Annotated in this window: 42 protein-coding genes (2 of these 42 running past the window's edge); 25 read left to right on the top strand and 17 right to left on the bottom strand. The window is 67.3% G+C overall.

Features of this window, described 5'->3' with window-relative positions:
• On the bottom strand, positions 1 to 2,470 hold the 5' portion of the coding sequence (locus tag AC07PF_RS25430) for a bifunctional diguanylate cyclase/phosphodiesterase (RefSeq protein ID WP_494613704.1). Its footprint begins 335 nt before the window's first position; 2,470 of the gene's 2,805 nt are visible here — the first part of the coding sequence; the start codon lies at positions 2,468 to 2,470; its stop codon lies beyond the left edge, outside the window.
• Positions 2,471 to 2,735: 265 nt separating this feature from the next.
• Here AC07PF_RS25430 and AC07PF_RS25425 point away from each other — a divergent pair, with 265 nt between their 5' ends.
• The 3 genes from AC07PF_RS25425 to AC07PF_RS25415 all read left to right on the top strand — a co-directional run bounded on the left by AC07PF_RS25425 (position 2,736) and on the right by AC07PF_RS25415 (position 6,213).
• Positions 2,736 to 3,800 (top strand): GTP pyrophosphokinase, encoded by a 1,065-nt coding sequence (locus tag AC07PF_RS25425; RefSeq protein ID WP_494613703.1) that lies wholly within the window; start codon positions 2,736 to 2,738, stop codon positions 3,798 to 3,800.
• Between the two features lie 209 nt (positions 3,801 to 4,009).
• Positions 4,010 to 5,518 (top strand): polyhydroxyalkanoate depolymerase, encoded by a 1,509-nt coding sequence (locus AC07PF_RS25420; protein WP_494607141.1) that lies wholly within the window; start codon positions 4,010 to 4,012, stop codon positions 5,516 to 5,518.
• On the top strand, positions 5,515 to 6,213 hold the full coding sequence (locus tag AC07PF_RS25415; RefSeq protein ID WP_494613702.1) for an RnfABCDGE type electron transport complex subunit B: 699 nt from the start codon (positions 5,515 to 5,517) through the stop codon (positions 6,211 to 6,213). Before AC07PF_RS25420 ends, AC07PF_RS25415 begins: the two co-directional genes overlap by 4 nt.
• A gap of 21 nt (positions 6,214 to 6,234) precedes the next feature.
• Here the strand turns inward: AC07PF_RS25415 and AC07PF_RS25410 are convergent, their stop codons facing one another.
• Positions 6,235 to 7,722: a methyl-accepting chemotaxis protein gene (locus tag AC07PF_RS25410; RefSeq protein ID WP_494607145.1), complete on the bottom strand. Its 1,488-nt coding sequence runs from the start codon at positions 7,720 to 7,722 to the stop codon at positions 6,235 to 6,237.
• Between the two features lie 203 nt (positions 7,723 to 7,925).
• Here AC07PF_RS25410 and dapC point away from each other — a divergent pair, with 203 nt between their 5' ends.
• The 13 genes from dapC to AC07PF_RS25345 all read left to right on the top strand — a co-directional run bounded on the left by dapC (position 7,926) and on the right by AC07PF_RS25345 (position 24,216).
• Positions 7,926 to 9,131, top strand: a complete 1,206-nt coding sequence (gene dapC, locus AC07PF_RS25405; protein WP_494607147.1) for a succinyldiaminopimelate transaminase — start codon at positions 7,926 to 7,928, stop codon at positions 9,129 to 9,131.
• A gap of 5 nt (positions 9,132 to 9,136) precedes the next feature.
• A complete protein-coding gene (gene dapD / locus AC07PF_RS25400) occupies positions 9,137 to 9,970 on the top strand; it encodes a 2,3,4,5-tetrahydropyridine-2,6-dicarboxylate N-succinyltransferase (RefSeq protein WP_494607149.1) in 834 nt (277 codons plus the stop codon).
• Positions 9,971 to 10,045: 75 nt separating this feature from the next.
• Positions 10,046 to 11,209 (top strand): PilT/PilU family type 4a pilus ATPase, encoded by a 1,164-nt coding sequence (locus AC07PF_RS25395; protein ID WP_007855201.1) that lies wholly within the window; start codon positions 10,046 to 10,048, stop codon positions 11,207 to 11,209.
• A gap of 64 nt (positions 11,210 to 11,273) precedes the next feature.
• On the top strand, positions 11,274 to 12,455 hold the full coding sequence (gene dapE, locus AC07PF_RS25390) for a succinyl-diaminopimelate desuccinylase (protein ID WP_494613701.1): 1,182 nt from the start codon (positions 11,274 to 11,276) through the stop codon (positions 12,453 to 12,455).
• Positions 12,452 to 13,354, top strand: a complete 903-nt coding sequence (prmB, locus tag AC07PF_RS25385; protein ID WP_494613700.1) for a 50S ribosomal protein L3 N(5)-glutamine methyltransferase — start codon at positions 12,452 to 12,454, stop codon at positions 13,352 to 13,354. The genes dapE and prmB overlap by 4 nt, the downstream gene beginning before the upstream one ends.
• Positions 13,351 to 14,394 (top strand): glycosyltransferase family 2 protein, encoded by a 1,044-nt coding sequence (locus AC07PF_RS25380; protein WP_494613699.1) that lies wholly within the window; start codon positions 13,351 to 13,353, stop codon positions 14,392 to 14,394. The genes prmB and AC07PF_RS25380 overlap by 4 nt, the downstream gene beginning before the upstream one ends.
• Positions 14,395 to 14,399: 5 nt before the next feature.
• Positions 14,400 to 15,854 carry a DUF2142 domain-containing protein gene (locus tag AC07PF_RS25375; protein ID WP_007855196.1) on the top strand — a complete coding sequence of 485 codons (1,455 nt, stop codon included), beginning with the start codon at positions 14,400 to 14,402 and terminating at the stop codon, positions 15,852 to 15,854.
• 46 nt (positions 15,855 to 15,900) lie between these two features.
• Positions 15,901 to 16,248, top strand: coding sequence for a DMT family transporter (locus AC07PF_RS25370; protein ID WP_007855194.1), 348 nt, complete (start codon positions 15,901 to 15,903; stop codon positions 16,246 to 16,248).
• On the top strand, positions 16,245 to 18,800 hold the full coding sequence (locus tag AC07PF_RS25365; protein WP_007855187.1) for a DUF7657 domain-containing protein: 2,556 nt from the start codon (positions 16,245 to 16,247) through the stop codon (positions 18,798 to 18,800). Before AC07PF_RS25370 ends, AC07PF_RS25365 begins: the two co-directional genes overlap by 4 nt.
• Positions 18,801 to 18,900: 100 nt before the next feature.
• Entirely contained in the window at positions 18,901 to 19,389 is a 489-nt protein-coding gene (locus AC07PF_RS25360) for a GNAT family N-acetyltransferase (RefSeq protein ID WP_145696744.1), read from the top strand.
• Positions 19,390 to 19,400: 11 nt separating this feature from the next.
• Positions 19,401 to 21,467 (top strand): ABC-F family ATP-binding cassette domain-containing protein, encoded by a 2,067-nt coding sequence (locus AC07PF_RS25355; protein ID WP_494613698.1) that lies wholly within the window; start codon positions 19,401 to 19,403, stop codon positions 21,465 to 21,467.
• Positions 21,468 to 22,183: 716 nt separating this feature from the next.
• On the top strand, positions 22,184 to 22,843 hold the full coding sequence (locus AC07PF_RS25350) for a hypothetical protein (RefSeq protein ID WP_494613697.1): 660 nt from the start codon (positions 22,184 to 22,186) through the stop codon (positions 22,841 to 22,843).
• 215 nt (positions 22,844 to 23,058) lie between these two features.
• Positions 23,059 to 24,216, top strand: coding sequence for an ABC transporter substrate-binding protein (locus AC07PF_RS25345; protein ID WP_494613696.1), 1,158 nt, complete (start codon positions 23,059 to 23,061; stop codon positions 24,214 to 24,216).
• Positions 24,217 to 24,344: 128 nt separating this feature from the next.
• On the opposite strand, the gene phbB is transcribed toward AC07PF_RS25345, so the two are convergent.
• The 3 genes from phbB to clpS all read right to left on the bottom strand — a co-directional run bounded on the left by phbB (position 24,345) and on the right by clpS (position 28,045).
• A complete protein-coding gene (gene phbB, locus AC07PF_RS25340; RefSeq protein ID WP_007855172.1) occupies positions 24,345 to 25,082 on the bottom strand; it encodes an acetoacetyl-CoA reductase in 738 nt (245 codons plus the stop codon).
• A gap of 272 nt (positions 25,083 to 25,354) precedes the next feature.
• Positions 25,355 to 27,703 carry an ATP-dependent Clp protease ATP-binding subunit ClpA gene (gene clpA, locus AC07PF_RS25335; RefSeq protein WP_007855170.1) on the bottom strand — a complete coding sequence of 783 codons (2,349 nt, stop codon included), beginning with the start codon at positions 27,701 to 27,703 and terminating at the stop codon, positions 25,355 to 25,357.
• A gap of 57 nt (positions 27,704 to 27,760) precedes the next feature.
• The gene (clpS, locus tag AC07PF_RS25330) at positions 27,761 to 28,045 is read right to left on the bottom strand and encodes an ATP-dependent Clp protease adapter ClpS (RefSeq protein ID WP_008904804.1); all 285 of its coding nucleotides are present in this window, start codon (positions 28,043 to 28,045) and stop codon (positions 27,761 to 27,763) included.
• On the opposite strand from clpS, the gene AC07PF_RS25325 reads away from it, so the two are divergent.
• Complete coding sequence (locus AC07PF_RS25325) at positions 27,990 to 28,202, top strand: hypothetical protein (protein WP_494613759.1); 213 nt, start codon at positions 27,990 to 27,992, stop codon at positions 28,200 to 28,202. The genes clpS and AC07PF_RS25325 overlap by 56 nt on opposite strands.
• A gap of 145 nt (positions 28,203 to 28,347) precedes the next feature.
• Here the strand turns inward: AC07PF_RS25325 and dnaE are convergent, their stop codons facing one another.
• A complete protein-coding gene (gene dnaE, locus AC07PF_RS25320) occupies positions 28,348 to 31,902 on the bottom strand; it encodes a DNA polymerase III subunit alpha (protein ID WP_035203683.1) in 3,555 nt (1,184 codons plus the stop codon).
• A gap of 200 nt (positions 31,903 to 32,102) precedes the next feature.
• On the opposite strand from dnaE, the gene AC07PF_RS25315 reads away from it, so the two are divergent.
• Positions 32,103 to 32,900, top strand: a complete 798-nt coding sequence (locus AC07PF_RS25315) for an outer membrane protein assembly factor BamD (RefSeq protein ID WP_145696749.1) — start codon at positions 32,103 to 32,105, stop codon at positions 32,898 to 32,900.
• Positions 32,901 to 32,926: 26 nt separating this feature from the next.
• Here AC07PF_RS25315 and yoaA read toward each other — a convergent pair whose 3' ends face one another.
• A complete protein-coding gene (yoaA, locus tag AC07PF_RS25310) occupies positions 32,927 to 34,966 on the bottom strand; it encodes a DNA repair helicase YoaA (RefSeq protein WP_494613695.1) in 2,040 nt (679 codons plus the stop codon).
• A gap of 191 nt (positions 34,967 to 35,157) precedes the next feature.
• On the opposite strand from yoaA, the gene AC07PF_RS25305 reads away from it, so the two are divergent.
• The gene (locus AC07PF_RS25305) at positions 35,158 to 36,012 is read left to right on the top strand and encodes a PP2C family protein-serine/threonine phosphatase (protein WP_007855161.1); all 855 of its coding nucleotides are present in this window, start codon (positions 35,158 to 35,160) and stop codon (positions 36,010 to 36,012) included.
• A 91-nt stretch (positions 36,013 to 36,103) separates the two neighbouring features.
• Here AC07PF_RS25305 and AC07PF_RS25300 read toward each other — a convergent pair whose 3' ends face one another.
• From AC07PF_RS25300 to AC07PF_RS25280, 5 genes are all read right to left on the bottom strand, one after another.
• The gene (locus tag AC07PF_RS25300) at positions 36,104 to 36,811 is read right to left on the bottom strand and encodes a hypothetical protein (RefSeq protein WP_494613694.1); all 708 of its coding nucleotides are present in this window, start codon (positions 36,809 to 36,811) and stop codon (positions 36,104 to 36,106) included.
• Complete coding sequence (zapE, locus tag AC07PF_RS25295; protein WP_007855150.1) at positions 36,808 to 37,905, bottom strand: cell division protein ZapE; 1,098 nt, start codon at positions 37,903 to 37,905, stop codon at positions 36,808 to 36,810. The genes AC07PF_RS25300 and zapE overlap by 4 nt, the downstream gene beginning before the upstream one ends.
• 91 nt (positions 37,906 to 37,996) lie before the next feature.
• Positions 37,997 to 39,424, bottom strand: coding sequence for a dihydrolipoyl dehydrogenase (gene lpdA, locus AC07PF_RS25290; protein WP_145699017.1), 1,428 nt, complete (start codon positions 39,422 to 39,424; stop codon positions 37,997 to 37,999).
• Positions 39,425 to 39,514: 90 nt separating this feature from the next.
• On the bottom strand, positions 39,515 to 40,789 hold the full coding sequence (gene odhB / locus AC07PF_RS25285; protein ID WP_007855148.1) for a 2-oxoglutarate dehydrogenase complex dihydrolipoyllysine-residue succinyltransferase: 1,275 nt from the start codon (positions 40,787 to 40,789) through the stop codon (positions 39,515 to 39,517).
• A gap of 52 nt (positions 40,790 to 40,841) precedes the next feature.
• On the bottom strand, positions 40,842 to 43,721 hold the full coding sequence (locus AC07PF_RS25280; protein ID WP_494613693.1) for a 2-oxoglutarate dehydrogenase E1 component: 2,880 nt from the start codon (positions 43,719 to 43,721) through the stop codon (positions 40,842 to 40,844).
• 259 nt (positions 43,722 to 43,980) lie between these two features.
• Between AC07PF_RS25280 and AC07PF_RS25275 the strand changes: the two genes are divergently transcribed.
• The gene (locus tag AC07PF_RS25275; protein WP_494613692.1) at positions 43,981 to 45,048 is read left to right on the top strand and encodes an AI-2E family transporter; all 1,068 of its coding nucleotides are present in this window, start codon (positions 43,981 to 43,983) and stop codon (positions 45,046 to 45,048) included.
• 19 nt (positions 45,049 to 45,067) lie between these two features.
• Here AC07PF_RS25275 and AC07PF_RS25270 read toward each other — a convergent pair whose 3' ends face one another.
• The 4 genes from AC07PF_RS25270 to hrpA form a co-directional block, all read right to left on the bottom strand.
• On the bottom strand, positions 45,068 to 45,796 hold the full coding sequence (locus AC07PF_RS25270) for a pentapeptide repeat-containing protein (protein WP_007855140.1): 729 nt from the start codon (positions 45,794 to 45,796) through the stop codon (positions 45,068 to 45,070).
• 40 nt (positions 45,797 to 45,836) lie between these two features.
• Entirely contained in the window at positions 45,837 to 46,178 is a 342-nt protein-coding gene (locus AC07PF_RS25265) for an SMR family transporter (RefSeq protein ID WP_007855138.1), read from the bottom strand.
• Between the two features lie 25 nt (positions 46,179 to 46,203).
• Complete coding sequence (locus tag AC07PF_RS25260; RefSeq protein WP_494613691.1) at positions 46,204 to 46,770, bottom strand: TetR/AcrR family transcriptional regulator; 567 nt, start codon at positions 46,768 to 46,770, stop codon at positions 46,204 to 46,206.
• Positions 46,771 to 46,870: 100 nt separating this feature from the next.
• On the bottom strand, positions 46,871 to 51,019 hold the full coding sequence (gene hrpA, locus AC07PF_RS25255; RefSeq protein ID WP_494613690.1) for an ATP-dependent RNA helicase HrpA: 4,149 nt from the start codon (positions 51,017 to 51,019) through the stop codon (positions 46,871 to 46,873).
• A gap of 147 nt (positions 51,020 to 51,166) precedes the next feature.
• On the opposite strand from hrpA, the gene AC07PF_RS25250 reads away from it, so the two are divergent.
• From AC07PF_RS25250 to argA, 4 genes are all read left to right on the top strand, one after another.
• A complete protein-coding gene (locus tag AC07PF_RS25250) occupies positions 51,167 to 53,050 on the top strand; it encodes a serine hydrolase domain-containing protein (protein WP_494613689.1) in 1,884 nt (627 codons plus the stop codon).
• Positions 53,051 to 53,367: 317 nt separating this feature from the next.
• On the top strand, positions 53,368 to 53,613 hold the full coding sequence (locus tag AC07PF_RS25245; RefSeq protein ID WP_007855131.1) for a hypothetical protein: 246 nt from the start codon (positions 53,368 to 53,370) through the stop codon (positions 53,611 to 53,613).
• Between the two features lie 9 nt (positions 53,614 to 53,622).
• Positions 53,623 to 55,707: an AAA family ATPase gene (locus tag AC07PF_RS25240; protein WP_494613688.1), complete on the top strand. Its 2,085-nt coding sequence runs from the start codon at positions 53,623 to 53,625 to the stop codon at positions 55,705 to 55,707.
• Positions 55,708 to 55,796: 89 nt separating this feature from the next.
• Positions 55,797 to 57,143 (top strand): amino-acid N-acetyltransferase, encoded by a 1,347-nt coding sequence (gene argA, locus AC07PF_RS25235; protein ID WP_007855129.1) that lies wholly within the window; start codon positions 55,797 to 55,799, stop codon positions 57,141 to 57,143.
• A 5-nt stretch (positions 57,144 to 57,148) separates the two neighbouring features.
• Here argA and AC07PF_RS25230 read toward each other — a convergent pair whose 3' ends face one another.
• Positions 57,149 to 57,487: a hypothetical protein gene (locus tag AC07PF_RS25230; protein ID WP_007855128.1), complete on the bottom strand. Its 339-nt coding sequence runs from the start codon at positions 57,485 to 57,487 to the stop codon at positions 57,149 to 57,151.
• Positions 57,488 to 57,636: 149 nt separating this feature from the next.
• On the opposite strand from AC07PF_RS25230, the gene AC07PF_RS25225 reads away from it, so the two are divergent.
• On the top strand, positions 57,637 to 57,671 hold the 5' portion of the coding sequence (locus AC07PF_RS25225; protein ID WP_494613687.1) for an alpha/beta fold hydrolase. It continues 1,108 nt past the right edge of the window; only the first 35 of its 1,143 coding nucleotides appear in the window; its start codon is at positions 57,637 to 57,639; its stop codon lies beyond the right edge, outside the window.

Here is a 57,671-nt window from a genome sequence, read left to right as displayed (position 1 = left end):
TCATGCGGGCGATGGTGTCGTCCAGGTTCTCGATGAGCAGGCTCTCGGTGACCTCCAGGATCAGGCAGGATGGCGTTGCGCCGGTCTGGACCAGCACATTGCGCACGCGCTCGACGAAATCCTCTTGCCGGAACTGGCGCTGGCTCACGTTCACCGAGATCGACAGCGGCTCCCCGCCCTCTTCCCCGGCCGCCCGCGCGGCCTCCAGCCGGGCGATGGCGTCGCAGGCCTTTTCGATCATCCAGGCGCCCATGGGCAGGATCAGGGCCGAGGCCTCGGCGATAGGGATGAAGCGCGAAGGCGGCACGCTGCCGCGCACCGGGTGGCTCCAGCGCATGAGCAGTTCGCCGCCCACCACCGCACCCTGCACATCCACCTGGGGCTGTATGTACGCGGCCAGTTGCCCCTCGCCCATGGCCTTCTTGAGGTCCTGCTCCAGCGCCAGGCGCTCCTGCACATCGGCCTGCATGGCGGCTTCATAGAAGCGGATGCGGTTGCGCCCTAGGTCCTTGGCGCGGTACATGGCCGTGTCGGCCTCGCGCAGCAGGTCTTCCACTTCCTCCGCGCGCTTGGGGAACAGGGTGATCCCCAGGCTGCCGGTGCTGCTGTAGAGGTGGGTGTCGATGGCATAGGGCAGTTCCAGCGCCTCGCGCACGCGCTCGGCGACGGCCAGGGCCTGGCGCCCTGCAGTGGCCATGTCGGTGGCGATACCCTGCAGCAGCAGCACGAATTCGTCGCCGCCCAGGCGCGCCACGGTATCGCCCGGGCGCAGCAGCCGTGTGAGGCGCCGGGCAACCTCGGTCAGCAACTGGTCCCCCAGGGTGTGGCCGCGCGCATCGTTGATCTGCTTGAAGTTGTCCAGGTCCACGAACAGCAGCGCCCCGACCTGGCCACTGCGGCGCGCGGCGGCCAGGGCTAGGCCCAACCGGTCGAGCAGCATGCGGCGGTTGGGCAGGCCGGTGAGGGCATCGAAATAGGCCAGCTGGTGGGTGCGGGCCTCGGCCTGCTGGCGCTCGGTGATGTCGCGGGCCAGCGCCACGAAGCGCGGCCCCTCGCCCGGGTGGGTGCTTTCCTTGCGTGCGATGGACAGTTCGTACCAGCGGGTCTGGCCGTCGACCTCCAGGTGGTACTGCTGGCCCGCGGCGTGCCCACCCGCGAGCGCCGCCTGCACGGCCTGCATGCAGCCGGCAGCCTCCTCGGGGGGCACGATGTCCTGCAGCCGCTGCCCCACGAACTGCGCCGGCGCCAGGGCAGACTGCGGAAGGCGCGCGGAGCGGCAGTGGTGGATGCGGCCCTCGGCATCGAGCTCGAACAGCAGGTCCGGGATGGCGCTGAGCGTGCTCTCCAGGTCATCGCGCGCGCCCCGCAGCTCGGCCGTCATGCGGCGTGCCAGCGCCACGGCACGCTCGCGCCCGGTGGCCAGCACCCAGGCGAACCAGCCCAGCAGCAGGCTCAGGAACAGCCCCATCACCGCCACCATGTGGTGGCCCTCGTCCTCGTGGCGCAGGTCGAACGCCGGCAGCGGCGCCATCAGCAGGGTCCAGGCCCGGCCACCCATTTCCAGGCGATGGCTGACCTGCAGGGCCCCGCGCGCCAGGGCCCGCGCCTGTAGCCCGGGGTCGCCATGCAGCAGGGCACCGGCAAGCGCCTCCTCGCCGTCGTAGATGGCCAGGGCGATGTCGGGATCGAACTCCCGGGACAAGCCCCGCACCACGTCGCCCACCCGGAACGGCGCCGCCACCCAGCCGCGGATGGCGCGGCGGCGGCCGGACAGCGATTCGGCCTCCAGCTGCGTGGAGTACACCGGCAGGAACAGCCCCACCTCGCCCTGCGCCGGGGTCCCGGGCGGCAGCGGACCGAGCAGGCCGGACAGGGCCAGCCGGCCGGAGTCGCGGGCCCGCTCCAGGGCTTCGCGCGCCACCGGCAGTGTGAGCGCGTCCAGGCCCAGCGCCTCGAGGTTGCGGCCCTCCAGGGGTTCGATATGGGTGATGGGGGCGTACTGGTCGCGCTCGCCCGGCGGGTGCACGGTGTAGCCGGAGAAGCCGCGGCCCCGCATGTCGGCCAGGTGGGCCGGCAGGCCGCTGCCCTGCACGAACATGACCAGCGAGATGCCCTGCAGGCCGGGCCGCGTCTGCTGCATCTGCAGCGCATCGACGTACGCCTGGAACTCGCCCCGCTCGATGCGCTCGGACCCATCCACGTAGCCCTGCACGCCCCGCAGCATGACCTCGTAGGTGGACATGCGGTCACGCAGGTTGTAGGCGATCTGTTCGGCCGCCGCATGGAAATTGCGCAGCTGCTTGTCGACCGACTCGCTCTGGGCCCGGTACCAGTACAGGCCCGTCACCCCGAGCATCATCAGGGCCATCAGCGGCGGCACCACCGCCACCAGCCAGCGCTGGCTGGATGGTGCGTCCTGGAGAGTCTCGGACTCCGTGAATGCGGGGACCTGGTGTTGTTCTGGTGTCATCGCATGGGACAGGCAGCAGCGGCTGTGCCCCAGCGGGACACGGGTGACGTGCCTGCCCATTATCAGGTTTCAGGGGGACCTGCCAAGCGAGGTCACCCGATGCGCAGCGCCGGCAGATCCGTGTGAACTTGTTCCGCCTGCGCGGCATCCGCTGACATGCCGGGCAGCCAGAATGGGGGTATCGTTCGCATGGCAAATCTTTCGCACTTCCGGCTGTTCCTGGCCGCGGCCATCCGCCGCGACCCGTCCCTTTGCAGACCCATCCATGGCATCGCTTGATTTCGAACGGGAAGAGTCCCGGTTCCGCGCGTTCTACGCATCCCACCGCCCCGCACTGGAGGATGCCTGCGCCGCCTTCACGGCCGCCATCGCCGCCGTGGTCGGCGACGCCCGCAGCGTCGATGTCTCCAAGGTGGAGGGGCGCGTGAAGGACGCGGACGAGTGCATCCGCAAGTTCGCGCGCAAGTACCGCCCCGGACTGGAAGAGAGCAACACGCCCTACGAGATCCAGCACTGGATCACGGACCTGGTGGGCGTGCGCGTGGTCTGCCTGTACGAGGACGAGCTGGAAAAGGTGGCGCAGATCGTGCGCCAGCACTTTGCGGTGATCGACGTGACCGACAAGGCCTCGGCGGTGGAAAGCACCGAGGCCTCGTTCGGCTACAAGGGCCTGCACCTGGACCTGCGGGCCGGCCCGCGCGCCCTGCCGGCGCTCGCCGCGCACGCCGACCAGCCCTTCGAGCTGCAGGTGCGCACCATCATCCAGGACTCCTGGAGCGTGCTGGACCACAAGATCAAGTACAAGAAGTCGATTCCCGGCCAGCTCAAGCGGCGCATCAACGTGCTGTCGGCCCTGTTCGAGCTGGCCGACCGTGAGTTCCGCCAGATCCGCGACGAGACGGCCGCCGCACTGCTGCAGGCCCCCGACGAGACGGCGGAGGCCGACGTGGAGGAGCAGGATGGCGCCTTGGCAACGCCCAAGCCCTCCGCCCTGGGCAGCGAGCTCAACGCCTTCACCTTCCTCAAGATCGCCACGCACTTCTTCAAGGACTTCGAGTTCGACCCCTCCAAGGTGGACGGCTTCGTGGACGACATCCAGGCCTGGTCGCCCGGCATCACGCGCGCGCGCTTCAACACCCTGATGCGGGAGACGGTGGGCACCGTCAAGCGCTACAAGCAGCACTTCGAGGAGCAGAATCCCCAGGGCAGCTTCAATCCCTACACCGTGATACGGCACTGCCTGTACCTTTCCAATCGCGCCCAGTTCCGCCCCGCGCTGCGCAACGTGGCGCGCGAGGCGTTCGAGGCCTGGCTGGCGGACAACGGCTGACCGGGGCGCCGCCGGGGCGCCGGCTGCCAGCAGGGTTTTGTTGAACAAAACCATAGCAGTGATGCTTTTCACCGCAAGGCATCCGTAGCCGTTTCCACCGGCACGGACAGCGCTGTCACCAAAGCGACTGGGTCTAGGTGGTTTTCCCGCATGCAGAGGTAACCAAGTGCTGCTATATTGCACTGCAACATAACGGAGTTTCGCCCCCCATGCTCTACCAGATCTACGAAACCCAGCGCTCCCTGATGGAGCCGGTCACCGACTTTGCGCAAGCCGCGGCCAAGCTCTTCAGCAACCCCATGTCCCCGCTGAGCCAGACGGCGTTCGCGCAGCGCATGTCGGCGGGCTACGATCTGCTGTACCGCCTGGGCAAGGACTATGAAAAGCCGGTGTTCGACATCCACACCGTGGATGTGGATGGCGTGGGCGTGGCGGTGCACGAAAACGTGGAACTGGACAAGCCGTTTTGCGAGCTGCGCCGCTTCAAGCGCTTTTCGGACGACACCGACACCCTGGTGCGCATCAAGGCCCAGCCCGTGGTACTGGTGGTGGCCCCGCTGTCGGGCCACTACGCCACGCTGCTGCGCGACACGGTGCGCACCCTGCTCAAGGACCACAAGGTCTACATCACCGACTGGAAGAACGCACGTCTGGTGCCCCTGTCCGAGGGTGAGTTCCACCTGGACGACTACGTGAACTACGTGCAGGAGTTCATCCGCCACCTGCAGGCCACCTACGGCAACTGCCACGTCATCAGCGTCTGCCAGCCCACGGTGCCGGTGCTGGCGGCCGTGTCGCTGATGGCCAGCCGCGGCGAGAAGACGCCGTTGACCATGACCATGATGGGCGGCCCCATCGATGCGCGCAAGTCGCCCACGGCGGTGAACAACCTGGCCACGAACCGCAGCTACGAGTGGTTCGAGAACAACGTGATCTACCGCGTGCCCGACAACTTCCCCGGCGCCGGTCGCCGCGTCTACCCGGGCTTCCTGCAGTACACGGGCTTCGTGGCCATGAACCCCGACCGCCATGCGTCCAGCCACTACGACTACTTCAAGGACCTGATCAAGGGCGACGACGCCAGTGCCGAAGCGCACCGCAAGTTCTACGACGAGTACAACGCCGTACTCGACATGGACGCCGACTACTACCTCGAAACCATCGAGACCGTGTTCCAGGAATACAAGCTGGTGAACGGCACCTGGGACGTGCGTTCGCCAGAAGGCAAGGTCGAGCGCGTGCGCCCGCAGGACATCACCACCACCGCCCTGTTCACGGTGGAAGGCGAGCTGGACGACATCTCCGGCTCGGGCCAGACCGAAGCCGCCCACGACCTGTGCACCGGCATCGTGCGCAAGGAGCAGCGCCACCTGGAAGCCAAGGGCGCCGGGCACTACGGCATCTTCAGCGGCCGGCGCTGGCGCGACATCGTGTACCCCGAGGTGCGCAAGTTCATCCTCTCGCACGAAGTCCCGCAGAAAAAGGCGCCCCGCCCCGCTGCCGTAACCGAGATGCCCGACGACAACCCGCCTGCGCCACCGCGCAAGGCCGTGGCGAAGAAGGCACCGGCCAAGGCCGCCGCAAAGCCTGCCGCCAAGGCCAGGCCAGCCACCGGAGCCGCAGCGGCCCCCGAGCCCGAAACCCCCGTGGCCAAGGCAGCGGTCACAGCAGCCCCCGCTTCGCGCACCCGCCGCACCACCGCGGCTCGCAAGGCTTGACTGCGCAGCCGCACGCCCGCACAACCACCCCTTCACCACCTGCAGGGCCGGCCGCGCATGCGCTGGCGGCCCGCATCGACGCGGCCCTGCCGCAGACGCAGTGCACCCGCTGCGGCTACCCGGACTGTGCGGCCTATGCGCAGGCCATCGCCTTCGAGGCGGTTCCCATCAACCAGTGCCCGCCCGGCGGCGTCGAAGGGGTGGCCCGGCTGGCAGCCCTCACCGGCCAGCCGCTGCTGCCGCTGAGCGCCGAGCACGGCCTGGAGGCGCCGCGCACCCTGGCCGTCATCGACGAGAACTGGTGCATTGGCTGCACGCTGTGCATCAAGGCCTGCCCCACCGATGCCATCGTGGGCGCCAACAAGCGCATGCACACCGTCATCGAGCCGCACTGCACGGGCTGCGAACTGTGCATTCCCGTATGCCCCGTGGACTGCATCCGCCTGGAAACCGTGAGTGGCCAGGCCACGGGCTGGGCCGCCTGGAGCCCGGTGCTGGCAGACCATGCGCGCGAGCGCTATGCAGCCCACAAGGCAAGGGCGGCCTCGGGTTCGCCCGAGCTGGACGAGGACGAGCCCGCCGGAACAGCCGACCCAGCGGCACCCCCCTCCTCCAGTGGAGCAGATGCCCGCAAGGCGGCCATTGCGGCAGCCATGGCCCGCGCCCGGGAGCAGCGCGCGGGAACGCAGCGCTGAGCAAAGACCCTCAGGCCGGCTTCACTTCGCGGCCAGGGCCTTGTAGACCCCGCAGCCCAGGTACAGGTCGCCCACCCGCTCGACGAAGGACATCTTGGTCTGCACCGCGCCGGTGGCCGGGTTGGTGATGTCGTACTCCACCCAGCCGGGCCCGATGTCCGCCTGGGCCGAGATTTCCGCCATCAACCGGTTTCCGTCAATGCCGGGAATGTCCTGCACCCGGGTGCCCACCTTGGCCGGGTTGCCGCCAAAGGCCCGGTAGGTGCCTCCGGCATCGAGCACGAAGACGTACATGTCCCGGTCGTTGAAGGGCTGGCTCTTGTCGGTGATGCGCGGCAGGAACTGGTCCCGCGAACTGCCCTTGTGCAAGGCGGCCGCACGCTTGACCAGGGCCACGGCCTCCTCGGCCGTGCCCTGCTGCAGGCGAAACGCCGATACCGCACGCGACAGCGTGGAGGCGCGGCTCTCCAGCGCCTCGGCCTGGCCCACGGCCTGGCTGACCATCTGCGCATTGCGCTGGGTGATCTGGTCGAGCTGCTGCACGGCGCTGCTGATCTCGCGCAGGCCCGTGCTCTGCTCGGCGCTGGAGCTCGAGATCTCGGACATGCTGGCCGCCACGCTGCGCATGCCACCGGCCATCTCGGTGATGCCCTGGCCCGCGGTGCGGATCAGGCCGGCGCTCGATTCCACCTGCGTGACCGAGTCGTTGATCAGCTCGCGGATCTCGCGTGCGGCCGTGGCCGAGCGCTGGGCCAGCGTGCGCACTTCGGAGGCCACCACGGCAAAACCACGGCCCTGCTCACCCGCGCGGGCCGCCTCCACCGCCGCGTTGAGCGCCAGGATGTTGGTCTGGAAGGCGATGGCGTCGATGGTGCCGATGATCTCCGTCATGCGGCGCGCGCCCTGCTGGATGGCCTGCACCGACTGCACGGCGCGGCCCATGGCCTCGGCCCCGGTGTCGGCGGCCTGGCGCATCTGGCCGGCACGCTGGTCCGCGCCCTGCGCCGTCTGGGCGTTGTTCTGTACCGTGGACGAGAGCTGCTCCACGCTGGCCGCCGTCTGCTCGAGGTTGGCGGCCTGCTGCTCGGTGCGGTCGGCCAGTTCGCGGTTGCCATGGGCCAGGCTCTGGCCGGCATGGGCCACCAGCGCGGCGTTGCTGCGGATGTCGGCCACCATGGCGGACAGCCGCAGCACCATGGCGTCGAGTGCCCGGGCCATCTGCGCCATCTCGTCGGTGCCGCCCGTGGCGGCATGCACGCACAGGTCGCCATCGGTGATGCGCGCCATGGCCGCGGACAAGGCTGCCATGTCGTCCACCAGGCTCAGGTACAGCGCCAGCAGCGCGTACAGCACCACCACGCCGCCCGCCAAGTCCACCCACCAGGGGGCGCCCAGCAAGGCGGCGGCGAGCGTGCAGGCGATGAGCACCGCCAGCGTGGCCAGCTTGCCCGGAAGGTGCAGCCGGCGCATCCACCACAGGCCAGGCCGCAATGGAAGGAATCCTGCCATGTTGTCTCCGATATCGTTGTGATCCCGGACCGTGATCGCGCTCCGGGGCTTCGCAACCATACTAGGCATGGGCCTTACGCCGGATTGACAAGCGGCGCCACCCAAGGGTTTGCGATAGGGGATGTGCCCCGGGGCACATCAGCGGTGCGAGCGGTCGGCAGCCCGTGAGGCGGCGGGTACGGCATCACCCATAATGATGGCCCATGAACCCCCTGCTCTCCCACCTGCAGCCCTACCCGTTCGAGCGGCTGCGAAAGCTCTTTGCCGCAGTGGTGCCTCCGGCCCAGTATTCCCCCATCAGCCTGGGCATGGGGGAGCCGCGCCATCCAACGCCGCAGTTCATCAAGGACGCACTCAGTAACAACCTCAATGGCCTGGCGAGCTACCCGGCCACGGCCGGCGAGCCGCGCCTGCGCGAGGCCTTCACCGCCTGGCTGCACAAGCGCTACGCGCTGACGCTGGACGCGGGCAGCCAGGTGCTGCCCATCAACGGCTCGCGCGAGGCGCTGTTCGCCTTTGCCCAGACCGTCGTCGACCCGACCCAGCCCGACCCGGTGGTGGTCTGCCCCAATCCCTTCTACCAGATCTATGAAGGCGCGGCCCTGCTCTCGGGCGCCACACCCTACTACGCGCCAAGCGACCCGGCGCGCAACTTCGCCGTGGACTGGGACAGCGTGCCGACCGAGGTCTGGAAACGCACGCAGCTGCTCTTCGTGTGCTCGCCGGGCAACCCCACGGGCGCCGTGATGCCGCTCAACGAATGGCAAAAGCTCTTCGCCTTGAGCGACCGCCATGGCTTCACCATTGCCTCGGACGAGTGCTACAGCGAGATCTATTTCCGCGACGAGCCGCCGCTGAGCGGCCTGCAGGCCGCCATCCAGGCCGGGCGCAAGGACTTCCAGAACCTGATCTCCTTCACCAGCCTGTCCAAGCGCAGCAACGTGCCCGGGCTGCGCAGCGGCTTCGTGGCCGGCGATGCAGCGCTGATCAAGGCCTTTCTGCTGTACCGCACCTACCATGGCAGCGCCATGAGCCCGGTGGTGCAGGCCGCCAGCATCGCCGCCTGGGGCGACGAGCAGCATGTGACCGAAAACCGCGCCCTCTACCGCAAGAAGTTCGCCCAGGTCACGCCGCTGCTGGCGGGCGTGATGGACGTGGCGCTGCCCGACGCGGGCTTCTACCTGTGGGCCAAGGTGCCCGACGCCTTGCGAATGACCGACGCCGAGTTCGCCCGCGAGCTTCTGGCTCAATACAATGTCACCGTGCTGCCGGGCAGCTACCTGGCCCGCGAGTCCGGTGGCTTCAATCCCGGCGCCCAGCGCGTGCGCATGGCCCTGGTGGCCGAGGCCGAAGAATGCGTGGAGGCCGCAATGCGCATCGTCCAATTCATCCAATCCCGTACTGTCTGACATCCATGACCCAACAACTCCAGAACATCATCGACGCCGCGTGGGAAAACCGCGCCACCATCTCGCCCGCAGCCGCCCCCAAGGAAGTGGCCGATGCCGTCGAGCACGTGATCGCCGAACTCAACAATGGCACGCTGCGCGTGGCCACCCGCCAGGGCGTGGGCCAGTGGACGGTGCACCAGTGGATCAAGAAGGCCGTGCTGCTGTCGTTCCGCCTCAAGGACAACGAAGTCGTCAAAGCCGGCGACCTGGGCTTCTATGACAAGGTGCAGACCAAGTTCGCCCACCTGAACGAAGAAGAGATGAAGGCCACCGGCGTGCGCGTGGTGCCTCCGGCCGTGGCCCGCCGCGGCAGCTTCATCGCCAAGGGCGCGATCCTGATGCCCTCGTACGTGAACATCGGCGCCTACGTGGGCGAAGGCACCATGGTCGACACCTGGGCCACCGTGGGCTCGTGCGCCCAGATCGGCGCCAACGTGCACCTGTCGGGTGGCGTGGGCATCGGCGGCGTGCTGGAGCCGCTGCAGGCCGGTCCCACCATCATCGAGGACAACTGCTTCATCGGCGCGCGCTCCGAAGTGGTCGAAGGCGTGGTCGTCGAAGAGCACTCGGTGCTGGGCATGGGTGTGTACCTGGGCCAGAGCACCCCCATCTTCAACCGTGCCACGGGCGAGATCAGCTATGGCCGCGTGCCCTCTGGCTCGGTGGTGGTCAGCGGCAACCTGCCCAAGACGGCGGCCAATGGCGCGCCCTACAGCATGTATGCTGCCATCATCGTCAAGCAGGTGGACGCGCAGACCCGCTCCAAGACCAGCATCAACGACCTGCTGCGCGACTGATCGAGTCCTGCGGCCACCGATAAGCACGCACACGCGGCCAGCGCCGGCCCACCAACGAACAAGAGGGGAAACACCATGAGCACGATGGAGCGGATTCTTCGCCTGATGAGCGAAAAGAAGGCATCGGACGTCTACCTGTCGGCCAATGCCCCGGCGCTGATCAAGATCAACGGCGAGTGCGTGCCGATCAACAACCAGATCCTGCCACCGGATGCGCCGCGCAACCTGCTGTCCGAGATCGTTCCGCCCGACCGCATCGAGGAGCTGGAGGAAACCGGCGAACTCAACATGGGTGTGCCGCTCTCGGGCGTGGGGCGCTTTCGTATCAGCGCCATGCGCCAGCGCGGCAGCTATGCGGTGGTGATCCGCTTCATCTCGCAGCAGATCCCCGAGATCAACTCGCTGGGCCTGCCCTCCGTGCTGCCCGAGCTGATCATGGAAAAGCGCGGTCTGATCCTCATGGTGGGTGCCACGGGCTCGGGCAAGAGCACCTCGCTGGCGTCCATGATCGACAGCCGCAACGAAGTGCTCACCGGCCACATCCTCACCATCGAGGACCCGGTCGAGTACCAGTTCCGCAACAAGAAATCCATCGTCAACCAGCGTGAGATCGGCAGCGACACCCAGTCGCTGCAGACGGCGCTGAAGAACGCGCTGCGCCAGGCACCCGACGTGATCCTGATCGGCGAAATCCGCGACCGCGAGACCATGTCCGCGGCCATTGCCTATGCGCAGTCGGGCCACTTGTGCCTGGCCACGCTGCACGGCAACAACAGCTACCACGCGCTCAACCGCATCCTGTCCTTCTACCCCGTGGAAGTGCGCCCGACCATGCTCGGCGACCTGGCCTCGGCGCTCAAGGCCGTGATCTCGCAGCGCCTGGTGCGCACCCTGGACGGGGGCCGCGTGCCGGCCGTGGAGGTCATGCTCAACACCAAGCTGGTGTCCGACCTGATCGAAAAGGGCGACTTCGGTGGCGTGAAGGAAGCCATGGAAAAATCCATGGCCGAGGGCTCGCAGACCTTCGAGGAGGATCTGGCGCGCCTGATCATCGACAAGCGCATCGACAAGAAGGAAGGCATGGCCTTCGCCGATTCGCCCACCAACCTGATGTGGCGCCTGCAGAACGACTTCTCCCTGGCCGCCAACACCGCCAAGGCGCAGAAGGAGTCGCGCGACACGCCCGACGACATGCCTTCGTTCACCGAGATCGTGCTCGACGTGAAGCCGGCCGCCTGAGGCACGAGCGCGCGGCGCTCCCCCTTTTCCCCTGTTTTTTTTGTCCTTGTTTTTTCTTCCTGCGATGTCCCGTACCCTGCACCTGGCCGAACAGCTGATCTCCCTGCCCTCCATCACCCCCGACGACGCGGGTTGCCTGGAGGTGCTGGCAGCACGGCTCGACCCCCTGGGTTTCGTGTGCGAGCGCATCGACAGCGGCCCCGACAACTTCCGCGTGAGCAACCTCTGGGCGCGGCGCCCGGGAGCGGGTGGTGCAGCGGCCAAGACCCTGGTGTTTGCCGGCCACACCGACGTGGTGCCCACCGGTCCGCTGGACCAGTGGAGCAGCGACCCCTTCGTGCCCACGCACCGCGATGGCAAGCTCTTTGGCCGTGGCGCCAGCGACATGAAGACCTCGATCGCTGCCTTCGTGGTGGCTGTGGAGGACTTCCTGGCCGCGACCCCCGATCCCGCGGTCACCCTGGCCCTGCTGCTGACCAGCGACGAGGAAGGTCCGTCGGTGGATGGCACCAAGGTCGTGGTCGAGCAGCTCAGCGCGCGCGGCGAGCGCCTGGACTACTGCATCGTGGGCGAGCCCACCTCGGTCGAGCGCACCGGCGACATGATCAAGAACGGCCGGCGCGGCACGCTCTCGGGCAAGCTCTCGGTGCGCGGCATCCAGGGCCACATCGCCTACCCGCAACTGGCGCGCAACCCCATCCACCAGGCCCTGCCGGCGCTGGCCGAACTGGCCGCGACCGAATGGGACCGGGGCAACGATTTCTTCCCGCCCACCAGCTGGCAGGTCAGCAACGTGCACGGCGGCACGGGCGCCACCAACATCATCCCCGGCGAGGTGGTATGGGACTTCAACTTCCGCTTCTCCACCGAATCCACGGCCGAGGGCCTCAAGCAGCGCGTGCATGCGGTGCTCGACGCCCATGGCCTGGACTATGAACTGCGCTGGACCCTGGGCGGCCAGCCCTTCCTGACCACGCCGGGCGAACTGGTCACGGCCGTGCAGCAGGCCATCCTGGCCGAAACCGGCATCACCACCGAGCTGTCCACCACGGGCGGCACCAGCGACGGGCGCTTCATCGCCCAGGTCTGCCCCCAGGTGATCGAACTGGGGCCACCGAACGCCAGCATCCACAAGATCGACGAACACATCGTGGTGGCCGACATCGAGCCGCTCACCCACATCTACCGCCGCACCCTCGACAACCTGCATGCCCAGGCCCTGGCGGCTGCGGCGGTGAGCGCATGAGCGCGGCGCTGACCGGAGGCACCGTGGGTGCCGTGGTGCAGTCCGCAGCCGCCCTGCTCGCCTCGGCGGGCCTTTCATTCGGCCACGGTACCGCCAACGCGCACGACGAAGCCGCCTGGCTGGTGCTGTGGCGCCTGGGCCTGCCGCTGGACAGCGACCTCTCGGACGACGCCGACGCAGTGGGTGCCCAGGATGTCACGGCCGAGCAGTTGGCACAGGTGCAGGCCCTGCTGCAGGAGCGCGTCGACACCCGCAAGCCCGCGGCCTACCTCACGCGCGAGGCCTGGCTGCAGGGTGTGTCCTTCTATGTGGACGAGCGCGCCATCGTGCCGCGCAGCTTCATCGCCGAGCTGCTGGCCGACGGCAGCGTGGACGAATTCCTGGGCGAACACACGCAGCGGGTGCTGGACCTGTGCACCGGCAACGGCAGCCTGGCCGTGCTGGCAGCCATGGCCTGGCCCGAGATCACCGTGACCGGCGCCGACATCTCGCCCGATGCCCTGGAGGTGGCCCGCATCAACGTGGATCGCCATGGCCTTTCGGAGCGCATCACGCTGCAGCTGTCGGACGGCCTCGCGGCCCTGCCCGGCCCCTGGGATCTGATCCTGTGCAATCCCCCCTATGTCAACGCCAGCAGCATGGCGCAGTTGCCAGCCGAGTACCGGGCCGAGCCCGAACTGGCCCTGGCCGGTGGCAGCGATGGCATGGACTTCATCCGCCAGTTGCTCCAGGACGCGCCCGCGCGCATGAGCGAGAACGCCGTGCTGCTGCTGGAGATCGGCAACGAGCGCGCGCACTTCGAAGCCGCCTTCCCGCGCCTGCCGGTGTACTGGATCGATACCAGCGCCGGTGAAGACCAGGTGCTGCTCATCACGCGGGAGGCACTGGTCAAGGCATGAACGGCATCTCCTCCCCCCTGGCGACCACGGTCCCGCTGGCACTCTCGGTTTCCCCGGCACCCGCGCGTGTCGCCGTGGTCATTCCCTGCTACAAGGTCACCGCCCATGTGCTGGGCGTCATCGAGCGTATCGGCCCCGAGGTGCAGGGCATCTTCGCGGTGGACGACAAGTGCCCTGTCAACTCCGGCGCCTTCGTCCAGCAGCACTGCACCGATCCGCGTGTGCAGGTGGTCTTCAACCCCGAGAACCTGGGTGTGGGCGGGGCCGTGATGCACGGCTACCGCCGTGCCATCGAGGCCGGCTACGACGTCATCGTCAAGGTCGACGGCGACGGCCAGATGGACCCGCGCCTTTTGCCCGGCTTCATCGCCCCCATCCTGAGCGGCGAAGCCGACTACACCAAGGGCAACCGCTTCTTCGACCTCGAAGAGATCCACCAGATGCCGCGCATGCGCATCTTCGGCAATGCGGCCCTGTCTTTTTTGACCAAGATCTCGTCGGGCTACTGGCAGGTGTTCGACCCGACCAACGGCTACACCGCCATCCATGCGCGCGTGGCCAGCCATTTGCCGTTCGACAAGATCAGCCGCAGGTACTTCTTCGAGACGGACATGCTGTTTCGCCTGAACACCCTGCGCGCGGTGGTGGTGGACGTGCCCATGAACGCCCACTACGCCGACGAGGAAAGCAACCTCAAGATCAGCAAGATCCTGCCCGAGTTCACGGTCAAGCACCTGCGCAACTTCAGCAAGCGCATCTTCTACAACTACTACCTGCGCGACATGTCGCTGGCCTCCATCGAGCTGCCGCTGGGGCTGCTGATGCTGGGCTTTGGCACCTGCTTTGGCCTGTTGCACTGGATCAGCTCCAGCACCCACCAGGCCTACTCGTCGGCCGGCACCGTGATGCTCGCCGCCCTGCCTGTCATCGCCGGTCTGCAACTGCTGCTGGCCTTCATCGGCCATGACATCGCCTCGGTGCCCCAAAGGCCGCTGCACAAGGTGCTGCACAGGAAGATCGATCTCGGCAAGAACGGCTGAGAGGGATGGGTGCTTCCGTTACGGCCACCGCCGCGCGCACCGGGGCGCGCCACCTGAAACCCCGCCTCGACCTGCACACGGCAGGCCTGCCTGTGCTGGCGGGCGGCTTGCTGCTCGCGCTCGTGGTGGCATGGTGCCTGATGCGGCTGGTACCGGCCTTCCAGTCGCCCGATGAGAATGTGCACCTGCTGCGTGCCGACATGATCGCCCACGGCCAGTGGACCCTGCGCAAGGATGAGCCGGACGAAGCCGGCAACCAGGGCGGCTACGTGGACCGCAACTTCATGGCGTTCACGTTGCGCATGCGGACGATCTCCGGCTCCGAGCGCGACCCCACCGCTTCGGCCAGCGCGCTCATGGCCCAGGCCTCCGGCGAGCACTGGGCGCACAAGGACCAGTTCGTCAACGCCGTGGGCACCGGCTACTACGCGCCCTTCATCTACCTGCCCCACGCGCTGGGCCTGCGCACCGCGCGCGCCCTCGACCTGTCGATGCGCGCAAGCTACGAGCTGACGCGCCTGCTGGTGGCAGCCACCGCGCTGGGCCTGACCGCCTGGGCCTGGCGGCTGTTCACGCCCAACCTGCTGGTGCGGGTGCTGGTGCTGATGCCCATGGCCATGTTCCAGATCATCTCGCCCACCATCGACGGGCTGAGCATCGCCGCAGCGCTGCTGCTGGCCGCGCTGTTCTCGGTGCGCTGCATGGCCCCGCGCAGCGACGCGAACCTGCTGCAGGAGTGTGCGCTCTATGCCTGCACCTTCCTGCTTGTGACTTCCCGCGTCAATCTGGCCCCCTTGCTGCTGCTGCCCCTGTGGCTGCTGGTGCGCAGGTTTTCGGCCGCGCACCTGCTGGCCTGGATCGCGCTGTGCGTGGCCTGTGGCGGCTGGACGCTCTACGGCATTGCCACCACGGCGGACGCGCGCCTGGTGCGCAACCATGCGACCCTCGAGATCCTGGCGATCTACCTGCAGGATCCACTCGGGTTCGCCCGCCTCGTCCTCGGTACGCTGCTGGACGGCGAGACCGGGTACTTCTACGCCTATTCCTTCGTCGGCATGATGGGCTGGCTCGATGCTTCCATCACCAAGGATGCGATGGAAGCCGTCTGGTATGGCCTGGCGGTTGCGCTGGCCGCTACCGTCGGGTCGACGCGCTGGCTGCGGCGCGATGCAGCTGCCCGTGCGCTGCTCCTGTTCGTGGCGCTGGCCAGTGGCGTCCTGGTCTTCCTGGCCCTGGCCATCAGCTGGAACGACCACCCGGTGGCCATCATCAGCGGCGTCCAGGGCCGCTACTTCATCGTGCCCGCCGTGCTGGCCGCTACGGCGCTGGGCCCCATGGGCCAGGCGGCCTCGCCCACCCACCGGACCGTGGCCAACGTGCTCACGGCCACCTTCGCCCTGGTCTCGATCTACACCATGGCCACGACCCTGTCCGAGCGCTACGCCCTGCGCCTCCTTTAACATCGCCGGGCCCCTGCCCGATCCTCCCCACCCGAGATCCCGATCCATGTACGTCTATCTTCTGACCATCCTTTGCGTGATGGGCATTGCCATCGGCCAGATCCTGTTCAAGGTCAGCGCCAATTCCATGAACAAGACCGGCAGCTTCTTCGCCATCGAGACCCTGGCCGTGTTCTTTGCCACCATGGTGCTGTACGGAATCACCTCCATCGGCTGGGTGCTGATCCTTCGCAAGGCCGAGCTGGGCAAGGTCTATCCCTTCATGGCGCTGGCCTTCATCGTCGTGCCGCTGGCCAGCCGCTTCTTCTTTGGCGAACGTTTCGCGCCGGGGTATTTCGTCGGCACGGCCCTGATCATGTCGGGCATCGTGGTGACGGTGGCGGCATCCCGATGAGCGCGGCCCTTCGCCAGCGGCCCAAGTCCGGCGCCGCAGGGGCCGGGGGATGGCTGGCGAGCGCCTGGGGCATGCTCCTGGCTGTCACCCTGGCACTGTTGCTGCCGCTGGGGGCATGGGCACAGCAACCCCTGCCGCCCGGCACCTACGGCTTCATCGACACGGTGGAATACGACGCCACCAAGAGCATGGTGCGCATCACCGGCTGGTGCTATGACTCGCAGAACCAGCGCCTGCCCAAGGACTTCCTGGTGCGCGTCGGTGATGCCGAAAAGCGCATCGCCGTGCCCGAGCGCAAGACCCGCCCGTCCGTCGGGGTCCATTTCCAGGACGGCGACCGCATCGCTCTCGAATTCACGCTCGAGCTGCGCTACCCGCGCTACCTTGCGGGCGGCGAGCAGCCGGTCTCGGTGATCGCCCGCTTCGAGGATGGTGGGCGCTTCGACGTCCAGGCCTCCTCTCCCGCCGCTGGCAAGGTCCAGGGCCCCGATACCCCCGGGCGGCACTGGGTGATCGCCGCCGCCGTGGCCGGCGCCATTGCGCTGCTGCTGCTCCCCGGCTCCGGGGGCCTGCAGGCGCGCCTGGGCACCTGGGTCGGTGGCCACCGCCGGGCGGTGGCTGGCGGCATCGCGGGCATCTTCCTGGTGCTGGTGGGCATCGGGGCCACGGGTTCGTCGCTGGAGTTGCTGCTGGGCCGCACGGACCAGGGCCCGCACCCATTCCTGTCGCCGGACAGTGCCATGACCCATGTGGCGGGCCAGCCGCGCGGCGTGCGTTCCGACGACTGGATGGTGGTCACCGCCAGCGCCCTCGCCCAGGCCAACCACGAGCCGCCGTTTCCCGTCATCAACCGCCATCTGGGCCTGGATGGCCAGAACATGATGGTCATCGGCATGACGGGCGTGCCCGTATGGCATGTCTCGGCCCTCGCACGCCCGGCGACCTGGGGCTTCTTCGCCCTGCCGCTGGACAAGGCCCTGGCCTGGTACTGGTACTTCCCGTTCTTCGCCTGCCTGCTGGCGCTGTGGTGGCTGCTCGAGGTGCTGGCACCCGGGCGCCCGGGCCGCAACCTGGCGCTGTCGGCCGTGTTCTGCGTGGCGCCCTACGCGGCCGGCTGGTCCCACTGGCCGCTGTACGTGGTGTTCTTCCCCTCGGGGGCACTGGCCGCCACCCTGCTCATGCTGCGCCACAGGGCGGGCCCCCGCCTGTGGGGGCTGGCCCTGGCGCTGGGCTGGTTCCTGGCCGGATTCGCGCTGGTGCTCTACCCGCCCTGGCAGATCACCGTGGCCACGCTGTACGCGCTGGTGCTCGCGGCCTGGCTGGCCGACAACCGCCGCCAGATCGCCTGGGGACGCCTCACGCCGCTGGCCTTTGCACTGGCCGTGGCGGTCATGGCGGCCCTGCTCTACTTCTGGTGGCACGATGCCCGCGAGGCCATCTCGGCCATGCGCAACACGGTCTATCCGGGCCAGCGTGCTGCGCTGCGCGGCGGCGACCTGTCCATCCTGGTGCTGCTGCGCGGCTTCGGCAATGCCGATACGCTGTCCAACCTGCAAAACAGCGTCTTCAACGAGAGCGAGTTCGGCTCGTACCTGCTGCTGCTGCTGGCCATCTGGTTCCTGTGCCTGCAGCAGGCGCGCAGCCGGGGCCCCCACCGCTGGGTGGTGGCGGCCTGCGCGCTGTTCACGGTGTTCACGGTGGTGTTCGGCGTCTGGGGCATACCGCTGGCCCTGTCCAAGGCGATGTTCTGGCACTACGTGTCGTCGTCGCGCATCGACCTGGCGTTGGGCCTGGCCTGCCTGCTGGTGTTGGCCTGCCTGCCCGCGCCGGCAGCGGCACCACGGCGCACCGCGCCCGTGGTGCTGGGCCTGCTCAGCGCCGCGGTGGCCGCGCTGGCCATGGCGGGCATCCCCGAGGACTTCCACCCCGGCCTGAGCGCCACCCTGCTGGCCAGCATGGCGGTGGCCGTCGGGCTCATGGCCTACTGGCTAGTGCAGGGCAAGGTGGCGCATTCCATCGCCCTCACCGCCGTGGTGTACGTGGCCGCCACGGTCGACTTCAACCCCGTGGCCCTGGCACCCTCCCATGTGGCGCTCAACGAGACCGTGCAGCGCTATGTCACGGGCCCGGCCGGGGCCGACGGCAAGGCCACGCCCCGGCGCGTGCTGGCCCTGCTGCCCAGCACCTCCAATGCCATGGCCCTGGCGGCCGCCGGCGTGCCCATGGTGAACGGCGTCTTCTACTACCCCCAGCCCAGCGTCTGGCGTGGCATGCACCTGCCCGCAGGGGAGCAGGACACGGTGAACCGCTACCAGCACCTGACCTTCGTGCAGGAAACCATGCCGGCCCCGGCGGCCTACCGGGTGGTGAACCCCACGCCCGACACCGTGCGGGTGCTGGTGGACCCGCGGCGTTTCGACTTCGCCCAGGCCGGCGCCCAGGTGGTGGTGGGCAACGCCGGCATCTTCGAGCTGGGCGAGAACCCCCGCCTGCGTCTGCTGGGCAAGCACGAGGGCTGGGCCTGGTACGAGGTGGCAGCGGCCGCTCCGTAGAGGCACACCTACAGGGTTTCCCCGGTATCGGCGACAATACCGGGTTGCTAGGGGTGTCGCTGCCCCGGAAAGGCACCACCGCAGACACTGGAAACCGAGCATGCTGCAGATCATCGCAGTCGAGACCGAAGACGGTTGGCGGCATTTCAAGGAACTGCTGCTCGAATATGCGCAGCGCGACCATGCCAACGCCGGCCAGAGCAGCATCTGGGCGGACATGGCGGCCTTGCCGGGCAGGTATGCCCACCCTGCCGGTGGCGCGGTCCTGGCCTATTGGCAGGGCGTGCTCACGGCCTGCGGTGCGTTCGCCCCGACAGAGGTGGCGGGCCTGGCCGAGATCAAGCGGCTGTACGTGCGCGAAGGCGCACGCGGCCAGGGCATTGCCCGTGAGCTGACACGGGCCCTGGTGCAGCAATGCGCTGGTGCGGGTTACGACCGCGCCGGCATCAGCACCTGGAGCCACAACCAAGGCGCGCTGGCGCTGTACCGGCAGATGGGGTTCGGCCCCATTGCCCCTTTCAAGGATCACCCGATCCCCAACCTGGTTTACCTGGGCCTCGCGCTGCACGATGCAGCCGGGGCGCCGTGATTGAGTACTGAATGATCAACCTGAAGAACATCGTGCTGCGGCGCGGCGCCAAGGTGCTGCTGGACAGCGTTTCCGTGACCCTGAACCCGGGCGAGAAGGTCGGACTCGTGGGCCGCAACGGCGCCGGCAAGTCCACGCTGTTCGCGCTGCTCAACGGCAGCCTGCACGAGGATGGTGGCGACTTTTCCATCCCGCGCCAGTGGCGCATGGCACAGGTCGCGCAGAACATGCCCGAGACCGATGAGACGGCCACTGCCTTCGTGCTGGCCGGCGACACGCGCCTGGCCGAGCTGCACACCCAGCTGGCGCAGCTCGACCAGAGCGACGCCGCGCACGACGATGCCGACCACGGCATGGCCATTGCCCAGGTCTACACCGACCTGGCCGACGCCGGCGACCACGACGCTGTGCCACGCGCACAGGCGCTGATCCTGGGCCTGGGGTTCCAGTCGCACGAACTTGAGCGCCCGGTCAACAGCTTCTCGGGCGGCTGGCGCATGCGCCTGCAGCTGGCGCGCGCGCTGATGTGCCCGTCGGACCTGCTGCTGCTCGACGAACCCACCAACCACCTGGACCTGGACGCCCTGGTCTGGCTCGAAGCCTGGCTCAAAAAGTACGCCGGCACCATGATCGTGATCAGCCATGACCGCGAATTCCTGGACGCCGTCACCAACGTCACCCTGCAGATCGACAGCGCCAAGCTCAACCGCTTTGGCGGCAACTACAGCAAGTTCGAGGAACTGCGCGCGCAGCAGATGGAATTGCAGCAGGCTGCGTTCTCCAAGCAGCAGGACAAGATCGCCCACCTGCAGAAGTTCATCGACCGCTTCAAGGCCAAGGCCAGCAAGGCCAAGCAGGCGCAAAGCCGCGTCAAGGCCCTGGAGCGCATGGAAAAGGTTGCGCCACTGCTGGCCGAGGCCGATTTCACCTTCGAGTTCAAGGAGCCGGTCAACCTGCCCAACCCGATGCTGGCGATCAGCGACGCCGCCTTCGGCTACACCACCGACGACGAGGTCAAGACCATCCTCACCGGCGTGAGCAAGTCGGTGCTGGCCGGCCAGCGCATCGGTATCCTGGGCGCCAACGGCCAGGGCAAGTCCACGCTGGTCAAGACCATCGCCCGCGAGATGGCGCCCATTGCGGGCACCGTGACCGAGGGCAAGGGCCTGTCCATCGGCTACTTCGCCCAGCAGGAGCTGGACGTGCTGCGCCCCGGCGAGAACCCGCTGGAGCACATGATCCGCCTGGCGCGCGAAATGGGCGCCAACGCCCGCGAGTCCACGCGCGAGCAGGACCTGCGCAGCTTCCTGGGCAGCTTCAACTTCAGCGGCGACATGGTCAAGCAGGCCGTAGGCACCATGAGCGGTGGCGAAAAAGCCCGCCTGGTGCTGGCCATGATGGTCTGGCAGCGCCCCAACCTGCTGCTGCTGGACGAACCCACGAACCACCTGGACCTGGCCACGCGCGAGGCGCTGTCCATGGCGCTCAACGAGTTCGAGGGCACCGTGATGCTGGTCAGCCACGACCGGGCCCTGCTGCGCGCGGTCTGCGACGAGTTCTGGCTCGTGGGCCGCGGCGTCGTCGGCCCGTTCGACGGCGACCTGGACGACTACCAGCGCTACCTGCTCGAGGAGGCCAAGCGCCTGCGCGAGTTCTCGCGCCAGGCCGAGGCGGCCGCCATGAAGGCGGCAGCGGCAGCGACCGCGGTCACCCCGGCAGCAGTGGCCGCGGCACCAGCGCCGGCACCTGCGGCCGCAGCACCGAGCCCCGCCAAGGCAGCGGCACCGGCCGCCGGTGCCCGCGACCAGCGCAAGCTCGATGCCCAGAGCCGCCAGCAGTTGGCCGAAAAGACCCGTCCTCTGAAAAAAGAGCTCGAACAGATCGACAAGCGGTTGGCCGCCCTGGCGTCCGAGCGGGCAGGTCTGGAGCAGCAGCTCACCGAAGCCCTGCCCCCCGCCGAGATCGCCGAATGCGGCCGCCGGCTCAAGGCCGGCCACGACGAGACGGCGCAGCTCGAAGAACGTTGGCTGGAAATTTCATCGGCGCTCGAAGAAATTTCGACGGTCGCCGGCGCCTAAGTTGTAAAACCCTGTAATACATTGCCCCTGTTTCCAGGACTTACATATTGGCTGGCTTGAATTTGATGCTATATTTTTTGAAGCATTTTGGTCCTGGAAATTTTTTGATTTTGGGTTGCATTTTTTTGCGGAACGCTGTCAACCGGGTGGCAAGCGGGTGCGTTGTTGGTACATCACAGGAGTTTTCCAACATGAACACCACCGCAATCTTGTCCGCCTGGCCCGAAGACGAACGCGACCGCAAGCGCGCCCCAGCCCGCTTCTGAGGGTGTGGCAGCCCCCGGGATTTCCCCCGGCCGCCCCTTCTTTTTACTGTTCAACCCACTCCAGCAGGAAAGCCCCGCCACAGCGGGGTTTTTTTGCGTTCAGCGCAGAGCGCCGCCGCCTTGAGTGCGATGGCCTCTGCGCAGCGGCTTCATAGCCCGCTCGCACCACCCCCATTCGCCCCCTTGGGCGGGTTCCCCTTCCCCCTCTCCCTTCCCCGCTTGCGCCGGCCCATGCCACCGGCAGCGTGATCGCGCCCCCAACGGAGCCGCCGTCACCCGTCACCACAGTGGACACCTTGTCAAGCGCCTGGGTGCCCCGGTGGACAAGGCGGAGAACGCCTGCACGACCTGGGCACACAACAATCCATGCATTGCCCACCCCCGGTGGGACGGCGAATCGCTCGCCGGCAACCGGGATTCAATCCATGGAAAGGAAGACCAGCAATGCGGATGCACCACCACCATCCGGGAAACAACACGGCGCGGACCCTGCACTCCCTGCGCCTCGCATGTGCCGGCCTGGTGCTGGCGGCCGTGGGCGGCCTGGCGCCGTCCGAAGTCGGCGCCCAGACGCGCTACACCTGCCGCGACGACAACGGCAACAACTACACCTCGTGGCGCGCCTGCCCCCAGGGCATGAAGACCACCTCGGTATCGACCGGCCCCACGGCGAGCGAATACCGCAGCAGCGAGCGCACGTCCAGCCGCTCGGTACCTTCCTCGCCCGCCCCGGACCACCAGCAGTACATGAGCGAACGCTGCCGTAGCTTGACCGACACCCTGCGGTCGGCCTACTCCCGGGGAATCAAGGCGGACGTGCAGGAGGGCATGCGCCGCGAATTCGAGCGCGACTGCCGTGAGGAGGAAAGCGAGGCTTCCTCCCGGTACCACCGGGAGCAGCGCGATGCCCGCCGGCAACGGCGCGAGGAGGACCGCCAGCAGCAGGTGGCCCAGCAGGCCTCGGAGGCCGACGAGGCCCGCCGTGGCCAGCAATGCGCCGAATCGCGCCGGATCCTGAACCTCAAGAAGGCGCGCACGGACCTGACGGAGGGCGAGCGCAGCGACCTCAAGCGCTTCGAGGATGCCTACCTGGCGCGTTGCGCGCGCTGAGCAGGCCCGGCGGACCCGCGACCAGGCGATGTGCGCCCATCGCCCTGCACCTGCCGCTTGTCCCTTGCCAGGAAACGCTTTTTGACGTTTGTCACGATTGATCGGTAGAATAAGGGTTTTCCCTATGGTTGCGCTATCCGTGCGACCGAGGACCCCTGGCCACCACGGTATCCCGTGGCAGCGCCCTCCCACTTCTTCGATCCATCGCTCCTTCCATGCAACGTCGCCAGTTCACCCAGTCCCTTCTTGCCACCGTCACCGGCCTCTCGCTCGCCCATCCCTCGGCATGGGCGGGCCCCCAGGACGCGATCGACTCCAAGGCGGTCACCATCGGTTGCTCGCTGGGCCTGACGGGCCCCCTGGCCAGCCTGGGCAAGGAGCTCAAGCAGGGCCTGGACGCCGGCATCGCCCAGGCGAATGCACGCAGCGGTGGCACGCATGGCCGGGAGCTGCGCCTGCTGGCGCTGGACGACGGCTACGAGCCCGCGCGCTCGGAAGACAACGTGCGCAAGCTGATTGCCGACGGCAATGTGGCCGCGCTCCTGTCGTGCATGGGCACGCCCAACAACCAGCGCATCATGCCGCTGGTCGACGAAGCGCAGATCCCCTATGTGGCCCCCCAGAGCGGCGCCTCCTCGCTGCGCAAGGCCGAGTACCGCTCGGTCTTCCACGTGCGTGCCGGCTACTCGGACGAAGCCCAGCGCCTGGCCAAGAAGCTCGTGGCCATGGGCATCACCGACCTGGCCGTGGTCTACCAGGACACGGTGTTCGGCCGTGAATTCCTGGCCGACGTGAACAGCGCCCTCAAGGCCGTCAACCAGCCCGCCCCCAAGGCCTTCAAGCTCGACGCCAAGGGCGAGCAGGTGGCCCAGGTGGTGCAGCAGGCCGTCGGCGCCAAGCCGATGACCGTGCTGCTGGGCACGGCCGGCGACGTGAGCGCCGCGCTGGTCAACGAATTCCGCAAGGTCTCGGCCAGCACGCCGCTGGCCGCTACCAGCGTGGCCTTCAGCGGCGAGAACATCCGCCAGCTGGGCGCCAAGGCCGGCGGCCTGGCCGTCTCGATGGTGATGCCCGATGCCACGCGCACCAGCGTGGCCCTGGTGCGCGACTACCAGCGCGCCATGCGCGCCGTGAACCAGCTGGAATTCTCCTCGCGCAGCTTCGAGGGCTATGTCAACGCGCGTGTGCTGGTCGACGGCCTGGACCGTGCCGGGCGCGACCTCTCGCGCGCCAAGCTGCGCTCGGCACTGGCCGGCATGCGCAACAACGACATGGGTGGCTTCCTGGTCGACTTCGCGGGCGGTACGCCGTTTGTGGGTTCGAAGTTCATCGATCTGGGCATCATGGGATCGAATGGGCGTTTTGTGGGCTGAGGCCTGAACAAAGCGGTTCTGGCTCCGTTGCTGCGCCTGGCCAGAACCGCTGCGCTGAAAGCAAAAACAAAAACCCGCCGAGGCGGGTTTTTGCGTTCCGGGCGACAACGCGGTCGCTGGCGGATGGATCAGCCCATGTGCAGGCCGCCGTTGACCGAGAAGTCGGCGCCGGTGGCGTAGCCGCCTTCTTCCGAGGCCAGCCAGGCGATGATCGAGGCGATCTCGCTGGGTTCGCCCAGGCGCTTGACGGGAACGGTGGCGACGATCTTTTCGAGCACGTCGGGGCGGATGGCCTTGACCATGTCGGTGCCGATGTAGCCCGGGCTCACGGTGTTCACCGTCACGCCCTTGGTAGCCAGCTCCTGTGCCAGGGCCATAGAGAAGCCGTGCATGCCGGCCTTGGCGGCCGAGTAGTTGGTCTGGCCGGCCTGGCCCTTTTCACCGTTCACGCTGCTGATGTTGACGATGCGGCCCCAGCCCTTTTCCACCATGTCGGCCACCACCTGCTTGGTGACGTTGAACATGCTGTTGAGGTTGGTCTCGATCACGGCGTCCCAGTCCTCGCGGGACATCTTGAGGAACATGCGGTCGCGCGTGATGCCGGCATTGTTCACCAGCACGTCGATGCTGCCGTGCTCGGCCTTGGATTTCGTGAAGGCTTCGACCGTGGAGTCCCAGTCGCCCACATTGCCCACGGACGCATGGAACGTGTAGCCCAGCGCCTTTTGCTCGGCCAGCCACTTGGCATGGTCGCGCGTCGGGCCGCAGCCGGCGATGACCTTGAAGCCTTCCTTGTGCAGGCGCTGGCAGATAGCCGTTCCGATGCCCCCCATGCCCCCGGTGACGTACGCGACTTTCTGGCTCATGTAATTTCTCCTTGATTAATGTGATGCGCTCCATGCCACTCTACCCAAGAAACATGGCGCAATCCTGAAGGAAAACACTGATCAGCCTTTCTTTTTGATGCAACAAAGCGTGTGATAGCCTGTGCTGTTGCGGGCGCGCCGATGCCCCGCAAACCGGGCGCGGACTGACTGCACGCCGGGTGCGCTGGTCGCCGCCTTGCCCGCTCGCAGCGCCATGAAAAAAGCCCGCAGCGGGTGCTGCGGGCTTCGGTCAGGCGGGGGCCGGTAGTGGGTCAATCCGCCGTGGCTTCTTCGGGCTCGGTGGGCTCCGATTTGGCCGAGCGCTCCTTCTTGGGAAGGGGCTGGATATCGAGCAGCACTTCCGGCTGCTCCACACCCTTGTCGTCGGCCTTCATTTCGATGTCCACCGTGAGGCGACCACCTTCGGTCAGGCGGCCGAACAGCAGTTCGTCGGCCAGCGCGCGGCGGATGGTGTCCTGGATCAGGCGCTGCATCGGGCGAGCGCCCATCAGCGGATCGAAGCCCTTCTTGGCCAGGTGCTTGCGCAGCGTGTCGGTGAAGGTGACTTCCACCTTCTTCTCGGCCAGTTGGGTTTCGAGCTGCAGCAGGAACTTGTCCACCACGCGCAGGATGATCTGCTCGTCGAGCGCTTTGAAGTTGACGATGGCATCCAGCCGGTTGCGGAACTCGGGCGTGAACAGGCGCTTGATGTCACCCATCTCGTCGCCCGCCTGGCGCGGGTTGGTGAAGCCGATCGTCGCCTTGTTCATGGTCTCGGCGCCGGCGTTCGTCGTCATGATGATCAGGACGTTGCGGAAGTCGGCCTTGCGGCCGTTGTTGTCCGTCAGCGTGCCATGGTCCATGACCTGCAGCAGCACGTTGAAGATGTCCGGATGCGCCTTCTCGATCTCGTCGAGCAGCAGCACCGCGTGCGGCTTCTTGGTGATGGCTTCGGTCAGCAGGCCGCCCTGGTCGAACCCGACATAGCCTGGAGGCGCACCGATCAGGCGGCTCACGGCATGGCGCTCCATGTACTCCGACATGTCGAAGCGCAGGAGCTCGATGCCCATGATGTAGGCCAGCTGCTTGGCGGCCTCGGTCTTGCCCACGCCCGTGGGGCCGCTGAACAGGAACGAGCCGATCGGCTTGTCGCCCTTGCCCAGGCCCGAGCGTGCCATCTTCACCGAGCTGGCGAGCACTTCCAGGGCCTTGTCCTGGCCGAACACCACGCTCTTCAAGTCACGCTCCAGGGTCTGCAGCTTGCCGCGGTCGTCGTTGGAGACGTTGGCCGGCGGAATGCGCGCGATCTTGGCCACGATCTCCTCGATCTCGGCCTTGCCGATGGTCTTCTTGCGCTTGCTCGGCACCATGATGCGCTGGGCAGCACCGGCTTCGTCGATGACGTCGATCGCCTTGTCGGGCAGATGGCGGTCATTGATGTACTTGGCGCTGAGCTCGGCCGCGGCCTGCAGGGCAGCTGCAGCGTACTTCACGCTGTGGTGCTCCTCGAAGCGCGACTTCAGGCCCTTGAGGATGTCGATGGTTTCGGCCACCGTGGGCTCGACCACGTCCACCTTCTGGAAGCGGCGCGAGAGCGCGGCGTCCTTTTCGAAGATGCCACGGTACTCGGTGAAGGTCGTCGCGCCGATGCACTTGAGCTGGCCGCTGGAGAGCGCCGGCTTGAGCAGGTTGGAGGCATCGAGCGTGCCGCCCGAGGCCGCGCCCGCACCGATCAGGGTGTGGATCTCGTCGATGAACAGGATGGCGTTGGGCTTGTCCTTGAGCGACTTGAGCACGCCCTTCAGGCGCTGCTCGAAGTCACCGCGGTACTTGGTGCCGGCCAGCAGCGCGCCCATGTCGAGCGAGTACACCACGGCCTCGGCCAGGATCTCGGGCACGTCGTTCTGCGTGATGCGCCAGGCCAGGCCTTCGGCGATCGCGGTCTTGCCCACGCCCGCCTCGCCCACCAGCAGCGGGTTGTTCTTGCGGCGGCGGCACAGGATCTGGATGGTGCGCTCCACCTCATAGTGGCGCCCGATCAGCGGATCGATCTTGCCATCCTTGGCGGCCTGGTTCAGGTTCTGCGTGAACTGCTCGAGAGGCGAGGCCTTCTCGTTGCGTTCGGCAGACCCACCCTCCTCGCCCTCGGCCTGGTTCTCGGCCTTGGCGGGTTCCGGTGGCTCGCCCTTCTTGATGCCGTGGGCAATGAAGTTGACCACGTCCAGGCGCGTCACGCCCTGCTGGTGCAGGTAGTACACGGCGTGCGAATCCTTCTCGCCGAAGATGGCCACAAGCACGTTGGCGCCGGTGACTTCCTTCTTGCCGTTGCCGGTGGACTGCACGTGCATGATGGCGCGCTGGATCACACGCTGGAAACCCAGCGTGGGCTGCGTGTCCACCTCGTCGGTGCCTGCCACCTGGGGCGTGTTGTCCTTGATGAAGTTCGACAGCGACGAACGCAGATCGTCGATGTTGGCCGAACAGGCGCGCAGCACTTCCGCTGCGCTGGGGTTATCGAGCAGTGCAAGCAGCAGATGCTCCACGGTGATGAATTCGTGGCGCTGCTGGCGGGCCTCAACAAAGGCCATGTGCAAGCTGACTTCCAGTTCTTGGGCAATCATGTGAACTCCTTTGTGCTTGCGTGGAATGGATAACTGTAGATCGGGACGAAAAACCTGTTATTCAACAGGTTCACTGACACATTGCAGCGGGTGCCCCGCCTTGAGGGCCGCATCCAGCACCTGCTCGACCTTGGTGGCGGCCACGTCGCGCGAATACACGCCGCAGACGCCTTTGCCGTCGAGGTGGATCTTGAGCATGATCTGGGTCGCCTGCTCCCGGTCCTTGCTGAAAAACTCCTGCAGCACCACGATCACGAACTCCATGGGGGTGTAGTCGTCATTGAGCATGACCACCTGGTACATCTGGGGGGGCTGGGTCTTTTGCGTGCGTCTTTCCAGCACGACCGAACCGCCGTCATCCCGCGCAGGCCTGGTGACAGGCGGCGCGGCTTTGGGAGAAGGTGGTTTTGTTGCCATGAATTTCATTCTAGCGACCCGCGCCTACCGCTGCCGCAGGAGAAATCTGATGTTCATCCGTTTTTTTTCAAGGCTGGCCTGAGCAATATTCTTGCCAGGCCATAACCGGCCGCGCCAAACGCCCTGTGGGGGCATATGAAACGGCCGGAAAAAGGCAGCGACAAACGCGTCGCCAGATGCCGGCCTGTTGTTTCCGCGCGCATTGCGGCCCCACCTCCCGCCACGGCCTACTCGTAGACCACGGTGGCCGACCCGGCACCGACCTGCGCGCTCCAGGCGGCCAGAGCGGCATCGCTGGGGTAAAAGCGGCTGCTGTCGGACAACTGGATCTCGGCGACGGCCGTGGCGCTGCGGGCCGCCCCCTGGGCGGTTCCCGTGCAGCGCAGCCCCATGCGCACCCGCAGGCCGTGCAGCAGGTCGCCCTCGGGCGCCTCCTCCCGGCGGGGCGGGAACTCGCGCAGCAGTTTCTGCACCTCGGGCGCCTTGTCGCTGACCACCACGTGCAGGTACTTGCCAAAGCGCGCACGCGCACCGGCCAGGTCCCAGACCTGCTGCACCTTCACACGCAGGCCGCCGCTGAAGCGGTCCAGCTGCAGGCGGCCCATCATCACCACGAACTCGTCTTCCTTGAGCTGGTTCTTGTAGGTGTTGATCAGGGCCTCGTCGGCCGAGGCCTCGATCACCGCCGACTTGTCGTCGAGCTTGAACAGCGCCAGCTTGCCGCGCTGTCCGTTGATGACCCGGAAATCGCTGATGATGCCGGCCAGGATCTGCGGCTCGCGGCTGTCCAGCAGCTCGTCGATCTGCGTGCGCACGAAGCGGCGCACTTCGGTGGCCACTTCGTCGAACAGGTGGCCCGAGAGGTAGAAACCCACCGCCGTCTTCTCCAGCGTCAGGCGCTCCTTGATGCCCCACGGCGTCACGTCCACCAGTTCGGGCTCCTGCGTGCTCGATCCATGGGCGTCGTCGCCCATCATGTCGAACAGGCCGCCCTGGTTGATGTTGGACAGGCTGGCGGCGGCAAAATCGAAGGCCCGGTCGATGGACGCCAGCAGCGAGGCGCGGTTGAGGTTGAGCGAATCGAAGGCACCGGCCTTGATCAATGCCTCCACCGTGCGCTTGTTCATGCGCGCGCGGTCCACGCGCAGGCAGAAGTCGAACAGGCTCTTGAAGGGGCCCTTGGTGGAGCCGTTGGGCCCCTCGCCGCGACCTTCGCGCGCAGCCACGATGGCCTCGATGGCCGCCTGCCCCCCGCCCTTGACGGCGCCCAGGCCGTAGCGGATGACCTTGTCCGTCACCGGCTCGAAGCGGTACATGCCGCGGTTCACGTCGGGCAGCTCGAAGTTCATGCCGAAGTTCTTGCGCGCGTCCTCGAACAGCACCTTGAGCTTGTCGGTGTCGTCCATTTCCACCGTCATGTTGGCGCAGAAGAACTCGGCCGTGTAGTGCACCTTGAGCCAGCCCGTGTGGTAGGCCAGCAGCGAGTAGGCGGCAGCGTGCGACTTGTTGAAGCCGTAGCCCGCGAACTTCTCCATCAGGTCGAACACCTCGTCGGCCTTTTCCTCGCTGATGTCCTGCTTGGCGGCGCCGGCGCGGAAGATCAGGCGGTGCTCGGCCATCTCCTCGGCCTTCTTCTTGCCCATGGCCCGGCGCAGCATGTCGGCGCCACCCAGGCTGTAGCCGCCCAGCACCTGGGCGGTCTGCATCACCTGCTCCTGGTAGACCATGATGCCGTAGGTTTCGGCCAGCACCTTCTCGACCAGCGGGTGCGGGTACTCGACCACTTCCTTGCCGTGCTTGCGGTTCACGAAGCTCGGGATCAGGTCCATGGGACCAGGGCGGTACAGCGCGTTGAGCGCGATCAGGTCTTCCAGGCGGCTCGGGCGCGCCTCGCGCAGCATGCCCTGCATGCCGCGGCTTTCAAACTGGAACACGGCTTCGGTCTTGCCGTCCGAGAACAGGGTGTAGGTGGGCCCGTCGTCGAGCGGGATGGCCTCGAAGGTGAAGTTCTCCTGGCCCTTGTGGCGCTTCATGATAAACTCGCGCGCAATCTCCAGGATGGTCAGCGTGGCCAGGCCCAGAAAGTCGAACTTCACCAGGCCGATGGCCTCCACGTCGTCCTTGTCGTACTGGCTCACGGCCGATTCGCTGCCCGGCTGCTGGTACAGCGGGCAGAAGTCGGTGAGCTTGCCCGGCGCGATCAGCACGCCCCCGGCGTGCATGCCGATGTTGCGCGTCATGCCTTCGAGCTTCTGCGCCATCTCGATGACGGTCCGGACGTCTTCTTCCTTGGCCACACGCTCGGCCAGCAGGGGTTCGAGCTCCAGCGCGTAGTTGTTCTTGTCGCCCTCCTTCTTGACGGCGGGCGGGTACTGCAGCGTGTAGGACATGCCGGGCTTGCCCGGCACGAGCTTGGAGATGCCGTCGCAGAACATGTAGCTCATGTCCATCACGCGGCCCACGTCGCGGATGGCGGCCTTGGCGGCCAGCGTTCCGAAGGTGGCGATCTGGCTCACCGCGTTCTTGCCGTACTTGTCCTTCACGTAGTCGATCACCCGGTCGCGGTTGGACTGGCAGAAGTCGATGTCGAAGTCGGGCATGGACACCCGCTCGGGGTTCAGGAAGCGCTCGAACAGCAGGTTGTATTCGAGCGGGTCGAGGTCGGTGATCTTCAGCGCATAGGCCACCAGCGAGCCGGCGCCCGATCCCCGTCCCGGCCCCACCGGGCAGCCGTTGTCCTTGGCCCACTGGATGAAGTCCCCCACGATGAGGAAGTAGCCCGGGAAACCCATCTTGAGGATGGTGCCGATCTCGAACTCCAGCCGCTCCACGTAGCGCGGGCGTTGCAGGTCGCGGTCGGCCTCTTTCTTGAAGAGCATCTTCAGCCGCGCTTCCAGCCCCTCGAAAGACGCAAAGCGGAAGTACTCGTCGATCGGCATGCCATTGGGCGTCGGGAAGTCCGGCAGCTGCGGCTTGCCCAGTACCAGCGTCAGGTTGCAGCGCTGGGCGATCTCCACGGTGTTGGCGATCGCCGAGGGAATGTCGGCGAACAGCGCCTGCATCTGCGCCGAGGACTTGAAATACTGCTCGCGCGTGAAGCGGCGCACGCGGCGCGGGTTGGCCAGGATCTCGCCCTCGGCGATGCACACCCGTGCCTCGTGGGCCTCGTAGCCCTCGGCATCGGCGAACTGCACCGGGTGGGTGGCCACCACCGGCAGGTGCAGGCGTGCAGCCAGCTGCGCGGCGGCCACCACGTGGGCCTCGTCGTCGGGCCGGCCGGCGCGCTGCAGCTCGATGTAGAAGCGGTGCGGGAAGATGCCTGCCAGGCGCAGCGCCAGGTCGGCGGCGCCGGCGTCGTCGCCCTTGAGCAGGGCCTGGCCTACGGGGCCGGCCTGGGCACCGGAGAGCACGATCAGCCCTTCGGACAGCTCCTGCAGCCATTCCCAGGTGCAGACGGCGAGGTTCTTGACGATGTTGCGCGTCCAGGCGCGGGCCAGCAGTTCCGACAGGCTCAGGTAGCCCTGGCGGTTCTGCACCAGCACGATCATGCGCGAGGGCGGGGCCGTGCCCTCCCCCTCCAGGAAGATCTCGGCGCCCAGCAGGGGCTTGACGCCCTTGCCCCGGGCTTCCTTGTAGAACTTGATGGCGCCGAAGAGGTTGTTGAGGTCGGTGATGGCCAGGGCGGGCTGGCCATCGACCGCGGCGGCCTTGGCCACCTCGTCGATGCGGTTGGTGCCGTCGACGACGGAATATTCGGTGTGCAGGCGCAGGTGGACAAACATGGGCTCCATTGTAGAAAGCCCACTGCACCTCGTAACCGAAACCTTTGCGACAGTGCGATTCAAGGGGCAAATGCGGCCGGTACAATGCGCCGTCGGGTCGGGCCGGGCATCCGTGGTGATGCACGTCCCCGGGGGCGCCAGTGCTTACCGCCTGGCCCTGGAACATCCCGTTTCCTTTTTTTGCCTGAAAGCTGCCTGCGATGCTTCGTGCCCCACTGCCGTTTATCTCCGCCCTGCTGGCTGCAGGCGTCCTTGCCGGGTGCTCGACCACCACGGAAGACAAGACCGCCAACTGGAGCCCGAACCGCATCTACTCCGAAGCCAAGGACGAAATGAACTCCGGCGGCTACGACAAGGCCGTGCCGCTGTTCGAAAAGCTCGAAGGCCGTGCCGCCGGCACCCCGCTGGCCCAGCAGGCCCAGCTGGACAAGGCCTATGCCCACTACAAGGCGGGTGAAAAGGCGCAGGCCGTGGCCACGCTCGACCGTTTCATGAAGCTGCACCCTGCCAGCCCCGCCCTCGACTACGCGCTGTACCTCAAGGGCCTGGTCAACTTCAACGACAACCTGGGCCTGTTCTCGTGGCTGTCGCGCCAGGACCTGTCCGAGCGCGACCAGAAGGCCGCCAAGGATTCCTTCGAGTCCTTCAGCGAGCTGACCACGCGCTTCCCCGACTCGCGCTATGCCCAGGACGCGCGCCAGCGCATGACCTACATCGTCAACTCGCTGGCCCAGTATGAAGTGCACGTGGCACGCTATTACTACCAGCGCGGCGCCTACGTGGCCGCCATCAGCCGCGCCCAGGTGGCCGTGGCCGACTACCAGGGCGTGCCCGCCGTCGAAGAAGCGCTCTACATCCTGATGCAGTCCTACGATGCCCTGGGCATGACCCAGCTGCGCGACGACACCCGCCGCGTGATGGACGCCTCGTACCCGCAAAGCCAGTACGTGCGCACGGGCTTCAAGGGCAAGTCGGATCCGTGGTGGAAGTTCTGGTAAGCAGCACCCGACCCATTCAGCCCCGCTCAGGCCGGGTCTGAACTGGCGGCCAGCAGGCCGTCCAGCGCGGCGTCGAAATCCTCCGGGGATTCCAGGCGCCGCATGGGCGGCAGAGCGCGCAGCAGCCGCTTGCCATAGCCCATGGTGGCCAGGCGCGTATCGCCGACCACCAGCACCCCCCGGTCAGACTCGCGCCGTATCAGCCGGCCTGCGCCCTGCTTGAGCGCCACCGCGGCCTCGGGCACCGAATACTGCTGGAACGAGCTGCCCCCCGCCTCCTCGATGCGCTGGCTGCGCGCCTCGACCAGTGGATCGCCCGGCGGCGGAAACGGCAGCTTGTCGATGATGACCAGCTGCAACGCATCGCCCGGCACGTCGAACCCCTCCCAGAACGTGGCCGAGGCCACCAGGATGCACCCGGGCGCACCATGCGTGCTGCCTTCGCGAAAACGCTCCATCAGGCGGCGCTTGGGCCACTCGCCCTGCACCAGCACCGACAGCGACTGCCCGTCGCCAAACCGGCGGTGCAGGGCATCGCCGATCGTGGCCAGGGCCTTGAGCGTGGTGGTCAGCACCAGGGTGCGTCCGCCGATGCGCGCGGCGGCGTCGCCGGCCAGGCGGGCAATGGCCGTGCTGTGGCCCGGGTCCGCCGGCTTGGGCAGGTGGCGCGGCACGTACAGCGCGGCCTGCGTGGCGTAGTCGAAGGGGCTGTCCACGCGCAGGATCTCGGCGCCCTCCAGGCCGCAGCGTTCCACGAACCAGGTCAGACCCTCGTCGGCGCCCAGCGTGGCCGAGGTGAAGATCCAGGCACGCTCGCGCTCGCCTTCGGGGTCGGGCCATTCATCGCCCTGCGCGCTCTGGGCGGGCTGGGTCAGCAGCCGGGTGCGCATGGCGTGCGCAATGTCCAGCGGGGATTCGACCAGCCGCACCTGGGTATGCCCCAAGTCGATCCAGCGCACCGCATCCTGGCCGCAGGTGCCGGCGAAGCGGGCCAGGCGGGCAAGCAGTTCGGCGGCGCGCTCGTAGAGCCGCTCGAGGTCCGGGGCGGTCTCGCTGAGCTGGTCCAGCGTCTCCTGGGCCTGGGCGCAGGCGGTCGCCAGCCGGCGCAGTGCGCCATCCCAGGCCTGGGCTTCGGCTCCCTCGGGTGCCGCCCCGGTCCAGCCGCGCTTGCCCTGGGCGCTGGCGCTGCCGCCGGCCGTGCGCAGGTCCGCCACGGCCTGCTCCACCCGGCTGGCCAGGGCCACCCAATCGGCCAGGCCGCGCGCGTGGTGCAGGCCGGCGGCCAGCAGGTCGCGTGCAAAGTCGAGCAACTGGCCCGACGACAGCTGCAGGCCCAGGAACTGCACGCCGGTCTCGCTGATCTGGTGGGCTTCGTCGAACACCACCACGCGCACGGTGGGCAGCAATTCGGCCACACCGGATTCGCGCACGGCCATGTCGGCAAAGAAGAGGTGGTGGTTGATCACCACGATGTCGGCCGCCAGCGCCTCGCGCCGCGCGATGTTCACATGGCATTCGCGCGCCCGCGGGCAGCTGGCGCCCAGGCAGTTCTCGCGCGTGGAGGTGACCAGGGGAATCACCGGCGAGCGCTCGTCCAGGCCCGTGAGTTCTGCCAGGTCGCCGCTTGGGGTGCTGCGCGACCAGTCTTCCACCTTGGCCAGCACGCGCACGACATTACGATCTGTTACCGCGCTGTCCTGGCGAGCCTGCACCATGCGGTGCAGGCACAGGTAGCTGGCCCGGCCCTTGAGCAAGGCAGCCCGCACCGGCACGCCCAGCACCTCGGCCAGGAGCGGCAGATCGCGTGCGAACAGCTGGTCCTGCAACGCCTTGGTGGCCGTGGAGAGCAGCACGCGCTCGCCGCTGAGCAGTGCCGGGACCAGGTAGGAGAAGGTCTTGCCCACGCCGGTGCCGGCTTCCACCACCAGCTTGCCGCCCTCTTCCATGGTGCGGGCCACGGCGGCGGCCATGCGGGTCTGGCCCTCGCGGGGGCGAAACTGGGCATCGGCGCGCGCCAGCAGGCCGCCGGGCGCAAACACCTCCTGCACCATCGCGGCCAGCGGCATCAGGCAGGCCCTCGGCGTTGTAGCAAGCGCTCCATGCGCCGCATGATCGGTTGCCGCAGGGGCGGAAGGTGCGTGGATTTCAAGAGAGGGCGCGTGGCAGTCATGGCAAAAATGCCACAGGCGGGCGGATAATACGCGCTTCGGAGCATCCAAACGACAGACAGGCCCGTCGGCACACCACAATCACCAGCATGACCACCAAAGCGTTTCGCCTTATCGCTTCCACCGGCATCCACAAGGGTGACCGCGAGTACCAGCAAGACCAGGTGGCCTTGATCGCCCACGAACGGCACAACGGTTGTGTGCTGGGCGTCGTGGCCGACGGCATGGGGGGCCGCAGCGGCGGCCGCAAGGCGTCCGACCAGGTCATGATGACGGCGCGCCAGCTGTTCGAGCGCTACTCCCCCGAGACCGACGACCCCGCCGCCATGCTCAAGAGCATGGTCGAAGAGGCGCACATCGTCATCCGCCTCACGGCCATCTCGGCCGAGCAGGAGCCGCACAGCACCATCGCCGCCTTCCTGATCAACCCGCGCGGCGACTGCCACTGGGTGCATGCCGGTGACTCGCGCATCTACCACTTCCAGGGTGGGCGCCTGGCGCACCGCACCAGCGACCATTCCTACGTGCAGGCCCTGGTGGACCGCGGCGAGCTGACCGAGGCCGAGGCCAACAACCACCCGCACTCGAACATCCTGGTGGGCTGCCTGGGCACCGAGAGCGACCCGCCCATCACCACCCACATGATCCCCCAGCTGCACCCGGGTGACACGCTCATGGCCTGCAGCGACGGCGTGTGGCACTACTTTTCGCCCACCGAGCTGGCCTCGGTGGTCGAATCGCTCTCGCCGCGCGAGGCGACGGAGTTCCTGATCGAAAAGGCCCGCACCCGGGCGCGCGGAGGCGGCGACAACCTATCGCTGGTCATCGTGAAGATCGAAGCCCTGGTCGAAGAGAAGAAGCCCATCCAGGGCATGGGCATGGGTGCGCGCCCCGCCCCCGGCACTGCGGCGGCCGCTGCAGGCACGACGACCAGCAAGGCCTGACGGCGCCCGCGCAGTGCCCGCACGCACAGCGGGCCGGGCCGCCCCGCCGCCCGCACTGCAGCGCGGGGGGGCCGAAAATACTGACTTGCCCCTAGCGGGCAGCCTCCGACGCGGGAACCGGCAGCGGCGCGGCCGGCTTGCGGCCCGATGCGGCGGCCGCGGCCTGCTCGCGCGCCACACGGGCACGGCGCGTTTCGGCAGCCTTCAGTTCCTCTGCATGGCGCTCGCGGGCGCGGCCTGCGCGCTGGGCGGCTTCGCCAGCACGCTGGGCCTGCTCGGCCTCGCGCTGCTGCAGGTCCTGGGTGCGCGGGGTGGGCGCCACGGGGGTCCTGGGTGTGCGCGGCGTGCGCGGGGCCTGCACATGCGGCTGGCCGCGCACACCGATCCCGACCTCCGGGGTTCCCCCCGGCGGCCCCGGTTGGGCATTCTGCTTTTCGGCAATGCTGCGCCGCCGCTCGGCGGCTTTTTCCTTGCGCTCGGCATCGTTGATCTGCATCTCGCGCGTGCGCAGGCCGGCTTCGGCTTCGCGCGCCCGGTTGCGTTCCACGCGCAGGCAGTCCTCCACGGCAAACAGCTTGTAGCACTCGGTCTCGGCGGCCAGGCGCCGGGCGGCAACGGCCTTGCGCTCGTCGGCGATGTGGGTGCGCTCGGCGCTGCGCTGGCCATGGACGGCCTTGCGATCCGCCGATGGAGCAGAATCTGCCGCGGCATTCTGGGCCAGGGCCTGCGAGGCCATGCCCGCCTGCGCAAGCAGGCACAGCACATGAAGGGTGATCTGCCGCATTGTCCTGGTATTCATGTCAAGCCTGTATCCACCACACGGCGCTCGAGCGCCAGAAACTCCTTGGACTGCATCTCGTTCAGGCGCGACACCGTGCGCGGGAACTCGTGTGCCAGGGGACCTTCCGTGTACAACGCCTCGGGCGGCACGGCCGCCGACATGATGAGCTTCACGCGGCGGTCGTAGAGCACGTCCACCAGCCAGGTGAAGCGCCGCGCGGGCGAGGCCATGGCCACCGGCAGGTAGGGCACGTCGGACAGCAGCACCGTGTGGAACTGCGTGGCGATCTCCAGATAGTCGTTCTGCGAACGCGGTCCGCCGCAGAGTTCACGGAAATCGAACCATACCACCCCGCCGGCCTTGCGCTTGGCGCGGATCTCGCGCGCCTCGATGTGCAGCACCGGGTCTTCGTCGTGCACCTCGGCCAGCTGGTTGAAGGCCTCGTTCATCTCGGCATCGGCCTCGGGGCCCAGGGGCGTGTGGTAGAGCCTGACCTTCTCCATGGTGCGGCGCCGGTAGTCGGTGCCGTTGTCCACGTTCACCACCTCCAGGCGCTGGTTGAGCAGCGCGATCGCGGGCAGGATGCGGTCGCGGTGCAGGCCGCCCGGGTACAGCTCGTCGGGCATGAAGTTGGACGTGGTGACAAAGCCCACGCCGTTCTCGAACAGCGACACCAGGAGGCGGTGCAGGATCATCGCATCGGTGATGTCGGCGACGTGGAACTCGTCGAAGCAGATGAGCTTGTAGCGCTTGGAGATACGCTCGCCCAGCACATCGAGCGGGTTCTGCGTGCCCTGCAGGGCCGCCAGTTCGCGGTGCACCTCGCGCATGAACTCGTGGAAGTGCAGGCGCACCTTGCGCTTCAAGGGCACGGCGTTGAAGAAACATTCCATGAGGAAGCTCTTGCCGCGCCCCACACCGCCGTACATGTAGACGCCGCGCGGGATGTCCGGGTGGTTGATGAGCTTCTTGAACGCGTTGGAGCGCCGCTCCTTGTAGGTGGCCCACTCATCGGCGCAGCGCTGCAGCGCATCCACGGCCCGCAGCTGCGCGGGGTCGCTCTTGAAGCCCTTGGCTTCGAGTTCGGCCAGGTAGGCCTGTTTGACAGTCACGGTGCGCTCGCCAGTACTAGGTATGAATAAGGCACAAGGCGCCGACGCCCTGTGCAGGGCGACGGCGCCATCATTCTCCGGCAGGCGGAGATCAGAAGTTCAGCGTTCGCTTGTCCACGGCCAGGGCCGCTTCCTTGGTGGCTTCGCTCAGGCTGGGGTGGGCGTGGCAGATGCGCGCGATGTCTTCGCTGCTGGCCTTGAACTCCATGGCGACCACGGCTTCGGAGATCAGCTCGCTGGCCTGCGGGCCCACGATGTGCACGCCCAGGATCTCGTCGGTGTCGGCATCGGCCAGCATCTTCACCATGCCGGTGGTGTCACCCAGCGCACGTGCGCGGCCGTTGGCCAGGAACGGGAAGCTGCCGGCCTTGTACTTGACGCCGTCGGCCTTGAGCTGCTGCTCGGTGCGGCCGACCCAGGCGATCTCGGGGCTGGTGTAGATGACCCAGGGCACGGTGTTGAAGTTCACGTGGCCATGCTGGCCGGCAATGCGCTCGGCCACGGCAACGCCTTCTTCCTCGGCCTTGTGCGCCAGCATCGGGCCGCGCACCACGTCACCCACCGCCCACACGCCGGGCAGGTTGGTCTTGCAGTCGGCATCGACGACGATGGCGCCGCGCTCGTCCAGGGCCAGACCCACGGCTTCGGTGTTCAGGCCGATGGTGTTGGGCACGCGGCCGATGGAGACGATGAGCTTGTCCACTTCCAGCGCCTGGGCTTCGCCCTTGGCATTGGTGTAGGCGATGCTCACGCCCTTCTTGCCGGTCTTGATCTCGCCGACCTTCACGCCCAGTTCGATCTTCAGGCCCTGCTTGTCGAAGGCCTTCTTGGCTTCCTTGGCGATCTGCTCGTCCACCGCGCCCAGGAAGGTCGGCAGGCCTTCGAGGATGGTGACTTCGGCGCCCAGGCGGCGCCACACCGAGCCCATTTCCAGGCCGATCACGCCCGAACCGATGAGGCCGAGCTTCTTGGGAACCGCGCCCACGCGCAGCGCGCCATCGTTGGACAGCACGAACTCTTCGTCGAATGGCGTGCCGGGCAGCGCACGGGCGTTGGAGCCGGTGGCGATGATGATCTGCTTGCCGGTGATCGATTCTTCGGCGGCGCCGGCCACCTTGATCTCATAGCCGCCTTCGGCCGCCTTCACGAACGAGCCGCGGCCGTGGAAGAAGCTGATCTTGTTCTTCTTGAACAGGTACAGGATGCCGTCGTTGTTCTGCTTGACGACGGTGTCCTTGCGGGCAAGCATCTTGGCCACGTCGATCTTGACGTCGGAAGCCGAGATGCCGTGCTCGGCAAAGTGCTTGTTGGCGTGCTCGAAATGCTCGGACGATTGCAGCAGCGCCTTGGAGGGGATGCAGCCCACGTTGGTGCAGGTGCCGCCGGGTGCGGGGCCGCCCTTCTCGTTCTTCCACTCGTCGATGCAGGCCACGTTGAAGCCCAGCTGCGCAGCGCGGATGGCAGCCACATAGCCGCCGGGGCCGCCACCGATGACGATCACGTCGAATTGTTTGCTCATGTCGGTCTCAATCACTTGTTCATTGGAAAAAAGACCCACCGGCGGGCGCGGCCAGGGGCCGGCCACGCGGGTGGGTCGATTCGGGTGCTATCAGATGTCGAACAGCAGGCGCGATGGGTCTTCCAGCGCTTCCTTCATGGCCACCAGGCCCAGCACGGCTTCGCGGCCGTCGATGATGCGGTGGTCATAGGACATGGCCAGGTAGTTCATCGGGCGGATCACGATCTGGCCGTTCTCCACCACGGCGCGGTCCTTGGTGGCGTGCACGCCCAGGATGGCCGATTGGGGCGGGTTGATGATGGGCGTGGACAGCATGGAGCCGAAGGTGCCGCCGTTGCTGATCGAGAACGTGCCGCCGGTCATCTCTTCGATGCCCAGCTTGCCGTCCTTGGCCTTCTGGCCAAACTCGGCGATCTTCTTCTCGATGTCGGCAAAGCTCATCTGGTCTGCGTTGCGCAGGATCGGCACCACCAGGCCACGGGGCGAACCCACGGCGATACCGATGTCGAAGAAGCCGTGGTAGACGATGTCGTTGCCATCGACCGAAGCGTTGAGCACAGGGTACTTCTTCAAGGCATGCACGGCCGCCTTCACGAAGAAACTCATGAAACCGATCTTCACGCCGTGTTCCTTGGTGAACGCGTCCTGGAACTTCTTGCGCATGTCCATCACCGGGGCCATGTTCACTTCGTTGAACGTGGTCAGGATGGCGTTGGTCGATTGCGACTGCAGCAGGCGCTCGGCCACGCGGGCGCGCAGGCGGCTCATGGGCACGCGCTGCTCGGGGCGACCGCTCAGGTCTTCCTTGGCAGCCGGAGCCGACACCTGGGGCAGCGCCTTGGTCGGCACGCCCGTGGGGATGCTGCTCGGGGCAGCCACGGCCGCCTTGGCACCACCGGCCACGGCAGACAGCACGTCGCCCTTGGTCACGCGGCCATCCTTGCCCGTGCCGGCCACGGCCGATGCGGACAGGTTGTTCTCGGCCAGCAGCTTGGCAGCCGCAGGCATGGCGACGTCGCCCTTGGAACCACCGGCAGCCGCGGGTGCGGCAGCAGGGGCCGAGGCCGTGGCGGCAGCGGGTGCTGCTGCAGCGGCAGCGGCGGGAGCAGCTGCGCCAGCCTTGCCTTCGGTGTCGATCTTGGCGATGAGCTGCTCGGCCACGACGGTGGCACCGTCGCCCTGCACGATTTCAACCAGCACGCCAGCCGAGGGGGCGGGCACTTCGAGCACGACCTTGTCGGTTTCGATCTCGATCAGGATCTCGTCCACTGCGACCGCTTCACCGGCCTTTTTCTTCCAGGTGAGCATGGTGGCTTCTGCCACGGACTCGGACAGCTGGGGGACTTTGACTTCTACGATAGCCATATCAATTCTTTCGGAATGGGGTTTTGTTCTGTGTAATCGGGGGTTGCCGGCCTTACTTGGTCAGGACAAAACCCTTGAGCTTGCCAAACGCGCCGTCCACCAGCGCCTTTTGCTGTTCCTGGTGCAGGTGCGAGTAGCCGACGGCAGGCGATGCGGAGGCTGCACGGCCGGAGTAACCCAGCTTCTGGCCATCGAGCATGTTCTCGTGGATGTAGTGCTGCACGAAGAACCAGGCACCCTGGTTCTGTGGCTCGTCCTGGCACCACACCACGTCCGTGGCGTTGGGGAAGCGCTTGAGTTCGTTGGCGAACGCCTTGTGCGGGAAGGGGTAGAGCTGCTCGACGCGGATGATGGCCACGTCGTCGTCTTCGCGCTCGGTGCGCTTCTTGACCAGGTCGTAGTAGACCTTGCCCGAGCAGGCGATCACGCGCTTGACCTTGGCGGCCTTCTTCACGATGGCTTCGTCCTGCTCCGGGATCACCGTCTGGAAGCTGCCCTTGGTGAACTCGGACAGCGGCGAGGTGGCGTCCTTGTTGCGCAGCAGCGACTTGGGCGTCATGATGATCAGCGGCTTGCGCAGATCACGCACCATCTGGCGGCGCAGGATGTGGAAGATCTGGCTGGCCGTGGTGGGTTGCACCACCTGCATGTTGGCATCGGCCGACAGCTGCATGAAGCGCTCCAGGCGGGCCGAGCTGTGCTCCGGGCCCTGGCCTTCGTAGCCGTGCGGCAGCATCAGCGTGATGCCGTTGACACGGCCCCACTTGACTTCACCGGAGGCGATGAACTGGTCGATCACGACCTGTGCGCCGTTGGCGAAGTCGCCGAACTGGGCTTCCCAGATCACCAGGGTGTTGGGATCGTTGGATGCGTAGCCGTATTCGAAGCCCAGCACTGCCTCTTCGGACAGGATGGAGTCGATCACGACGAACGGGGCCTGGTTCTCGCTCACGTTCTGCAGCGGCACATAGGTGCCGATGTCCCACTTCTCGCGCTTTTGGTCATGGATGACCGAGTGGCGGTGCGTGAACGTGCCGCGGCCGCAGTCCTCGCCCGACAGGCGCACCGGGAAGCCGCTGGCCACCAGGGAGGCGAAAGCCATGTGCTCGCCCATGCCCCAGTCCACGGGGATGTCGCCACGGCCCATGGCGGCGCGGTCGTCGTACACCTTCTTGACCAGTTGGTGCGGCGTCACGCCTTCGGGGATCGTGGTGATCTTTTCGGACAGGCGCTTCCACTCGGCCAGAGGGATGGCGGTGTCGCCCGCGTCGGTCCACTTCTTGCCCAGGAACGGGCTCCAGTCCACGGCGTACTTGCTCTTGAAGTTGGTCAGCACCGGATCGACCGTGTGCTTGCCGGCGTCCATGGCAGCGCGGTAGGCCTTGACCATGTCGTCGCCCAGGGTCTCGCCCAGGCCTTGTGCGGCCAGCTTGTCGGCGTACAGCTTGCGCGTGCCGGGGTGCTGGCCGATCTTCTTGTACATCAGCGGCTGGGTCAGTGCAGGCGTGTCCTGCTCGTTGTGGCCCAGCTTGCGGAAGCAGATGATGTCCACGACCACGTCCTTCTGGAATTCCATGCGGAATTCGAGGGCCAGCTGGGTGGCCAGCACCACGGCTTCGGGATCGTCGCCATTCACGTGCAGCACGGGCGACTCGATCATCTTCACGATGTCGGTGCAGTACAGCGTCGAGCGTGCGTCGCGCGGATCGGAGGTGGTGAAACCGATCTGGTTGTTGATGATGATGTGTACCGTGCCGCCCGTGGAGTAGCCACGGGTCTGGGCCAGCGCCAGGGTTTCCTGGTTCACGCCCTGGCCGGCAAAGGCCGCGTCGCCGTGCACCAGCACGGGCAGCACCTGCTTGCCCAGGGGATCCGCGCGGCGGTCCATGCGGGCGCGCACCGAGCCTTCGACCACGGGGTTCACGATTTCCAGGTGCGAGGGGTTGAACGCCAGCGACAGGTGGACCGGGCCGCCGGGGGTGGTCACATCGGAGCTGAAGCCCTGGTGGTACTTCACGTCACCCGAGGGAAGGTCTTCGGGTGCGGTGTGGTCGAACTCGGCAAACAGGTCCGCAGGCATCTTGCCCAGGGAGTTGACGAGCACGTTCAGGCGGCCGCGGTGGGCCATGCCGATCACGATTTCCTGCACGCCCTTGGCGCCGGCGGACTGGATCAGCTCGTCCATGGCGGCGATGAAGCTTTCGCCCCCTTCGAGGGAGAAACGCTTCTGGCCGACGTACTTGGTGTGCAGGAAGCGCTCCAGGCCTTCGGCGGCCGTCAGGCGGTCGAGGATCTGCTTTTTCTTGTCGGCGCCGAAGCTGGGCTTGCTGCGGATAGTTTCCAGCTTTTCCTGCCACCAGCGCTTCTGGTTCTGGTCGGTGGCGTACATGTACTCGGCACCGATGGAGCCGCAGTAGGTTTCGCGCAGGGCATTGATCAGCTCGCGCAGCGGCAGGGATTCCTTGCCGAAGAAGGTGTTGCTGATGTTGAAGACGGTTTCCTGGTCCGCGTCGCTGAAGCCGTAGAACGAGGCTTCGAGTTCAGGGATCGCAGGGCGCTCGGTGCGCTTCAGGGGATCGAGGTCGGCCCAGCGCTGGCCCACGTTGCGGTAGGCAGCGATCAACTGCTGTACGGCGGTGCGCTTGCGGCCCAGTTCCGAATCGGCACCGGTGGCGACGACGACCTTGGTGCCGCCCTGCTTTGCGCGCTCGGCGAAGGCATTGACGACGGGAAGGTGGGGTACGTCCTTGGCATTGGAGCCATCGACGGCAGGTACGTGCTGCAGTGCGTCGAAGTACTCGCGCCAGGTGTCAGGCACGCTGCCGGGGTTGGCGAGGTAGTTCTCGTACATCTCTTCGACATAGGGCGCATTGCCGCCGAAGAGGTAGGTGTTGCCTTGGTAGGCTTGATAGACGGACGTCGTATCGCTCATATTCCGCTGACCTCCGCTTCCCTGAGGGAAGCATTAGCTGGTTGAGAAACCTTCCGCGACACGGCTGAACCGGTTGGCGGATGCGACTGTGGCTGGGGAAGGGCCTTGGTACGGGCTGCATTGTGCCACTGATCTGCATCAAGGCCCAAAAGCACGAGCCATATGTATCCGGGCCCCATGGAAATGCAGGGCGCCGCAGCACCTCGCGTACATTGCGGGTACACGCGATAGGGCGGGTATACGTTCTCAACAGGTTCCAATGAGCCCCAACACACTCCAAGACAAGACTTTCCTGCTGCTACTGGTGCTGGTCACCGTGGCTTTTGGCGCCATCCTCTGGCAGTTCCACGGTGCGGTGTTCTGGGGCATGGTGCTGGCCATCCTGTTCGCCCCGCTGCACCGCAAGGTGCTGCGGCGCCTGCGCCCGCGCACCAACCTGGCAGCCCTGGTCACGCTGGGGCTGTGCCTGGTGATCGTGATCCTGCCGGTGGCCTTCCTCACCGTCTCGCTGGTCCAGGAGGCCACGGCCATCTACGAGCGCACGCGCTCGGGGCAGCTCAATTTCGGCCTGTACTTCCAGCAGGTCATCGCCGCCCTGCCCCAGTGGGCCGTGAACCTGCTCGACCGCTTCAACCTGACCTCGGTGGCGCAGCTCCAGGAGCGGCTGTCGTCCGTGGCCGTACAGGCCAGCCAGTTCATCGCCACCCAGGCGGTCAACATCGGCCAGAACACGCTCGAGTTCCTCGTGGGCTTCGGCATCATGCTGTACCTGCTGTTCTTCTTGCTGCGCGATGGCGCCGCGCTGGGCGCACGCATCGGCCGCGCCATTCCGCTCGAGACCGAGCACAAGCGCCAGCTGGTCACCAAGTTCACCACCGTGATCCGCGCCACCGTCAAGGGCAACATCGTGGTTGCCGCTTCCCAGGGCGCCCTGGGCGGGCTGATCTTCTGGATCCTGGGCATCCAGGGCCCTGTGCTCTGGGGCGTGCTCATGGCTTTTTTGTCGCTGCTGCCCGCCGTGGGCGCCGGCCTCATCTGGCTGCCTGTGGCCATCTATTTCCTGGCCACCGGCGCCGTGTGGCAGGGTGTTGTGCTGATCGCCTACGGCATCGGCGTCATCGGCCTCGTGGACAACGTCCTGCGCCCCATCCTGGTCGGCAAGGACACCAAGATGCCGGACTACGTGGTGCTGATCTCCACCCTGGGCGGGCTGGGCCTGTTCGGACTCACGGGCTTCGTCATCGGCCCGGTGATCGCGGCGCTGTTCATGGCGACCTGGGATCTGTTCTCGCCGGAGCCGGCCCAGATCCACCACGACGCGCGCTAGCCCCGGCGCCTGGGGGGATTCACATCACCCGCACCCCCAGCTCGCTCACCAGCGCCGCCGCCTGGTCCTGCGAGATCACGGCACCCTTGAAGAACTGCGCCACATTGGCAATGCGCAGCCCCGCCAGGTCCACCGCGCGCAGGTCGGCGCCGTCGAAACGGGCGTTCTTGAGGTTGGCATCGCGCAGGCTGCCGCCCTCGAAGACGGCATCGCGAAAATCGCAGCCGCCCAGGTCGGCATCACCCATGTCCAACTGGCCGATGGTCTGCTTCCTGAACGACATGCCGCGCAGGTCCGCGCCCACCAGCAACGAGTCGTGAAAACTCAGGCCCAGCGTGTGGGCCTCGCGAAAGCTCGCGCCGGTGAGCTTGACCTCGGCGAACACCGTGGAGCCCAGCTTGCTGCGCACCCAGCTGGTGTTGTTCAGGTCGCAGCGGTACCAGCGCGCGTCGGTCAGGTCCGCGAGCTGGAAGTTGGCCAGCCCCGCCCGGCAACCCAGCCAGCGGCTGTCGGCAAGGTTGGATTTCTCGAACGAGGCCTCGGCCAGCGTGCACTCGGTGAACTGCGCCCCGCGCAGCTCCAGCCGCGACAGGTCCACCCCCTCGAAATCGCATTGCTCGAAGTGCAGCGGGCCAGTGCCCCGCTCCAGCAGCGCCAGCACATCGGCCCGCGACAGGGTTTGGCCGGTGATGGGCACCACCGCAGGCGCGGCGGCAGCGGACGAAGAGCAGGCGTAGGAAGCGGTCATGGCGGCACCAGAAAATCAGCGAGGGAGAGAGGGAGCGGGCTCAGTGGCCAACGCTCTTGGAAAACAGGTTCACGACCAGCACGCCCGCAATGATCAGGCCCAGGCCGATCACGGCCGGCAGGTCGAGCTTTTGCCCGTAAACCACCCAGCCCACGGCCGAGATCAGCACGATGCCCACGCCCGACCAGATGGCATAGGCAATGCCGACCGGCAAGGTCTTGAGCGTGAGCGACAGCAGGTAGAACGACAGGCTGTAGGTGACGACCGTGATGGCGCTGGGCCCCAGGCGCGTGAACCCCTCGGAGGCCTTGAGCGCCGAGGTGCCGATCACTTCGGAAACAATGGCAATGCCGAGCAACAGGTAGGCGGTGGTGAGATTCATGGGTACTCGCTTTTGAACACGGAAATCAGTGGCACAGGTCCAGCAGGGTCTTGAGGATGCGGGCCTTGCGCGCCTCGTCCATTGGGTACACATCGAGCATCTGGCTGAACCAGTAGCCGTCGGCCGCCATGCGGCAGGCCAGCAGGCGGTCGGCTGTTCGAGGGTCATCGCCATCATGCGCCAGGGCGGCCTGCATGGTGGCGCTCCACTGCGCACGGCAATGGGGCATGGTCAGCGCCAGCAGGCCGATGGCGCGCTGGGCCTCCACGCGGTTGCAATCGGTGCCCTCGTCGAATGCCGTGCGGATGTAGGCGCGGGCATGCCGGCCCGGCCTGCCCTCCTCTTCCTGCGCCAATGCCTGGGCATAGCCCTGCTGGAACTCCTCGAACAACTGGTCGCTCAAGGCATCGAGCAGCGCCTGCTTGCTGCGAAAGTGGTGCTGCAGCCCGCCCTTGGTCACACCGGCCCGGGCCGACACGGCATCGAGCGTGACGGCATGGGGACCGTCGCTGACGAGCAGCCCGCGCACGACCGCCAGCAACTGGCTGCGAACCAGTTCGGGGTGCTTCTGGCGGCGGTGGGCTTCGGTCATGGCGAAAAACAAACCATCTGGATGGAATGTTTAGTATAGCGCATCGCCATGCGTTGGAAGCATCCCGGCCCGACAGACCGGGCCGGCATGTCCTCCCGCTTCAGCTATTGACCTGCGCCCACAGCTTCTCCAGGCGCTTGACGCTCACCGGCTGCGGCGTGCGCAGTTCCTGCGCGAAGAAGCTCACGCGCAGCTCCTCCAGCAGCCAGCGCAGCTCCTGCATGCGACTGTCCACCTGGCCCTTGCGCTCGGCCACCAGGCGCCAGTAGCGCTGCTCCTGCGGGCGCAGCTCGGCCAGCTTGGCGGCGTCGCGCGCGGGGTCGGCGCGGTACTTGTCCAGGCGCAGGGTGATGGCCTTGAGGTAGCGTGCGTAGTGCGCCAGCTGCGTCCAGGGCGCGATGGCGATGAAGTTCTTGGGCATCAGCCGGGCCAACTGCTGCTGCGCGTCCTGCGTGGCCTCGGGGGCGTTCTTGGTGTCCTTGATCTTGCGCGCAGCGGCGGCGAACTCGATGAGGACGGTGCCCGCCAGGCGCGCGACCTCGTTGGCGATCAGGGTCAGGCGGCCCCTGCCCTCCTCCAGCCGGCGCTTGAAGGCGAACTCGTCGGTGGGCAGTGGGTCGAGCAGAAACGCACGGTCCAGCGCCACGTCGATGACCTGGTTGCGCAGTTCCTCCTGCGTGCCGCCGCCGGTGCCGTCGGCATTGCGGCCCACCTGCATGTAGGCCACGGCCATCTTCTGCAGGTCGGGGATGTTCTTCTCAAGGTACTTGAGCGCGTCCTTGATCTGCAGGGCGAACAGGCGGCGCAGGCCGGCGCGGTGCTTGGCGGCAGCCACCTCGGGCTCGTCGAAGACCTCGATGGTCACGCCGTCGCCACCGTCGATCAGCGCCGGAAAGCCGATCAGCGTCTGCCCGGCCTTCTTGATCTCCATCAGCTCGGGCAGCTCGCCAAAGGTCCAGGCGGTATAGCGCTGGCCAGCCGGGGCGGCGGGCTTTGCAGGGGCCGCCGCCACCGGCGCCTTCGTGGCAGCCGATGCCTTGCCTGGTGCAGACGTGGCCGGGGCTGGCGCCTGGGGCAAAGGCGCACCTGCGGCCAGCTTGAGCCCGGCCAGCGCCTGGAAGGCGCCGCGCGCCTTGGCACCCCACTCGGCCTTCAGCGCCCCGAGGTTGCGGCCATGGCCGAGCTGGCGGCCATGCTCGTCCACCACGCGGAAGTTCATGAACAGGTGCGGGCTGAGCATGTCGAGCTTGAAGTCGGCGCGCTTCACGTCGAGCGAGGTCTCGTCGCGCACCTGCTTGAGCAGCACCTCGGTCAGGCTGCCCAGGCCGAAGCGCTCGGGTGTGCCCAGCAGGCCCGCCAGGCGGGTGGCGTTCTCGGGCAGCGGCACGAAGCGGCTGCGCGGGCGCTGGTGCAGGCTCTTGAGCAGGGCCTGGATCTTGTCCTTGAGCATGCCGGGCACCAGCCATTCGCAGCGCTCGTCGTTCACCTGGTTGAGCACGAACAGCGGAATGGTCACGGTGATGCCGTCACGCGCATCGCCGGGCTCGTGCAGGTAGGTAGCGGCGCAATCCACCCCACCCAGGCGCACCGTCTTGGGAAAGGCGTTGCTGGTGATGCCCGCCGCCTCGTGGCGCATGAGCTCTTCGCGCGTGAGCTTGAGCAGCTCGGGCTGCTGGCGCGATGCCTCGCGGTACCAGGCCTCGAAGCCATGGCCGCTGCACACGTCGGGCGGCAGCTGCTGGTCGTAGAAGGCATAGATCAGTTCGTCGTCCACCAGCACGTCCTGGCGGCGCGACTTGTGTTCCAGCTCTTCGACCTTGGCGATCAGCTTCTGGTTGGCGGCCAGGAAGGGCAGCTTGCTCTCCCAGTTGCCGCCCACCAGCGCTTCACGGATGAAGATCTCGCGCGCGGCATGCGGGTCGATCTTGCCGAAGTTGATGCGCCGGCCGCTGTAAATCACGATGCCATAGAGCGTGGCACGCTCCAGCGCCGTGACCTCGGCCGACTTCTTCTCCCAGTGCGGGTCAAGCAGTTGCTTGCGCAGCAGGTGGCCGCCCACCTGCTCGAGCCACTGCGGCTCGATGGCGGCGATGCCCCGGCCGAACAGGCGCGTGGTCTCCACCAGCTCGGCCGCCACGATCCAGCGGCCCGGCTTCTTGGACAGGTGGGCGCCCGGGTGCTTGTAGAACTTGATGCCGCGCGCGCCCAGGTACCAGTCTTCCTCTTCGCCCTTGGCGCCGATGTTGCCCAGCAGGCCTGCCAGCATGGACAGGTGCAGCTGCTCATAGCTCGCGGGCTGGCTGTTGATGGCCCACTTGTGCTCGGTCACCACGGTGAGAAGCTGGGTGTGGATGTCGCGCCACTCGCGCAGCCGGCGGATGCTGATGAAGTTCTGGCGCAGCAGTTGCTCGTACTGGCGATTGCTCAGCTTGTGCGTGGGCGCATGTGCCTCCGTATTCACCACGGCGGGCGCCGGGGCCACCGCCGCCACCGAGCGCTGCGCCACGGGCAAAAAGGCCTGCGAGGGTGCACGCTGGTTGGCCATGGCCTTCTGCGCGCGGGCCGATGGCAGCGAGGGCGCACCGCCTCGGGCCTCGTTGATCCACTTCCACAGCTTGAGGTAGCCGCTGAACTCGCTTTTCTCGTCGTCGAACTTGGCGTGCGCCTGGTCGGCCTGTTGCTGGGCTTCCAGCGGGCGGTCGCGCACGTCCTGCACGCTGAGCGCACTGGCGATGATGAGCACCTCGTCCAGTGCCTTGCGGTCGCGCGCCTCCAGGATCATGCGGCCCACGCGCGGGTCGAGCGGCAGGCGCGACAGCTCCACGCCCATGGGCGTGAGCTCGTTGGCCTCGTCTACCGCGCCCAGCTCGCCCAGCAGCTGGTAGCCGTCGGCAATCGCGCGGCCCGAGGGCGCCTCGATGAAGGGGAACTGCACCACGTCACCGAGGTGCAGCGATTTCATGCGCAGGATGACGCCGGCCAGCGAGCTGCGCAGGATTTCCGGGTCGGTGAAGCGCGGGCGGCCGTTGAAGTCGGCCTCGTCGTACAGGCGGATGCAGATGCCGTTGGCCACCCGGCCGCAGCGGCCCGCGCGCTGGTTGGCGGCGGCCTGGCTGATGGGCTCCACCAGCAGCTGCTCCACCTTGCTGCGAAAGCTGTAGCGCTTGACGCGGGCCGTGCCCGCATCGATCACGTAGCGGATGCCCGGCACCGTGAGCGAGGTCTCGGCCACGTTGGTGGCCAGCACCAGGCGGCGGCCGGTGTGGCCGTCGAAGATGCGGTCCTGCTCGGCCTGCGACAGGCGCGCAAACAGGGGCAGCACCTCGGCATTGCGCATCACGGGCTGGTGCGCCAGGTGCTTGCGCAGGTGGTCCGCAGCCTCGCGGATCTCGCGCTCGCCGGGCAGAAAGATCAGGATGTCGCCCGCCGCATTGCCCTGCCAGAGTTCGTCCACGCCATCGGCAATGGCTTCGTTGAGGCCGTAGTCGCGCGTGTCCTCGAACGGCCGCCAGCGCTGCTCCACCGGGAAGGTGCGGCCAGAGACGTAAATGATGGGTGCCGGCCCCTTTGCCGACTCGAAGTGCTTGGCAAAGCGGTCCGCATCGATGGTCGCCGAGGTCACCACCACCTTGAGGTCCGGCCGGCGCGGCAGGATCTGGCGGATGTAGCCCAGCAGGAAGTCGATGTTCAGGCTGCGTTCGTGCGCCTCGTCGATGATGATCGTGTCGTAGGCCTTGAGCAGCGGGTCGGTCTGCGTCTCGGCCAGCAGGATGCCGTCGGTCATGAGCTTGACGGACGCGTCGCGCGACAGCCGGTCCTGGAAACGCACCTTGAAGCCCACCACGTCGCCCAGCGGCGTCTTGAGCTCTTCGGCGATGCGCTTGGCCACGCTGCTGGCCGCGATGCGGCGCGGCTGGGTGTGGCCGATCAACTGGCCCTTCTGGCCTGCGGGCGCATTGCACTTGCCCCGGCCCAGGGCCAGTGCGATCTTGGGCAACTGCGTGGTCTTGCCCGAGCCGGTTTCGCCGCAGACGATGACGACCTGGTGTTTGCGGATGGCCTCCATGATCTCGTCGCGCTTGCCCGAGACGGGCAGGGATTCGGGGAACTCGATGTGCAGCTTGGCAGGGAGCCTGGCGGGAGGGACGGGCTTGGCGGGCTGGACGGGCTGGGAAAGGGGAGGCGTGGAGTCGGTCATGAAGCCCGCATTATCAGAGGCTGGGCGTTGGCCTTGTGCAACACCGGCCATGCGCGAGCGGCAAGGGGGTGCGCGGCCGGCCCATCGGGTCGCTATTTCTGTGTGAAACGACCGCCGGACCGGGCGATTTTCAGGATGTAATCACCCCATCACCCACCGGCCATGTCGTCCCGCCGCGCGCCCCCTTCCCTATCCAGAATGCCTCCGCAGACATCTGCCTCCCCGCCCTCCCTGGACGAACGCCTGCCCACGCCATCGCGCCGCGAATGGCTGGCATGGACCGGCACCGCGGCACTTGCCCCCTGGTTGCCCGGTTGCGGCGGCAGCAGCGCCCCCGCGCCCAACCTGGAGGCCACCATGGCCTGGGGGCGCCGCCAGATCCGCCAGGCCATGCAGGCCAGCGAGGCACGGGCCGCCTCGATCGCGATGATGTACGGCGACCGCATCGTCTGGCAGGAGGCTTTCGGTGTGCTGCGCGATACCTCTGCCAACCCTGCCACCCCGGCCGCCCCCGCCACGCCCGAAACGCGGTTCAACGTCGGCTCGGTCAGCAAGGTGCTCGCGGCGCTGGCCGTCATGATCCTCGTCGACCGCCAACTGGTGCAGCTCGATGCGCCGGTGGTGCGCTACCTGCCGCAGTTCAGCATGCTCTCGCCCGGCTACCGCGACATCACGGTGCGGCATTTGCTGAGCCACGCCTCGGGGCTGCCCGGCACCTACCTGCGCAACATGTTCGCCTTTGCCCCGCTGCCAGGGTATGCGGCCGGGCTCGAAGCCGCACTGGCCGACATGCACCTCAAGCACGCCCCCGGGGCCATGGCGGTCTACTGCAACGACGGCTTCACCCTCATCGAGCGCATCGTGCAGGCCGTCACGGGCCAGAGTTACCCCGCATTCGTGCAGGCCGCCATCCTCACCCCGCTCAGCATGGGCCGCTCGGGCTTCACGCTGCAGCCCCTGCCCGAAGGCAGCTTCGCGCCGGGCTACATCGGCCAGGCCCGGCAAGGCCAGGAGTTCGTGATGGGCTATGCCACGAGCGGGCTGTGCACCACGCCCGGCGACATGATGCGGCTGGCCGCCCTGCTGATCCAGGGTGGGGAACAGGATGGCCAGCGCGTGGTCTCCAAAGCCAGCGTGCTGGAGATGGGCCGCGACCAGAACCGGGGCATGCGCATCGACCTCGCCCCCGACTGGCACTGGGGCCTGGGCTGGGACAGCACGCAGCAGCCGGGCCTGGACGCCGCCGGCGTGCGGGCCTGGCAAAAGAGCGGCAGCACGGTGTTCTGCGCGAGCGACTTCTATGTGCTGCCCCAGGCCGGCATGGCGCTGCTGCTCACGGGCAACGCGCCGGGCTTTCGCCCCGGCCCCATCGCCGAAGGCATCCTGCTGCGGGCCTTGCAGGAAACCGGCCAGCTGCAGGCCCTGCCCTCCAAGGTGAATGCCGTCGCCCCTTCGCTGGCCACCTCATCCACCACCGATGTCGATGCCGTGCTCGGCATCTACGGGCGTGCGTCCAAGCCGCTGAAGGTGGCCTCGCCCGACAGCCAGCAGATCGACCTCTTTGTGTGGTCCGCCGCGCTCAAGGACTGGGAACCGCTGTGCGAGGGCCTGCGCCTGCGCAGCGATGGCTGGTGGTGGTCCGATGCCAGGCCCGGCACGCACTACCGCTGGGAAGAGGCCGACGGCCGCCGCTACCTGATGTCGCGCGAGCCGGCCCGTGCCGGGCATTACTGGGTCACCACGCCCATGGCACAGCAGATGCCGCGCGCGGCCGCCCCGCTGCCCGCCGCCTGGGCCGATCGCCTGGACAGCACCTGGATCCAGGCCAACGAAGCGCCGGAATCGATCCTGCTGGCCGCCGGCGCCATGGCCACCGCCACCCTGCGGGAGCTGCCCGAGCTGCGCGGCTACCTGTTCTGGGACGACCGCCAGTTCCTGCTCCCCCTGTCGGCAGACCGCGCCGGCATGGCGGTGCGGGTGCCCCTGCACGAAGGCCGAGACCTGGTCGAGCTGGTCGTGCGCACGCAGGACCAGCAGGAATGGCTGCACGCGGCGGGCTGGGTCTACCGCCAGGGCGATTGACCTGGCACGCGCGGCCACTGTTCCTTTCACGCGACAGTCAGCCGCTTTCGCCACGGCACCCGCTTGCCACGCGCTGCGCGGCTCGCCACAATGGCGCCTTCTTTCAGCAACGCATGGCCATGTCGGCCACCGCTGAGAGCCCTGGAGGTCACCGCTATGTTTGTTCCCTTGTTCGCTCCTGCCTGACCACAGTCCACCGCCCCGGCTGGACTGTGCATTCACGAGTCCAGCCACGGCAAACAAGCGCACCTTGCACTCAGTGCAGCGCTCCACAAGCCCTGGCTACCTTGCCGGGGTTTTTTGTTTGTGGAGTGCACATGAGTGCCCAAAAATTGTCCCGCGCCTACGCCCAGGGTGAAATCAAGAAGCTGCGCCGCATGAAGCAGCCCCTGGTGCTGAAGCTCGAAGCCTCGGGCCCGCCCCGAAATCCTGTGGCCACCGCGCTGGCCCAGCGCAGCCTGTCCAGCGCGGCAGGCAAGCACATACGCAGCCGCGGGGCCCAGCGCCGCGCGGACAACGTCGCCCTGCGCAAGGCGACCCAAGGCAAGCTACAAAGCGATTGATTGACCGATATGAATCCCTTCACCAATGACGTGCCGCCGCAGCCGCGGCACACCCTGCATCCCACCGCGGCCCTGGCCGCAGGCGGGGTGCCTGCCAGCACCGCAGCCACTTCGCCCGCCACACCGGCACCCGTGCACGCCCATGGCGACACGGCGCCCGCCGCCGTGAGCGCGGCACAACTGGCCGTGCGCCAGCAGGCGCTGGCCCAGGCTGCCGTGCAGCTCAAGGCCGAGCTGTTCGGCATCGACGACGTGATCGACCGCGTGGTCGATGCGGTGCGCGCCTGGTACGTGCTGCCCCAGCTCATCAGCCGCCCGGTCATCGTCTGCCTGTGGGGCCTCACGGGCACGGGCAAGACCCAGCTCACGCGGCGCCTGGCGCAGCTTCTGGGCTACTACGACCGCTTCGTGGAAGTGCAGATGGACGGCTTCAGCCACGGCGCCAGCTACCGCAGCTCCACCATCTCGGGCATGCTGGGCGACTCGGGCATCACCGAGGGTGCGCCCGGCATCCTGGTGCTCGACGAGTTCCAGCGTTTTCGCACCATGGACCGCAAGGGCGAGGACGTGAAGGTCGAGCGCTACCAGGACGTGTGGACTCTGCTCTCGGACGGGCGCCTGCCGCCCGCGCTGAGCGCGCTGTCCAACATCGAGCGCAAGCTGGCCGACGCCCACTACGAGGCCGAGCGCGCCGAGGACGGCGACGACGACGCGCGCGCAGGCAAGGCGCCCTACCGCTTCCAGCTCGACGCCTGGGATGCGCAGGAGCTCAAGCGCATGCTCAAGCTGCAGGAACCGCTGGCCGAGATCATGCAGTGGCCGCCCGCCAAGGTGCAGGCACTGTTCACACGCTTCCAGCAGTCGCACCACTCCTGGGAGACCGACTACAGCAAGTTGCTGGTCTTCGTCTGCGGCAACCTCGACGAGATGTACCACGAGACCGCCCAGCGCGTGGAGGACTGCGATACCGATGCCGACATCTTCCACCGCCTCACGCGCAAGCTCTCGCTGATCGACGTGAAGAAGGCCCTGGGCGAGCGCTTCAAGCCCGAACAGATCGCGCGCCTGGGCAACGAGCACGTGATCTACCCCTCGTTCAGCAAGGCCACCTACGAGCAACTCATCCGCAACCTGTGCACGCGCTATGTGGACGACATCGCCGCACAGTGCGGCGTGCGCTTCGCCATCGGGCAGGACGTGCTCGACGAACTGTATGCCAACGCCGTCTTCCCGGCGCAGGGCACGCGGCCGCTGTTCTCGTCGGTGCATGCCATCCTGAGCGCCAACCTGGTCAACGCCGCGCTGTGGGTCATGCAGGAGCAACTGCCGCTGGCGCAGGAGTTCGCCATCGGCCTGGCTGCGGACAAGCGCCACCTGCGGGTGCAGGGCCTGGGGCCGCAGGGGCCGGCAGAGGCCAGCTTTCCGGTGGTGCTGGAGCTCAACCGGCTCAAGCAGCGCGCCAACGCCGACTTCCGCGCCCTGCTGGCGGTGCACGAGGCCGGCCACGGCCTGGCGTACTGCGTGCTGTTCGGCCATGCCCCGCAGGAGGTGAAGATCAACATCGCCTCCTTCGAGGGTGGGTACAACAGCTTCTCCAGCCTCAAGGCCACCACCCGGCAGAACGCGCTGGACATGATGTGCGTGGGCCTGGCCGGCCGCGTGGCCGAGGAGCTGGTGTTCGGCGAGATGGCCTGCACCACCGGCGCCGAGCAGGACTATAAGCAGGTGACGGCCGAGGCCGCGCGCTACATCCGCCACCACGGCTTCGGCGCGCGCCTGGCGCGCACCGACGTCACGGTGGAGATGGACAACCACGTCAACACCGACATCGGCCCGAGCAACGAGGCCATCGAAGCGCTGATGCAGGAGCAGTACCGGCGCGCCCAGGCGCTGCTGCAGACCCACCGCGAAGCCCTGGGCCGCACGGTGGACGCGCTGCTGCGCCAGGGCACCATCGCCCCGGTGGAGATGGTGGCCCTGCTCCGGGACTGCGGCATTGCACTGGCAGCACCGGCGGCAGGCGGCCTGCCCGACGAAGGCCTGGTGCTGGAGCCGTTTGCGGCCAAACTGGGGGCGTTCCGCAGGGGCGTGTGAGGCGCCTTGCAGCAGGGGGCGGGGTACGCCCTTATGATGCGCGCCTGCCGATACTCTTATTACACCGGTCGCCCCACCCCTCGCTGCCCATGTCCGCCGTCTTCAACTTCACCTTCGTGCCCTGGTTCCGCTCGGTCGCGCCCTACATCCACAAGTTCCGCAACCAGACCTTCGTGATCGGGCTGACGGGTGAAGGCATCGCTGCGGGCAAGCTGCACAGCATTGCGCAGGACCTGGCGCTGATCCAGGCCATGGGCGTGAAGATCGTTCTGGTCCACGGCTTTCGCCCGCAGGTCAACGAGCAGCTGGCCGCCAAGGGGCATGAGGCGAAGTACTCGCATGGCATCCGCATCACCGACTCGGTGGCACTCGACTGCGCGCAGGAGGCCGCAGGCCAGCTGCGCTACGAGATCGAGGCGGCCTTCAGCCAGGGCCTGCCCAACACCCCCATGGCCGGTGCCACGGTGCGCGTGATCTCGGGCAACTTCCTCACGGCACGGCCCGTGGGCATCATGGACGGGGTGGACTTCCAGCACTCGGGCCTGGTGCGCAAGGTGGACGTGGCCGGCATCCAGCGCACGCTGGACATGGGCGCGCTGGTGCTGCTCTCGCCGTTCGGCTTCTCGCCCACGGGCGAGGCCTTCAACCTGGGCATGGAAGAAGTGGCCACCAGCGTGGCCATCGAGCTGCGCGCCGACAAGCTGATCTTCCTGACCGAGGTGCCCGGCATCCGCATGCAGCCCGGCGAGCCCGAGGGCGAGGACAACCCCATCGACACCGAGCTGCCGCTGGCAGCGGCCCAGGCGCTGCTGGCCACGCTGCCCACCGCGCAGAACCCCACCGACACCGGCTTTTACCTGCAGCACTGCGTGAAGGCCTGCAAGGCCGGCGTGGAGCGCAGCCACATCCTGCCGTTCGCGGTGGACGGCTCGCTGCTGCTGGAGGTGTACGTGCACGACGGCATCGGCACCATGGTGATCGACGAGAAGCTCGAAGAGCTGCGCGAGGCCACCATCGACGACGTGGGCGGCATCCTGCAGCTGATCGAGCCGTTCGAGAAGGACGGCACCCTGGTCAAGCGCGACCGCACCGAGATCGAGCGCGACATCGCCGCCTACACCATCATCGAGCACGATGGCGTGATCTTCGGATGCGCGGCGCTGTACCCCTACCCCGAGGCCAAGACGGCCGAGATGGCAGCCGTCACCGTGTCGCCGCAGAGCCAGGGCACGGGCGATGGCGAAAAGCTGCTCAAGCGCATCGAGCAGCGCGCCCGCGCCGCGGGGCTGGAGAGCATCTTCGTGCTGACCACGCGCACCATGCACTGGTTCATCAAGCGCGGCTTCCAGCCGGTGGACCCTGACTGGCTGCCCGATGCGCGCAAGCGCAAGTACAACTGGGACCGGCGCAGCCAGGTGCTGGTCAAGAAACTCTAGTAACTCTAGTTTTCTCTTTTCTCCGGCGCGTCGAGCTGGTGCCCGATGCGCGGCGCCAGGTGCTGGCGCACATGCTCGGCGATGGCCACCGTGGCATCGCCGCCCAGCTCACCGACCATCTGCCGCGTGACCGCGTAGTGCATGGCCAGCAGGCCGCGCAGCTTCTTGAAGGCGGCCGGGTTGTCGTGGCCGGCCACGTAGCCGTCGTTCGCCAGCACGCGCTCGGCCACGCCGGGCGCGGCCAGCGGCACCTGGCAGACGATGGCCATCTGGTCGACCTCCAGGTCGATCTCCTGCAGCAGCTCTTCCCAATGGGACGCGGTGAATCGCTCTTCGTGGTCCATGCGGTGTTCTCCTCCAGTAGGGCTTGCGGCGCCCGAAAAAGCGCCACATGCGCATGTTAAGCTGATTGCTGCACCGCAACAGAATGCCCGTGCCCGCGTCCCCAGGCCTTGGGGGCGCCGCCAGCCGGGCACCCTACTGGGAGCTTTCCATGTCCGACCACGGCAAGGTTTCACACGGCACGGG

The organism is Acidovorax sp. GW821-FHT10A04 (assembly GCF_059415825.1).
Note: the sequence above shows the minus strand (reverse complement) of the source record. Positions and strands in the feature narration are given on the sequence as shown.

Coding starts and splice junctions, on each gene's coding strand:
- AC07PF_RS25425 (WP_494613703.1), top strand. CDS start 2,736: ATGGCATCGCTTGATTTCGAACGGGAAGAGTCCCGGTTCCGCGCGTTC.
- AC07PF_RS25420 (WP_494607141.1), top strand. CDS start 4,010: ATGCTCTACCAGATCTACGAAACCCAGCGCTCCCTGATGGAGCCGGTC.
- AC07PF_RS25410 (WP_494607145.1), bottom strand. CDS start 7,722: ATGGCAGGATTCCTTCCATTGCGGCCTGGCCTGTGGTGGATGCGCCGG.
- dapC (WP_494607147.1), top strand. CDS start 7,926: ATGAACCCCCTGCTCTCCCACCTGCAGCCCTACCCGTTCGAGCGGCTG.
- dapD (WP_494607149.1), top strand. CDS start 9,137: ATGACCCAACAACTCCAGAACATCATCGACGCCGCGTGGGAAAACCGC.
- AC07PF_RS25395 (WP_007855201.1), top strand. CDS start 10,046: ATGAGCACGATGGAGCGGATTCTTCGCCTGATGAGCGAAAAGAAGGCA.
- dapE (WP_494613701.1), top strand. CDS start 11,274: ATGTCCCGTACCCTGCACCTGGCCGAACAGCTGATCTCCCTGCCCTCC.
- prmB (WP_494613700.1), top strand. CDS start 12,452: ATGAGCGCGGCGCTGACCGGAGGCACCGTGGGTGCCGTGGTGCAGTCC.
- AC07PF_RS25380 (WP_494613699.1), top strand. CDS start 13,351: ATGAACGGCATCTCCTCCCCCCTGGCGACCACGGTCCCGCTGGCACTC.
- AC07PF_RS25375 (WP_007855196.1), top strand. CDS start 14,400: ATGGGTGCTTCCGTTACGGCCACCGCCGCGCGCACCGGGGCGCGCCAC.
- AC07PF_RS25370 (WP_007855194.1), top strand. CDS start 15,901: ATGTACGTCTATCTTCTGACCATCCTTTGCGTGATGGGCATTGCCATC.
- AC07PF_RS25365 (WP_007855187.1), top strand. CDS start 16,245: ATGAGCGCGGCCCTTCGCCAGCGGCCCAAGTCCGGCGCCGCAGGGGCC.
- AC07PF_RS25360 (WP_145696744.1), top strand. CDS start 18,901: ATGCTGCAGATCATCGCAGTCGAGACCGAAGACGGTTGGCGGCATTTC.
- AC07PF_RS25355 (WP_494613698.1), top strand. CDS start 19,401: ATGATCAACCTGAAGAACATCGTGCTGCGGCGCGGCGCCAAGGTGCTG.
- AC07PF_RS25350 (WP_494613697.1), top strand. CDS start 22,184: ATGCACCACCACCATCCGGGAAACAACACGGCGCGGACCCTGCACTCC.
- AC07PF_RS25345 (WP_494613696.1), top strand. CDS start 23,059: ATGCAACGTCGCCAGTTCACCCAGTCCCTTCTTGCCACCGTCACCGGC.
- phbB (WP_007855172.1), bottom strand. CDS start 25,082: ATGAGCCAGAAAGTCGCGTACGTCACCGGGGGCATGGGGGGCATCGGA.
- clpA (WP_007855170.1), bottom strand. CDS start 27,703: ATGATTGCCCAAGAACTGGAAGTCAGCTTGCACATGGCCTTTGTTGAG.
- AC07PF_RS25325 (WP_494613759.1), top strand. CDS start 27,990: ATGACCACCTGGTACATCTGGGGGGGCTGGGTCTTTTGCGTGCGTCTT.
- dnaE (WP_035203683.1), bottom strand. CDS start 31,902: ATGTTTGTCCACCTGCGCCTGCACACCGAATATTCCGTCGTCGACGGC.
- AC07PF_RS25315 (WP_145696749.1), top strand. CDS start 32,103: ATGCTTCGTGCCCCACTGCCGTTTATCTCCGCCCTGCTGGCTGCAGGC.
- yoaA (WP_494613695.1), bottom strand. CDS start 34,966: ATGCCGCTGGCCGCGATGGTGCAGGAGGTGTTTGCGCCCGGCGGCCTG.
- AC07PF_RS25305 (WP_007855161.1), top strand. CDS start 35,158: ATGACCACCAAAGCGTTTCGCCTTATCGCTTCCACCGGCATCCACAAG.
- AC07PF_RS25300 (WP_494613694.1), bottom strand. CDS start 36,811: ATGAATACCAGGACAATGCGGCAGATCACCCTTCATGTGCTGTGCCTG.
- lpdA (WP_145699017.1), bottom strand. CDS start 39,424: ATGAGCAAACAATTCGACGTGATCGTCATCGGTGGCGGCCCCGGCGGC.
- odhB (WP_007855148.1), bottom strand. CDS start 40,789: ATGGCTATCGTAGAAGTCAAAGTCCCCCAGCTGTCCGAGTCCGTGGCA.
- AC07PF_RS25280 (WP_494613693.1), bottom strand. CDS start 43,721: ATGAGCGATACGACGTCCGTCTATCAAGCCTACCAAGGCAACACCTAC.
- AC07PF_RS25275 (WP_494613692.1), top strand. CDS start 43,981: ATGAGCCCCAACACACTCCAAGACAAGACTTTCCTGCTGCTACTGGTG.
- AC07PF_RS25270 (WP_007855140.1), bottom strand. CDS start 45,796: ATGACCGCTTCCTACGCCTGCTCTTCGTCCGCTGCCGCCGCGCCTGCG.
- AC07PF_RS25265 (WP_007855138.1), bottom strand. CDS start 46,178: ATGAATCTCACCACCGCCTACCTGTTGCTCGGCATTGCCATTGTTTCC.
- AC07PF_RS25260 (WP_494613691.1), bottom strand. CDS start 46,770: ATGACCGAAGCCCACCGCCGCCAGAAGCACCCCGAACTGGTTCGCAGC.
- hrpA (WP_494613690.1), bottom strand. CDS start 51,019: ATGGCCGGTGTTGCACAAGGCCAACGCCCAGCCTCTGATAATGCGGGC.
- AC07PF_RS25250 (WP_494613689.1), top strand. CDS start 51,167: ATGCCTCCGCAGACATCTGCCTCCCCGCCCTCCCTGGACGAACGCCTG.
- AC07PF_RS25245 (WP_007855131.1), top strand. CDS start 53,368: ATGAGTGCCCAAAAATTGTCCCGCGCCTACGCCCAGGGTGAAATCAAG.
- AC07PF_RS25240 (WP_494613688.1), top strand. CDS start 53,623: ATGAATCCCTTCACCAATGACGTGCCGCCGCAGCCGCGGCACACCCTG.
- argA (WP_007855129.1), top strand. CDS start 55,797: ATGTCCGCCGTCTTCAACTTCACCTTCGTGCCCTGGTTCCGCTCGGTC.
- AC07PF_RS25230 (WP_007855128.1), bottom strand. CDS start 57,487: ATGGACCACGAAGAGCGATTCACCGCGTCCCATTGGGAAGAGCTGCTG.